Here is a 57,671-nt window from a genome sequence, read left to right as displayed (position 1 = left end):
ATCGCTACCATCAAGACGAATATTTGCAATTGCATAATCGCTTTAAGCGCGAAGGCATACCGTTCAGTACAGCTGTTATAGATATGGACTGGCATGTGACGGATGTTGATGCAAAATATGGTTCCGGTTGGACGGGCTACACTTGGAACGAGGAGCTTTTCCCAGATCATCGTGCTTTCTTGCGTAAACTTAACGCGGCTGGATTATCTCCAACTTTGAACTTGCATCCGCGCGACGGCGTGCGTGAGTTCGAAAAAGATTATGCGCAAGTTGCGCAAGATGCTGGCATTGATCCGGCAAGCGGTAAAGCTGTGGAATTTGATTTAACGAATCCGCAGTTTGTTGAAGCTTATTTCAACATGCATCATCGTATGGAAGATGAAGGCGTCAAATTCTGGTGGATTGACTGGCAGCAGGGTGGTGTGACGCGCGAGCCTGGTTTGGATCCGCTTTGGATGCTAAACCACATGCATTATGAGGATTCTGCTCGCGAAGGACGCTGGCCGCTAACGTTCTCGCGCTACGCGGGCCCTGGTTCGCATCGCTACCCAGTTGGATTCTCGGGAGATACCGTTACTACTTGGGATTCTCTTGCTTTCCAAACTTACTTCACTTCTACGGCTTCAAATATTGGCTACGGATGGTGGAGCCACGATATTGGCGGCCACATGCTCGGCGTGCGAAATAACGAGTTGGAAGCGAGATGGTATGCTTTCGGTGCATTTAGCCCTATTAATCGTTTGCACTCGACTTGCTCTCCGTTTGCTGGAAAAGAGCCGTGGAATTTCCCTCAGGAAACTCGCGAAGCAATGGTGAAAATGCTTCGCTTGCGCGCTGAACTTTTGCCATACGTTTATACGATGAATTATCGTGCAGCTTTTGATGGCAGACCGATTATTGAGCCAATGTACTGGCAGTCGCCGGAAGTTGGCATGGCTTATGAAATTCCTAACGAGTACCGTTTTGGAAGCGAGCTTATAGTGGCGCCGATTGTTTCGCCTAACGATGCGGCTACTTTGCGTGGATGCGCTGGAGTTTGGTTGCCGGAAGGTGACTGGTACGATTTGTTTGACGGGCGCAGGTACGTGTCTCGCGGCTGGAATGGTCGCAGATTTGAAGCGTGGCGCACGCTTGACCGCGTGCCTGTTTTTGCTCGCGCTGGAGCTATTGTGCCTCTGCAAGTTTTGCCGGAAGTTGCAGATTGCGCGCGTAGTTATGAGGCTGCTGAATCTGTTAATAGCATTGAAAATCCTCGTAATCTGCGCGTGCTCGTGTTCCCTGGAGCTGACGGCGAATTTGTGATGCGCGAAGATAACGGTGATTTTGCTGCAGCGTCTGCTGGGAATACTGCTAATACTCGCATGAATTTTGTGTGGCGAGACGGCAATTCTTCTACGCAATTTATTATTTCCGGCGTTTCCGGAGAGGATGATGCTGTAGAATCTGTGCCGCAAAAACGCAACTGGAATGTGGTGTTTAGAGGGGTTGATTGCGCAGATTTTGCGCACGTGCGCGTATTGGTAGGAAGTCGAGAACTTAGCGCAAGCGAGTTTGCGATTTCTTACGAAGGTGAAGAGTCGACTTTGAGCTTAACTGTTTCTGTAAAAGACGTGCCAGCTCGTTTAGAAGTTCGCGTAATTGTTGACGGAGGATTGCAAATTGCTGCCGACCCTAAAGTTGGCGACGCTTACCGATTCTTGCTTCAAGCACAAGTGCCGTACCGTGGTAAGGAAATGGCTTTTGACGCAGTACGCGAAACAGGCGGAAGTGCAAGTGCTATTGCTGCAATATCAACTCTTGAATACGAAAACGAATCGGAAGCAGAAAAGTATCGCAACAATGTTGATATGCTTAACGCTTACGCAACCGATCAGCCTTCCGTGGTTAAGTGGGCGCAGTGGCGTTGTACGTTGCCTGTTTCTGTAAAGCATGCGCTTGAGGAGATTTTGCTGCGTTCGGTTGAGTAAATAGTACTGTTTATTAGTAAATGCGCCCTATGAAAATCGCTTCCAAAGTGGTATAATTCACACTGAATCGCTGTATATGTGCAATTAATACGCTAAAAGATTGCTCTATGCAGAAATATACACTGACGCATATTTGGATGCATTTTTAGGTGCATACAAGGCATAATTAAATCCTAGAGAGCATGGGTGCATTTTGAAGAGGAGGAATTATGGGTGTAAAGTCTGTAAAGCGCGGGCATAAGGTGAGCTTGGACGCTTCTGCTAGCAATGCTATTGCGAGAGCTGTGGATACGCGTAAAGTTGCAGCGTTTACTATAGGTGCTGCAGGTGTGCTTGCCGGTGCTGCATTAGCGTTTAGTGTGACTCCTGCGAATACTGCAATGGCTGCAGAGGAGAAAGATTCACAGGTTGTTCAGAGTGATGCTCAAAAAGGCGAGCCACATAAGCACGAGCAACAGGCTAATGATAAGCAGTCTAGCGATAAGCAGATTCAGAAGAAGAATGTAACTGAAACTCCTAAAAACCAAATGGGGGGGGGGGTCTGCCTTCTAAGAAGGATGTTGAGCAGACTAAAGTAGAGAATCCTGAAGTAGAGAAGACTCAATCAAAACAAACTGAAGAGAAACAGTCTGAAGCAGGTAAAGTCGAGGCAGCGCAGTCTAAGCTAAAATCTGCAGCTTCGCCATTCATGGTATTGGCTTCTAATGTTGATGGTGACGGCGATGACAATGATGAAATGCCACCATTATTCCCAAATACTGATCTTAATTTTGATAAGCCAGTAATCAAAGATCCTGAGCATTTAACTGATTCTGAAAAACTTGAGATTAGGAAGCGTGTATCTAAAGCAAATAATGTTGCTCTAGATAAAGTGACTTTTAATAACAATAATCAGATTGTTATTAATTTTGGGCAAATAATTCCAGGTCAGGATTATACAGACACAATTAACTTGGATGATGCAATTATAAAAGAGATTGATGAATCTAAGATTACTATTCCTTCTGGTGATGATGCTGTTCCTGTGTATAATCCAATCGGTTTTTCTGATGCCGAGTTTGAGCGCATTAAGCAGAAGTTATTTGACGATAATAAAAACAATGCTCGGCTTGGGCTTACTAGCAAAGATCAAATCAAATTTGATTGGTATTCAGGTAATACTGCTCACTGGATTAATGATGGTCCTCATAGGGCAATTTCAAGTGGTATGGCAGAAAATACCATAACTGTTACAATCAAGACCGACAAAGCGTATGTGCAGTTTACGTCGAATATTAAGAAAAACAAGCTTACGCGCGTTGTTGATATTCGTAAGGACTATAACCTTGAGTGGACTAAGCAGAAAATGGATGGCCGCGACACAGATGAAGGTTTTAGCTGGAGTAGCGACAAGAATACGCTTATTTACCACTATGATTCCACAAAAGCGCAAAAATTCAACACGGAAGATGTTGTTAAATATTTGAAAGCAACGCCAAAAGACATTAACTCTGGTTTGCGCACGATAATTGGCGGAGAGACGCTTGCTAGCGAAGGCAGAAATGGCAAACCGCAAAGATCTAATATGCATTATTTGCTTGATGATCAAAACAACCCAACAGTTTCGCTTACGATGGGCAATATGAGCGGCCCGTATTGGAATGGTAATCCCGCAATTGATAATTCGGATCGCAATTTAGATGAACATAATTCAGATGCAAAGGATTATTCTTTTGGCAAAGATGCAAAGGTGAATCTTGCTGCTAAGAGTGGCAAAGTATACCCAGCCCATTTATATTTGGCTCCTTACGATTATTCGTATTTTAAATATGCAGTTTCTGTGCACTCTATTAACTTACTATTTGTGCCACAGCCTTCGCACGACAAAACTAAGCTGAAGGCATCGATTGATGAATATACAACTGCGCAGGTTGGGTACAAAACAGTGCCAACTAAGTCAAAGTATTACAATGCGTCTGATACTTTGAGGAATAATTACGATACTGCGCTTAGCGCTGCCAATAACTTGTACGCAAGCGTTAAAGACACTGCTAAAGAGAATCTTACAGAGCAGCAGAAAGCCGATATTGATAACGCGGCTATTAAGCTCAATAAAGCTTATCAAGCGCTTAATGGTGAAGATACAAATAAAACGGACCTTAATAAAGATATTACGGATCAGGGAACTGCTGCGACCACACAGGGTGCGGCGGCTACTGGAACGCATGCAACTGACAGGTACAAGAACGTAGCCAATCCTCAATTTAAGAAGTCTGATGGCACACTTGATACCGATAAGAACAATAAAGCTGCTCAGGCAAAAACTGCGTACGATGAAGCTCTTACAGAAGCTAATAAGGTAAACGCAAATCAGTATGCAACGCAAAAAGAAGTAAACGCTGCCAAAGAGAAGCTTGATAAAGCGCGCAGAGCATTGGACGAGTTTGAAACCAACAAAGACAAGTTGAGTGAGATTATTTCATCGGATGCCAAGGTTAAAACTGGTACGTCTGGCGATATCTCAACAGCTGATCCTGCGTATCAGAACGCTACAGAAGACGAGCGCAATAAATACGACGAAGCTGTAAAGAAAGCACAAGAGCTTTTTGCTGACCCGAACGCTTCGCAAGCCGATGTTGATCTTGCAATAGAAAATCTTAAGAATGCCAAGAAAGCAATTGATGCTAAGGCTACGAATAAGGCGGCTCTTGACGCGATAGTTCTACAAAGTCACGATCACGACGGCGACAAAAAGAGCGTCTTCTATGAGAACGGCACGTATGACAGATACTTTGATGGCAATCTTCCTGCAGGCTTAAATAAGGAAGAAGCTAAGCAGTACGCATCTAAATACGATGACGCTTTGGCAAAAGCAAAGGAAGTTATTAATAATCCTAAGGCAACGCAAGCGCAGGTAGACGAGGCGCTAAACAATCTTAAAACAGCCGAAGAGAATTTGCATAAGCTTAAAACGAATAGCTATGACTTAATTCAGGTCCTTGCAAATAATTTCAGTGGAAATAAGCTTCCTGCATACTTTAATGCGTATGAGGAAAGCCAAAACGGAGCTGATGCTGCTAAAAAGACGCAGGCTGGTAGGGACTTTGTTGCGTATAACGAGGCGTATACAGAAGCTAAAACTATTAAGCAAAAGATTGATGACGCTAAAGCTGGAACTTCTACGTATTCGCAGCAGGAAATAGATGCGGCAAAAGCTAAACTCGATAAAGCCCGCGGTGCTATTGTAACCTATGCAACTAAACCGTCTGCTTTGCAAACTTCTGCAGATCAAGATGATGTAACGAAAAACACAACTGCATATAAGAATGCGCAAGCGCTGGCGGATAAGGCAAGCGATACATCGCTTACAGCGGAAGAAAAAACTAAAGCAGATGCAGCTAAGAAGATTGTTGATGAGTATGCTTCCGCGCTTGCTGCTGCAAAGAAAGTCTTGGAAAACAAGGTTGATAAAGACACAAATGCACAAGGTACAGAGATAACCAAGCTAGATGGTGAAGGCGTTCCAAGCTCTGCAACATTCCTCAATGGTGTGCAAAAGCATCCTGAAAACAAGGCTTTGCAGACAGATGTTGACTCAGCTCTTAAGCGCTTAGACGCAGCTCGCGCTGCACTTTCTGCTTACGCTACCAAGAAGGATGATTTACGTAAGTCGGTGGATGCTGATGCTGACACAAAGCAGCTACCTCAATATAAGAACACGGATAGCCCTGTATTTAAGAACAATAGCGGCGATGCAGATGGAGCAAAGAACACGCAAGCTTCTGCTGCTAAAACAGCGTACGATCAGGCTCTTAACTCTGCTAAGGATGTACTTGCAAAGCAAGACGCAACTCAAGTTGAGGTAGATGCTGCGCTCAAGAAGCTTGATGAAGCGCGTAAAGCTTTGGACGCATACAACACTGATTTTGCTAAGTTACAGGAAAGTGTTGGCAAGAACGGTTCTCCTAAGACTGGTACTGCTGAAGCCGTTGAGGGAACTGTAACTTCTGACGCGTATAGAAATGCTTCTAACCCGCAATTTATGAAGGCAGACGCATCTGGAAATCTTATTCCTGATGCTAATAGAAATAACGCAGCTGCACAAGCAAAGAAAGCGTACGATTCTGCGCTCGCTAAAGCCAATGAATTGCTTGCAAAGAGTAAGGATAGCGCCACTCCTGCGGGTGAAAAGCCAACACAAGCGCAGGTAAATGCTGCTCTTGCTGAACTTGAAGCGGCTCGAACAGGGCTTGATGCGTATAAGACCAATTCTGCAGATCTTAAGGCTGAAACTGAGAAATCTCAGGAAGAAGGCGCAACTGGTGAGCCTGCTGCTGATTCGTTTGAGAATAAAGTTTCAGTTAAGAATGCTAAGTATCTTCTTGAAAAGCTTAAAGACAGTCCAGATTCTATTGCTTACAAGGATGCAAAAGATAAGCTTGATGCTTATAACGCGGCATTAAAGAGCGCGCGTGAGCTTGTAAAGAATGCTGAAAATCAAACGCTTAGCAAACATCCAACTCAGCAAGAAGTTGACGAGGCTCTTAAAGCATTGAAGAAAGCAAAAACCGACATTGAAAACGATGCGCAGTTCAACACTGATAAATCTTCATTGCAAAATGAGGTTGAAGGTAAAGATAAAGACGGCAAAGTAATTACTCCGAAGTTCGAAGATACTCCAGAGTTTAATAATGCTGCTGGCTCTAGTGCTGCTGCTGCGTATACAAAGGCTCTGGCAGATGCAAATACGGTTCTAAATGATGCAAGCGCCACGCAAAAGCAGGTTGATGATGCTTTGAAGGCTTTGCAGGATGCTAAGAAAGCTATCGGACAGTTTAGTACAGATAAATCTAAGCTTCGAAACGAAGTAGAAGGTAAGGATTCTGACGGAAATATAATAATTCCAAAGTTCAATGAATCTGCGGAGTATAAGAATGCTGAAGCTAAGGCTAACGCAACTCCTGCAGACGAGGATGCGAAGAAAGATCTCGAAAATTACACGAATGCTTTAAATGAAGCCAATTCTGTGCTAAATGACTCCTCTGCTAGCCAGTCGACTGTTGACGCTGCTTTGAAGAGACTTCAGGATGCTAAGAAGAAGATTACTGATTCTAACAAGACCGATAAGTCTAAGCTTCAGGATGAGGCTGCCGGTGATGATGATTTCCGTAAGTCGCCTTACTTTATAATTGGTAGTAGGGATGATATTTCCGAGTATGAGAAAGCTTTGGCTGAAGCTAAGCGAGTACTTGCAGATCCTAACGCAACTCAAGCTCAGGTTGATGAGGCTTTGAAGAGGCTCGCTGCAGCTAAGAATAAGATTAATAATCCATTCGGTCGCGGCGGGAACGGAAGTGGCTCTGGTGTTGGTTCCGGTTCTGCTGCTGGTTTTGAGACTAGTGATTCTCAGAGTGCTTTGGTAGATAAGTCCGCTTTGCAAATCGAAGTTAACAATGCTGTGGAAACTAATGCTAATGCTGTGCAGGCTTTGGCTGAGGCTAACAGAGTGCTTGCAGATCCTAACGCAACTCAGGCTCAAGTTGATGTGGCTTTGAGTAAGCTTAAGGCTGCTAGGGCTGCGCTGCTTAATAGTTTGAGTGGAGCATCTGGTCATAGTCTTGCTAAGACTGGTGCTGCAACTGGCTTGTTTGCAGGATTTGCCGCAATCTTCGCAGGTCTTGGTGCTGCAGGCGTGGCTTCTCGCCGTCGCAAGCATTCTAACGAGTAGGCTCTAGCGTTACTCACGCAGTACGCAAACTGCGTGAGTAACGAAAAAACGACATTATACGTTACTAATGCAGAACGCCAACTGCGTGAGTAACAAAAAAGTGTGTTTATCCGTTACGCGCGCAGTGCGCAATCTGCACTGGTAACGAAAATTGCTTAGTTTTACCGCTTGACATGCCGGCTAAATTAACAGATTTTTTGTAAAAGTGCTAAAATGCTACACGGTAGTGTGACGAAAATCACATAATTTCGTCACGTCTATCTGTAGCGTTTGTAATATCGCTAAAGTTGGCAATATTGCAGTGCTTTACAATCGCAGTTTTGAAGGTCAAAGCTACGAAACGCGGGAGCTTGTTCTATACAGGCTGAGAGGGCGAAAGCCGACCGTAAACCTGATGCGGGTAATGCCGCCGTAGGGAAGGAGTATATATGCGAAATATTCGTATTATTGGTGCAGGTATTATTGGTTTAGCAACAGCGTGGAGACTTACGGAAGCCGGCGTAAAAGTTAGCATAATTGATCCGGATCCAGTCTCTGGCGCTTCTCACCATGCTGCCGGCATGTTAGCTCCTACCGCAGAAATGCAATATCAGCAAGAAGCGTTGTATCCACTTATGTTTGAGTCCGCAACCATGTATAAGGAATTGGTTGATTCGGTTGCAAAGTATACTGATAAGCCAACCGGTTATTTAGAGTGCGGCTCTTACGTAATCGGCGGCGACGCTGCAGATAACGAGCACGTAAACGAGTTGCTAAACTTGCAGCACCGTTACGGACGTAGAGCTGAGCATATTTCTGTGAGTAAGCTTCGTGAAATTGAACCTGCTCTTTCGCCAACTATTGCTGGCGCTGTAAGCGTGCCGGACGATCATCAAATCAACCCTCGTCTTTTCACTGCAGCAATGATTGATGCACTCGAAAAGCGCGGTGTTGTTATTGAGCGTCGCGCAAGCACTCCAGACGATTTGGGTCCAGACACAGTTTTGGCATCTGGCTTGGGAGCTAAGGACATGCTTCCGCAGCTTAAGCTTCGCGCTGTGTGGGGCGATATGATTCGTATGACTATTCCAGAGCCTTTGCGTCCAATTTTGAGCTCCGTGGTTCGTGGATTTGTGCACGATCGCCCAGTGTATTTGGTGCCTCGCGCTAAGGAAACTGGTGAGCTTGTGCTCGGCGCTACATCTCGCGAAGACGACCGCGATATTCCAAAGGTTGGTGGCGTTCTCGACTTGCTTCGCGATGCTGCAAGTGTGCTTCCTGGCATTCAGGAATGCTCGATTACTGAGGTTACTGCTGGCGGTCGCCCTGGCACTCCAGACGATTTGCCATTCATTGGTATTGATCCTAAGACTCACACAACGATTTCCACCGGCTACTTCCGTCATGGAATTTTGCTCACCGCTTTGGGTTCTTCTTTGACTACAAAGCTTGTGCTTGAGCAAGAGTTGACTGAGAAGGAAAAGGGATTCTTGGAAAGCTGCGATCCTGCTCGTTTCTAGTAACTTAAGTTTCTAGTGACACTCGTTCTAATTACGCAAGTTTTAATAGACGTTAATAAAGGTTGAATTATGCAAATCGTCGTCAATGGTGAAACTATTGAAGTTCAAGATGGGTTAACTGTTGCTGAGCTTATTGCTCAACGTTACGGTTCTGATGCTGGCTCTGGCATAGCTGTTGCAATTGGCGACGATGTGCTTAAGCGTAATCAGTGGGCGTCTACTGTGATTTGCAATGGGGATCAAATTGAGATTCTCAGCGCAGTTCAAGGCGGCTGACGCTTACAAAATATTAAATTTTCAATAAAAGGCTTAAAATGACAGAAAATAATTCTGAAAATAATGCAGAAGAAAGTGCCGACACTTGGCAACTTTGTGGTAAGACCTTACATTCAAGGCTTTTGCTTGGCACTGGCGGTATGACGAGCATTGACATTATGGAGAAGTCGCTTGTTGCTTCGGGGGCGGAAGTGGCTACGGTTGCTTTGCGCCGTCACGCAAAAACAGGCGTAGATATTTATGGAATGTTGCAACGCCATAATATTAACGTTTTGCCGAATACTGCAGGATGTAAAACTGCACATGACGCTGTGCTTACTGCAAAAATGGCTCGCGAATCTCTAGGAACCGATTGGGTTAAGCTCGAAGTTATTGCAGATGACGATACTTTGCTTCCGGATACTCGAGAAGTTTTGCTTGCTGCAGAAAAGCTTGTTGAAGAAGGCTTTAGCGTTCTGTGCTATACGAATGACGATCCAATTGTGGCTCGTCGTTTAGTTTCTCTTGGTGTGAAGGCTGTTATGCCAGGTGGCGCTCCAATTGGCACTGGTCTTGGTATTTTGAATCCTCGAAATATTGAGCTGATTGTGCGCGAATGCAAGGAAGCTGGCGTTCCTGTAATTTTGGATGCCGGCGTTGGCACCGCTTCCGATGTTGTTAAAGCTTTTGAAATCGGCTGCTCTGGTGTGCTTCTTGCAAGCGCTGTAACTCGCTGCCCAGATCCAGTGAAAATGGGTCGCGCAATGGCCGCTGCTGTAACTGCTGGCAAGCTTGCTCACGATGCTGGACGTATTCCAATGCGAAATCATGCTCTTGCTTCCTCGCCTGTTGAGGGTCGCGCTTGGGCTGATTCCGTGCTGTAAATTTCGTAGTATGAATTTCGGCATAATTATTTAAGCATGACGATTAATAAAATTTACGACAGCCTGCAGGAGCTTGAGGCGGAACGCACTTGCCGCCACTTGCTCCTGCCTGGCTTTACGCACGCGCATCAACAGTTACTTCGAAATGCAAAAATCTGCATGGTTGGTGCTGGTGGACTTGGTTCTCCATGCCTGCTTTCGCTTGCCGCTGCAGGAGTTGGAGAAATCACGATTTGCGATGATGACGTTGTTGAGCTTTCTAACTTGCAAAGGCAGACTTTGTACACTGTTGATCAGTGTGGCAAATCTAAAGCGCAACTTGCGGCTAAACGTCTGCAAGCATTATCTCCCGGGCTAAAAATCAACCTTATACCTAGGTTTAATGAAGATAACGCGAAGCAACTTGTAGAAAATCATGACTTAATAATTGATGGTTGTGATAATTTTGCTACGCGCTTTTTGATCGCGGATGCCGCGTGGAACGCAGGAACGCCGGAAGTTTATGGTTCGGTGCTTTATTATGAAGGTCAAGTAAGCGTTTTTATGCCTGGTGAGGGGCCGTGCTTGCGAGACTTGTACCCTTGCCCACCTCCGGAAGAAAAGCTGCCGAAATCGGCGGTATTGGGAGCAACTGCGGCTATTGTTGGCGCAATGATGGCAACTGAAGTAATCAAACTCATAACAGGTATCGGTACGCCTCTTATTGGCGTTTTAGCGCGCTATAACGCATTAGATAACTCTTTGCGGCATTTTAAGTTCAGCGCGTGAAACTTGCGTAATTTATCCTTAAACTATGCTTTTATTCAAAACTTGAGTCTGGTTGTATAAAGTTTTTTGTAATTTTTGGGAATAAAAGTTGACTTTTACAAGTTGAGTGTAGTAGGCTCAAGTTTTGGAAAGTAAAAAAGCTGGTGATTTACCTAGTTTCCAATAAGGAATCTAAATAAAGCTCAGCTCACGTAACTACAAAACTTAAAGGAAAACGTAATTGCACAAAACGTGCAATACCTAGTTAAGGAGAAATTATGGGACGTGCAGTAGGTATTGATTTGGGTACAACTAATTCTTGCATCGCTACTCTTGAAGGCGGCAGCCCAACCGTTATTGTGAACGCTGAAGGCGCTCGCACCACACCATCTGTTGTGGCATTTAGCAAGTCCGGCGAAATTCTGGTTGGCGAAGTCGCTAAGCGTCAGGCTGTAACAAACGTTGATCGTACAATTAGCTCCGTAAAGCGCCACATGGGCACTGATTGGACTGTTGAAATCGACGGTAAGAAGTGGACTCCACAGGAGATTTCCGCACAGGTTTTGATGAAGTTGAAGCGCGATGCTGAAGCTTACTTGGGCGAGCCAGTAACCGACGCCGTTATTACCTGCCCAGCATACTTCAACGACGCTCAGCGTCAGGCAACTAAGGACGCAGGTAAGATTGCAGGCTTGAACGTGCTTCGTATTATTAACGAGCCAACTGCTGCAGCTTTGGCTTACGGCCTCGAAAAGGGCAAGGAAGACGAGCGCATTTTGGTATTCGACTTGGGTGGTGGTACTTTCGATGTGTCCTTGCTTGAAATTGGTAAGGATGACGACGGATTCTCCACAATTCAGGTTCAGGCTACTAATGGTGATAACCACTTGGGTGGCGACGATTGGGATCAGAAGATTATCGACTGGCTTGTTGGCGAAGTTAAGAACAAGTATGGCGTTGATTTGAGCAAGGATAAGATTGCTTTGCAGCGTTTGAAGGAAGCTGCTGAGCAGGCGAAGAAGGAGCTTAGCTCTTCTACTTCCACTTCAATTTCTATGCAGTACTTGGCAATGACTCCTGACGGCACTCCAGTGCATTTGGATGAGACTTTGACTCGCGCTCACTTTGAGGAAATGACTTCCGACTTGCTCGGTCGCTGCCGTACGCCATTTAACAACGTGCTTTCTGACGCTGGAATTTCCGTAAGCCAGATTGATCACGTGGTTCTTGTTGGTGGCTCTACTCGTATGCCAGCTGTGAAGGATTTGGTGAAGGAACTTACCGGCGGTAAGGAAGCTAACCAGTCCGTGAACCCAGATGAAGTCGTGGCTGTTGGTGCAGCCGTGCAGTCGGGCGTTATTAAGGGAGACCGCAAAGACGTTCTGCTTATTGATGTAACTCCACTTTCCTTGGGTATTGAAACCAAGGGTGGAATTATGACAAAGCTTATCGATCGCAACACTGCTATTCCTACGAAGCGCTCGGAAGTATTCTCCACTGCAGAAGATAATCAGCCATCCGTGTTGATTCAGGTTTACCAGGGTGAACGTGAGTTTGCTCGCGATAACAAGCCTCTTGGCACTTTTGAGTTGACTGGTATTGCTCCAGCTCCTCGTGGCGTTCCTCAGATTGAAGTTACTTTCGATATTGACGCTAACGGCATTGTGCACGTTTCCGCTAAGGATAAGGGCACTGGCAAGGAGCAGTCCATGACTATTACCGGTGGTTCTGGCCTTCCAAAGGACGAAATCGATCGCATGGTTAAGGAAGCTGAAGCTCACGAAGCTGAAGATAAGAAGCGTAAGGAAGAAGCTGAAGTTCGCAACCAGGCAGAAGCTTTTGCCTACCAAACTGAAAAGCTTGTAAACGATAATAAAGACAAGCTTTCCGACGAAATCTCCAAGGAAGTTACCGAAAAGGTTAACGCTTTGAAGGAAGCTTTGAAGGGTGATGACGTTGAGAAGATTAAGTCTGCTCAGAGCGAGTTGATGACTTCTGCTCAGAAGATTGGTCAGCAGCTTTACGCTCAGCAGGGCGCTGCTGGTGCTCAAGCTGGTCCTGCTGCTGGTGCTCAGGCTGGTGCAAATGCTGGTGCAAATGCTGGTGCTGAATCTGCCTCTAAGGATGATGACGTGGTTGACGCCGAAGTGGTGGACGACGACAAGGACGATAAGGACAACAAGTAATGTCCGACTTTAACACCAACGAATATTTGCAAGGAATGGAAGATTCTGACTCGCTGGATGTGAAACCTGCAGAAGATTCTGCGAAGACTTCTGCACAGTCTTCAGATCAAGATGCTGAAAACGTGAATCGTGCAGAAACGGATGACGCTCAGTCTGATGCTAATGTTTCTGCGGATTCTGCAGATTCTGCGGATTCTGCAAATATCGCAAATTCTTCTGAATCTTCTGAATCTTCTGAATCGAAAGATAATAAAGATGCAGACGACAGCAGTTTAACGCCTTTAGGTAAAGCCAAAAAAGAGGCTGCTGAATACTTAGAAGCGTTGCAACGCGAGCGAGCAGAGTTTATTAATTTCCGCAATCGTTCTGCGAAAGAACAGGATCGTTTCAGACAGCATGGAATTATCGACGTGCTAACAGCATTGCTTCCAGCTTTGGATGATATTGACCGTATTCGCGAGCACAGCGAAATGGATGATTCGTTCAAGGCTGTTGCAACCAAGATTGATAAGGCTTTTGCGAAGTTTGGCGTAGAAAAGTTCGGCGAAAAAGGCGAAGACTTTGACCCGACAAAGCACGATGCTGTTTTACATCGTCCTGATCCAGACGCTACAAAAGAAACTGTGGACGCTGTGGTTGAGGCAGGGTATCGCATAGGAGAGCGTGTTATTCGCGCTGCTCGTGTGGTCGTTTCTTCACCAAGTAATTCCTAACGAAACTCTTAGTCGTAACTTTATTGCGTAACTTGCTCGTGCTAGCTCATAAGAGTTGGCACGAGCAGGCTATATTTGGTCAAAAAGCGAAATAGCCAATGTGCTTGTAAAGAAAGGAGGCACAAATGGCTGAAAATGAGTGGTTAGCTAAAGATTTTTATAAAGTTTTAGGTGTCTCCAAAGACGCTGACGAAGCAACGATTACTAAAGCGTATCGTAAGTTAGCGCGTAAGTATCATCCGGATTTGAACAAAACAAAAGAAGCTGAAGAAAAGTTTAAGGACGTTTCTGAAGCTTATGATGTTCTAAAAGATAGCCAAACGCGCCAACGCTACGATGCTATTCGTCAATTTGGTGCAGGAGGTGCTCGTTTTGCCGGTGGCGCTGGGGGAGCAGGCGGATTTGATGCGTCAAGCTTCTCGGATATTTTCTCCATGTTTAACGGCGGTGCAGGAATGGGCGCAATGGGCGGCAACGGCTCGCGCATTCGTTTCGCAAGTAGTGGCGCTGGCCCAAATATGGGTGATATTTTCTCCATGTTTGGCGGTGGGCGTCAAAATTCTGGTGCGTCTGGATTCCAAAGCGCGAATAGTTTTGCTGGCGAGCAGTACGAAAGTGCGCAAAACCAAAATGTGCCTACAAAAGGTGACGATATAACAACAGATATCAAACTCACTTTTAAGCAGGCTTTTAAAGGTGCCACTGTGTCCCTTCGCGCGGCAGGCGAAACTTTTAAAACGCATATTCCAGCCGGAGTAAAAAACGGTCAAAAAATTCGTTTAAAAGGCAAAGGAAAGCCAGGAAGATTTGGCGGTTCTGCAGGAGATTTGTACCTACAAGTTCATGTAGAAGAATCTAATAAATTCACTTTGCGCGCAAACGATTTGGTCGCAACTCTTCCGGTAACTTTGAGCGAAGCTGTGCACGGCGCAAAAGTTACGCTTAATGACGTAGATGGCAATGCTGTGACTTTTAAAGTGCCTGCTGGGTCTTCTAGTGGAGACGAGATTCGTGCTCAAGGCTCCGGTGTGCCAGGTTCCAACGGCGATTTTATTGGTATTGTGCAAATTCGCGTACCAAAGCGCGCAACTATGCTACTTAAGCATGCTGCAAAAGAATTTGATAAGACTGCCGGCGAATCTTACTCGGAAGAAATTAATAATTTGAGACAAAATTAGTGTAAAAATAAATTAAGAAAAGTAAAAGTAAAGGAAGGCGTGCTATGACACCTATAACGCGTGAAACTAAAGCACTGTATGAAATGTGCGCAGTTGCTTTAGTGCGTGGTAGTGCAACGCTTGACGGCGCGGACGAAGTAGGTTTTACAATCGATTTGCCAATATTTACCGTCAGCCATGTAGCGCGCCTTACCAATACTCATCCGCAAACCCTTCGTCAATACGATCGTTTGCGTTTAATCATGCCTCAGCGCACAGAAGGTGGCGCTCGCAGATACTCTTTGCGAGATATAAGCAGAATTGTACAAACGCAGAATTTAAGCCAAAATGAAGGTATCAATTTAGCTGGAATTATGCAAATTCTGGATCTGCAAGAAGAAAATCGACAGCTTAAAAGGCAAGTTCGTCATTTAACAGAAGCTGCAGAGTCTTCAGAACGCAATATTTTTGCCGCAAACGCAGATGGTGACATTGTGGAAATGCAGCGTTCTCGCAATGCTAGGCGCTGGAGACGAGATATTCGCACTGAGCGCCGAGCTTTGCCGTCGTCTTATTCGTCATCAGAGTATGCAAACGCAAGCGATAATAACGCAATTAAAGACGAGAAATCTGTTGTTCTGTGGCGAGCTTGGCGCGTTTAATAACAATATTTTCAAGAGTTTTTGCGCTCACGCCTTCATATCCATTAAGTTCAGCGTGATGCTTACTTTCCTCAATATTTGCGCGCGAAAAACCAGTTTGCGCAACTACAGTAGCTCCAGAATTAACTGCAGCAGTAAGACCAGATAAAGAATCTTCTATGATTACGCAGTGAGCCATTTGCTCAGCGATTTCTTCCGCGCTTCCACAAATACCAACCATTTTCCCAGCAGCCAAATATGGCTCAGCGCTTGGCTTAGGCTTAAAACCATCGTCGCCACAAACGTATCCAGCAAAAGCGCCTTCTGGAGCATGCTTAACAATATTTTCTACTAAGCAGCGCGGAGAATTGCTGACTAAAATAGAAGGAATACCAGCATTTGTGAGGCTTTTAAGAAGATCTAGAACTCCTGGAATCCACGGCACGCACTCAGCTTCACGAGCTGCAACGTAATCGACCATCCCTTTGCCGATTTCTTCTACCGTAAGTTTAGTTCCGGAAGGAATCATTTTATTTGCAACTGTTTCCAAAGAACCGCCAGAACATTTCCAAGCTAAATCTTCATCCCAATATCCGCCGTATTTTTCTACTAAATAAAATTCAGACTCGTGCCAATACGGTTCCGAATCAATAAGCGTGCCATCCATATCCCAAAATACCGCACGCAAAATATTCTTATTTGATTGTGTATTCGTAATTTTTTCTGATTTTTCAGTCTTTTGTTCCACTATTTATGATTCCTTATACTTTCTGTAATTACTGCCCGCTGTGTGGCGTAGAAGCATCTGACTGGCTTTCACCAGTGTTCTCAGATTTCGAATTTCCGTAGTTGTCGCCGTAACTATTACTGTAGTTTCCGCTATTTCCGTAGCTTCCACTATTTGTATAGCTATCCCACGGATTGTCTCCACGATTAATATGGTCAGGGTCTAAATTGTCTGTATCTTTATCCTTGTCTTTATCTTTGTCCTTATTTTTATTTTCTTCATCTTCATCATGAGTGTAAGCATGTCTATCGCCTAAGCCCCACGTGCCGTCCGGCCCACCAATCTTACCAGTATCTTTTACTTCAGGGAATTTAGCAACAGGAGTTCCTGCTACAGCTTGGCGCATGTACCTAGTAAACAAGTGAACAGGGTAGTCGCTTCCTCCAAGATATCCGTGGAACGGTTTAATTACTTGTGGACTGCCATTTGCGTCTGGATTCCAAATTGCAAAAGCCGTAACAATATTTGGCGTAAATCCTACGAAGCTTCCAGCGGTTTCGTCGTTTGCTGTTCCAGATTTACCAGCTACAGGCCTTCCAATTGATCTGGCTTCGGTTGCAGTACCGTGTTGAACTACTCCAACCATTGCTTTTGTTGCTAATGCAGCATCTGTTGGCGAGAAAACTTGCTTTCCAACAGTTGGCGCACGATAAAACTCTTTGCCATCAGGATTCTTTACGCTAGCAACAATATGCAAATCTGGGCGTCTGCCTTGATTGGCAAAAGTTGCGTAAGCGCGCGCAATTTCGCTTACATGTACAGAATCATTACCGAGCACAGTAAACGGGTTTTTACCATTAACTCTCTTAGGACTTAGTCCTGCAGTAACAGCTGTATGCGCAACTTTTTTAGCGCCAAGTTTACTCTGCAAATCCATATAGACCGTATTGACGGAATCTGCAGTTGCTTTATACAAGTTAATCATGCCATAGCTTGCGTTTGCAAAGTTTCCAACAGGTTTTTCAATACCGTCAAACTTGCGCGGCGAATTTCCGTTGAACATTGTGTCAAGACTCGTGCCTGCTTGAATTGCGCCAATTAAAGCAAAAGGCTTCATTGTAGATCCAGGCTCATAAAGTGCTTGAGTTGCGTTATTTAACTGTTTTGTTAAATAGTCGTCGCCTGCATAAACCGAAATAATCGAGCCGTCTTTTGCGTTTACAGAAATTCCGCCAATTTGCAATCCTTGCGGCACAATCCCACGTCCGCCTTGAGAAGGGCTTGCAACATTAAACATTAAATCTTGTTTAGACTTATCAATCGTAGTAATAATACGGTATCCGCCGCTATCGAGATCTTCCTGGCTAAAAGCACCATTCCCAGTCAACTCGTCGCGAACCATGTGCAGTAAGTATCCTTGCGGACCTGCATACATATTTTGCGTAGTTTGTGTAATTGTTTTTGGAATCTTAGCTTTTGCTGCTTGAGAAGCCGTAATATAACCGTCTTTTTTCATAATTTTCAGCACTCGCTTAAAGCGAATGCTGGCTTCTTTAGGGCCGATTGCAGGATCCCAACTACTTGGAGCAGGAATTATGCCCGCCAAAAGAGCTGCCTGAGATAATGTCAGATCTTTAGCTTCTACGCCGAAATAAGCTTTTGCTGCCGCTTGAATACCATAAGCGCCGCGTCCAAGATAAATAGTGTTCATGTAATTGCATAAAACAGTATCTTTATCTTGTGTTTGAGCGATTTTCAAAGCCAAAATAGCTTCGTGAAGTTTACCGAGATACGTTTTAGTTTCGCCAAGATAGTAGCGTTCAGCGTACTGCTGTGTAATGGTAGAGCCGCCCCAGCGACCACGTTTAGTAACGTTATGAATAAGAGCGCGGCCAATTCCCTTAAAATCAATTCCGCCATCTTGGTAGAAGGAGCGGTTTTCTGAAGCAACTATTGCCTGTCCAACGTATTTAGGAAGAACTGAACAATTAATAATCTCACGGTTTTGTTCAGCAAAAGACCCCAACTCTGTTTTTCCATCTGCGTAATAAACCTTGGTTTTATCTGCCATAGCAACTTTGTCAGGAGCAGGTATGTCGGTAGTTGCGTACATATAAGCGAAAATTGCTGCGCCAATTAAAATAGGTACAAAAATTAGTATTAGCGCCCAAAAAATAATAGGATGCCTTCCGCGCCAAGTCTTTCTGCGCTGCTGACGCGTGTATGCGCGTGAGCGTTCTCGTCTTGAGCCACGGTTGCTATTGCCGGAACCTGAAGAATGATATGAGCCGTATGAGCCTTGTCCACGAGGTGGAAGAGAGGCTGGCGTATTCGTATTTTTTTGTGATTGCGACGATACGCTTCTTGTCTCGTTTTTGCGCGAATTAGACGCTCGTCTTCCAGCTTTATTTACAACCATACATTCCACCGTAGCGCTCGGTATTGAATTTTTCACAGAAATTACATGTTTCGGCGTAGAAACGACTGAAAATCTCCCATATTGCACATAATGCTTATGGAAATAGTATTATGAAATGTGTATGAGTGCGGCATAACGTAATGCCGCTGATTTTTTGCAGGCAAGGAGTCTATATGAGCATCCGCGTTGCCATTGCCGGAGTAGGTAATTGCGCTTCGTCGCTGGTTCAGGGCGTTGAATATTACAAAAACGCTGATGACGGTGAGAAAATTCCAGGGTTGATGCACGCTGTTTTTGGACAGTATCGTGTGCGCGATATTGAGTTTGTTGCAGCATTCGATGTTGATTCTTTAAAAGTTGGGCATGATTTAAGCGAAGCAATTGGAGCTTCGCAGAACAATACTATTCGCTTTGCTGACGTGCCAAATTTGGGTGTGGAAGTTATGCGCGGCCCTACTTATGACGGTTTAGGTGATTATTATCGTGAGATGATTGATGAGTCCGAGGCTGAGCCTGTTGACGTAGCTCAAGTTTTGCGAGATAAGCATGTTGATGTGCTTGTTTCTTATTTGCCAGTCGGCTCTGAAGAGGCGGATAAAGCTTATGCAACATTTGCAATGGAAGCTGGTTGCGCTTTTGTAAATTGTTTACCGGTATTTATTGCCTCTGATCCTGAATGGGCGCAGAAGTTCCGCGATGCCGGAGTTCCTATTATTGGTGACGATATTAAAAGCCAGGTGGGTGCAACTATTACTCACCGTGTTATGGCTAGACTTTTTGAAGATCGTGGTGTTCGTTTAGACCGCACCTATCAGCTGAATGTTGGTGGAAACATGGACTTTATGAACATGCTTCAGCGTTCAAGGCTGGAGTCTAAAAAGATTTCTAAGACACGCGCAGTAACTTCAATCGTTCCTCACGAAATGGATGAGCACAATGTTCATATTGGTCCATCCGACTACGTTGCTTGGCTGGATGATCGCAAGTTTGCTTTTGTGCGTTTGGAAGGTACGACTTTTGGTGATGTTCCGCTTAATTTGGAGTACAAGCTTGAGGTTTGGGATTCTCCAAATTCTGCCGGTATTGTTATTGATGCTGTTCGAGCTGCAAAAATCGCTTTGGACCGTAAACTTTCTGGCCCGATTTTGGCTCCAAGCTCCTACTTTATGAAGTCTCCTGCAGTTCAGCATGAAGATAACGAAGCTCGCCAATTAGTTGAGCGCTATATTGCTGGCGAAGTTGAAGCGGATGAGCTGCAGCTTAATGCGGATGTTGAAGAAGCGAAAGAGCGCGGTAAAAGCGTTTGGAGAGCCTAATTTATTGCTAATAGTAGCTATTAGTTTACTTTTAGTTTCTATTACTCATTATTGCCACTCGACATGTAGCGAAAATCGTGTAATATAGTTAGAGCCTCCGCGTGGCACTATGTCACCCAATCCCCCCAGGGCAGAAATGCAGCAAGGGTAAGTGGCCTCTGGTGGGTGCGTGGAGGTTTTATTTTGCCAAAATTTTATTATGCGCAAAACTAGCGCTGTCATAGAGACTGTCGTAAAGTCTAAAGTATGAGCGAAGAATTTACAGGAACAAATGACGGCTTAAATGCCAATAGTTTGAAAGATATTGAAGAGCTTCCAGACTTGCCAGAAGTTAAGGCTTTTTCTGCAGTGCCTAGTAGCGATGAATCTGAAGTAGAGCTATTAGATTCAAAGAAGATTGCGGAAGCTGGGGTAGAAACTGACGCAAAAGCTGGCGTAGAAACTGACGCAAAATCAAAATCAAGTAAAGATTCTTCCTTACAAGAAGACAATGTTGACGAGTTTGATCCGCTTCTTAAGCGCCCGCGTGTTTCAACAATATTATGGTGTGTTGCGCTTGCAGTCATATTTTTAGCTTCTGCAGTTGGTGTTTGGTTTGTGAGCGTGCAAACAATACTCGGCCAAAGCTATGAGGAAATGGTAATTGATGGTTTTGGTTCTAGAGGAATGCCGGCATGGTTATCTACTTGCTTAAAACCGCTTTGCAATTCACTTGTTGTTATTATTCTTGGTGTTGTTATTGCAGCAATTGCTTTAGTTTTAGCTTGTGTTCGAAAACGCTGGTGGCTGCTTGGTCAGTGCGCAGGAATCATTATTTTGGCCGCAGCTGCTGAACCTTTAAAAAAGATTCTTCCTCGACCAATGCTTATTAATATTGAGTATTTGTCGGCAAATTCAGCACCTTCTGGTCATACTCTACTTATTTGTGCGTCTTGTGCTTTGCTTATTTGTACTGTTTCTAGAGTTTGGCGCGCATGGGTTGCTGTTGCAAGCGCTGCAATAACTACTTTGGTGCAACTTTCACTTGTTGCTGGTCACTGGCATAGGTCTTCCGACGTGCTTATTTCATTGCTAATAGTTGCTGCAGTAACTCTTATTGTGCTTGCTTTAACGCGTTGCAGCGGAATGGACATGCCTGCGTATAGAAGATCCTCAATTAGCGTGCAAATTGTAGGAAGTTCTATGATTACTTTGGGTGTTCTTGCTTGCCTTTACGCACTATATTTAATATGGCAAATTTTGCCAGGCGTAGATATTTTTGCACAGTGGGCGGCTAATGTGTCTTATACTGCAACATATTGGCTGACTATTGGTGTATCTTTGCTTGTTTATGGCGTGATTATGGTAATGCGTCATTCTACAGCTTCTCCGCTTGGAAGGCTTGGATTAGTTGGTGCGCCTCCAACGCCACCGTCTGCTGCATGAAAAATGTCTACTCTATCTGCTTTTATCCACCGAGGTGGAATTTAATAGACGTACAGCGTAACTTGCGATACAGTTAGTGCGAAGCATACAGTTAATGCGTGTATGTTTGATTGTGTTAGGAAAGGAGCGAATATGACAGCAGAACATAAGCTAGTCATTGTGGAGTCTCCCACGAAAGCGCGCAAAATTGGCGGGTATTTGGGTAACGGATACACGGTTATGGCGTCGGTGGGGCATATTCGCGACCTCGCTCAACCAAGCCAAGTTCCAGCCTCACGCAAAGCTGCGTTTGGCAAGTTTGGCGTTGATGTTGATCATGGTTTTGCTCCATACTATGTTGTTGGAGCAGATAAAAAGAAAACAGTTGCCGATTTAAAGTCTGCGCTCGCCAAAGCTGACGAGCTGTATTTGGCAACTGATGAGGATCGCGAAGGTGAGGCTATTGCCTGGCATTTGGTTGAAGCTTTGAAACCAAAAGTGCCAGTAAAGCGTATGGTTTTTCACGAGATTACTAAGGATGCTATTCAAGCCTCGCTTAGTAATACTCGAAATGTTGACGACAATATGGTTGATGCGCAAGAAACGCGTCGCGTGCTAGATCGTTTGTATGGTTACGAGCTTTCTCCTGTTTTGTGGAGAAAAGTTGGCCCAGGTCTTTCTGCTGGTCGTGTTCAGTCTGTTGCAACAAGACTTATTGTTGAGCGCGAGCGCGAGCGTATGGCTTTTAGGAAGGCTTCATACTGGGATATTAGTGCTGTTTTGGGCTCTAAAGGTTCTGACGGTAAAATCGTTGATTTTGAAGCGCGAATGAGCGAGCTTTCTGGTCGTCGTTTGGCTAGTTCTAAAGATTTTAATTCAAAAGGTGAGCTTATTGCTGCAAAAGGCGAGTCACAGCTTGCTTTGCATGTAGATTCAGAATTTGCAAACAAACTTGCGCAATCTTTGCAAAAAGCAGATTTCATAGTCAACGCTATGGAAACGAAGCCGTATCATCGTCGTCCTTTGCCGCCTTTTACTACGTCAACTTTGCAACAAACTGCTGGAAACCGCCTGTCGATGAGCTCTCGTCAAACTATGCGAGCGGCGCAATCCTTATACGAAAACGGCTATATTACTTACATGCGTACGGATTCCGTAACGCTTTCTAAAGAGGCTATTGAGGCCGCGCGAAATGCCGCTCGTGCAGCGTTTGGTGATGAATATGTTTCTAAATCTCCTAAGCAGTACGCAACTACGTCTGCGGGAGCGCAGGAAGCTCACGAATGTATTCGCCCTGCTGGAGCACGTTTCTTAAGCCCAGATGAGCTTGCGGATAAATTGCCTGCAGATCAGCTTAAATTGTATACGCTTATTTGGCAGCGAACTCTTGCGTCTCAGATGGAAGACGCTACTGGTTTTACAGCAACAGTTAAGTTAAATGCTTCTGCTGGAGAATATGGTGAGGCTTTGTTCCAAGCTTCTGGAACCGTAATTACTTTTGCTGGTTTTATGAAGGTTTTTGGTGCGTCTTCTGCATCCGATTCAGATAATGATAAAGCTTTGCCGCCAATGCAAGCAGGTGACGTTCTTGCAGCTCAAAACGTTACTGCAGACGGTCACGAAACTCAGCCGCCTGCACGCTACACGGAAGCGTCATTAGTAAAAACGTTGGAAGCTAAGGAAATCGGCCGCCCTTCTACTTATGCAACTATTATTTCCACGATCATTGATCGCGGATACGTGTATGAGCGTGGACGTGCTTTAATTCCTTCGTGGCTTGCGTTTGCTGTAATCAAGCTTTTGGAAGCTAACTTCCCAAAGTATGTTGATTACGCGTTTACCGCGGATATGGAAAATGGTTTGGACAGGATTGCACACGGTGAAGAAACCGGTCGTGACTGGCTAACTAGATTCTATTTTGGTTCTGGAGATGTATCTGCGAAGTCTGCTGAAGAAGCTCATATTGGTTTGCAGCAGCAGGTTGCGGAACTTGGTGAAATTGACGCGCGTGAAATCAACACTATAAATATTGGTGACGGATTGCACGTTCGCGTTGGCCGTTACGGACCTTATTTGGAAGATACTACGCATTTGGACACTGAGGGTAATCCTCGACACGCCTCTCTTCCGGAAACTTTAGCTCCGGATGAGCTTAGCGTGGATGTTGCGCGAGAATTGTTGGATAACAATGCTGAAGGTCCGCGCGTGTTGGGCAAAGATCCTGAAACTGGTGGCACTGTTGAGGTGCGCAATGGTCGTTTTGGACCGTACGTTGCTTTAGTTGACTCTCAGGATAATGAAGATACTAGGTCTTCTAATTCTGGTGCAAAGTCTTCTAAGTCGCGTCCAAAAATGGCGTCTTTGTTTAAGACTATGGATCCTTCAACCTTAACTTTGCAAGATGCTTTGCAGCTTTTGCACTTGCCGCGTTTGGTTGGCGAGTATGAAGAAGTTGATGCTGAAGGTGTGGTGAAACTAGCTTGTATCGAAGCAAATAATGGTCGTTACGGTCCATACTTAACTAAAACATATTCTGCTATAGATATTTCTGCTGGCGAAACTGTGGAATCTAAGCCAGAAACGCGCTCTTTAGCTAGTGAAGACGCTATTTTTACTGTTACTTTGCAAGAAGCAAAAGATTTATTTGCACAACCAAAGTATGGTAAGCGTACTCGTGGTGCTGCTAAGCCTCCTCTTCGTGAGCTTGGTGCGGATCCTGAAACTGGAAAGCCTGTTGTAATTAAAGATGGTTTCTACGGGGCTTATATTACTGATGGCGAAACGAATCGCACTTTGCCAAAGCAGTATACGCCTGAATCAATTGATCCGCAGGATGCATTTGCACTATTGGCTCAAAAGCGCGCAGCTGGACCTGTAAAGCGCAAGAAGAGCGCTGCTAAAAGCACTGCAAAATCTTCTGCAAAGAAGTCTACTGCGAAAAAATCTACAGCAAAGAAAACTTCTGCAAAGAAGACCGCTTCAAAGAAATCTACCGCTAAAAAAGCATAGGAATGAAATCTAAAGATTAAATAAACCTTGCGTATGGAGTCACAAAATATGGAGTCACAAAATATGGCATCTAAGAATGGTGATTTTTCAGGCGGTTGCGCTTGCGGAGGAAACTGTGGTTGCAACAGCGAAGAATATGCTGAAAATAAAGGATTATTTATTTCTTTTGAAGGAATTGACGGCGTTGGTAAAACGACGCAAGTTGAGGCACTGAAAAAGCATTTGCAATCTTTGGGTCGAGAAGTTGTAGTTACTCGCGAGCCGGGTGGAACTGATCTTGGAAAGTCTCTGCGCGAAATATTGTTGCACGGATCTTATGTGTCCTCTAGGACTGAAGCTTTATTGTTCGCAGCAGATCGCGCTCAGCATGTTGCTCAAGTGATTCGTCCAGCGCTTAGCCGTGGAGCAGTAGTAATTACAGATCGTTACATTGATTCTTCTCTTGCTTACCAGGCAGGCGGCCGCGAGCTGACTATGGATGATGTGCGAACTTTAAGCGAGTGGGCAACTGACTCTCTGTGGCCTAATCGCACTTATTTGTTAGACATGCAGCCAGAAGCAGCTTTTGAGCGCTTGCATCGTGAGCAAGATCGAATGGAGTCAGCTGGAATAGATTTCGCACGTCGCACTCGAGAAGCTTTTTTGGATTTAGCACAGGAATCTGCAGATAGGTATCGTGTATTAGACGCAACATGTTCTGCACAATCCTTAGCGGAACTAATTTCTAGCGATGTGAATAATTTAATTGCGCAAATTGAATCTAAATAAAATGCGGCAAATCGAAATTTAGGGGGTGAAGCAGTGAGCGTTTGGGATAATGTAGTTGGTCAAGAGCAGGTGATTAAGCGTTTGCAAAAAGTTGCTTGCGCTGACGCTAGTAAAATAGCCCAATCTTGGCTAATTTGTGGAGCTGCCGGCTTCGGTAGTGTACAAGTTGCGCGCGCTTTTGCTGCTGCTCTCGAAAGTCCGGATTGTTTAGACGCAAATCGAAATATTAATGGGGAAGAAGAGCTTAGTAAAACCGCTAGAGAAGTTTTAGCGGGATCGCATCCGGATGTTCATACGCTTGCAACCGAAGGTATTACTCTCAGTATTGACGATGTTCGTGAAGTTATTGGAATTTCAGAGCAAATGCCTAGTACTGCTCCGTGGCGAATAATAATTGTTGAAGACGTTGACAGAATGTTGGAACGCAGCACAAACGTTCTTCTTAAAGAGATTGAGGAGCCTAGCAATCACACTATTTGGATTCTTTGTGCTTCAAGCGCTAAAGATGTGCTTCCAACAATTCGTTCGCGCACGCAACTTGTGCAGTTAGCCATGCCTGATGAGCAGTCTGTAGCAGAATATCTTATTAAAAAAACGGATGCGGATAATAAGCTAGCAAGTCGCGCAGCTAGACTTTCTCAGGGAAATATAGAAACCGCGTTGATTTACGCAAGCGACGAGCGTGCTTTAAGTAGGCGAGATGAGTTAGTTGCGGGATTGCTTCGTATGCATGATGCTGCTGACGCAATTATGCTTGCTGCAATGCTTATTGCAGACGCAAAAGCTCAAGCAGAAGATGAAGTTCAGCGAAATGTTGAAGCTCAGCAGAAAGAATTTTTAAGAATTAACGGCTTAAAAGAGGGCGATCGTATTGCGCCAAAATTGCGCACAGCTTATAACGCAATTGGTAAAAAAGATGAGGTAAAGCGCAAAGTTACTCGCGTAAGTCGCGACGTATTGGGTCGTTCTTTAGACGCAGTCAACAGCGTGTATCGAGACGTTCTAGTCATACTTAACAATGCGCAGGGTTCTTCGCCAATAATAAATCAAGAATACAAGTCTGCAATTGTGGAACTTGCTAAAAGGCTAACGGTAAAGCAGGCTCTTGATTTTGTTGACAACATTGCTACAGCTCGTAAACGCTTGGCTAGGAACGGTAACGCGACTCTTGTTTTTGAAGCGTTATTCTGCTCTATTTTGTAAAAGTAACGTAGAGTTTGCTATATTCGCCACGGAAGTGACATATCGCTTGTGCCTATTCTCGGTGCGTTAGTTGATTCACGGCGCATAATTTCTGGCCTAAATTCCATGTGTGCTGGAAGCCAATGCTGCTCAGATTTATCTACAGCGGTTAAGCGAATAGCTTCGCGAGCAATCTGCTGGTATGGAGGCCTGATTGAAGAAAGCGTAGGCTCAGATATTTTTGCCTGCCTGCTATCTCCGTAACCTATTACGCGAACATCTTGCGGAACTTTTAAAGAAAGTTCATCTAAAGCCAAAAGAGCTCCCATTGCCACGGCGTCGTTTGCGCAAATAATAGCGTCTGGTTTGCGCGCTTGCTTAGCTGCAGAAGTGGAAAAGAGTCTCATAGTATCCTTAAATCCACGCTGATAAGTAAGCTCGCCAAAAGTCGTCCAATCCGGCTCAGAAAGTAGGCTTAATCGGCTTGCGGCAGTCTGGAAATTAGCGAATAAGTTTGCGCTTTGTGTGGAGTCAACATTTCCGCTTAAATAAGCAATATTGTGCGCGTCGTGGTGTGAAAGATGTATTAAAGCAGCTTCCATCATGGATTCTTGATCCATGCCAACCCAGTTAATGTGGAACGAAGTTGCAGTGCCGCCAATTTGAACAATTGGAAGATTATTTACGTAGTTTTCAAGTATTCTTGTTAAATCAATATTGTTAGACTGTATCACAATAAGACTGTCAACATTGTGTTCAATAAGTTCTTCAATGCGCTCTTCTTGTGTTTCGGCATCTTTGCCTGTTCCAACAAGAAGTATTTTGTCTATTTTCTGAGCTGCCTCGTCAAGGGCGGAAAGCATGTTTACGTTGAACGAATCGTCTACGTTGCTTGTACTTATTACTACGCCGATTGTGTTAGTCGTGTCGCTTCTTAATGCGCTTGCTGCATAATTTACTGAATAATTAAGCTGTTCTGCAGCTTTTCTAACGCGTTTTGCAATATCGTCATCTTTGGCTCGACGACCAGAAAGTACGCGGGATACTGTTGCGATTGAAACTTTTGCGAGCGCCGCTACATGAGTAATGGAGGCATTCTGATTTGTTTGATTTGTCATATGTGCCCCCGAATGAGTGCGGTGCTGTAGCTAATAATAAGCAGCACCGCAAATCGAATATTATAAAGTGAATATTATTTATCTGTTCATTTATTTACTTAACTCTATATTATTCGCCTTTCGTGACTACTTCTACAAGCTTGCTTGCCACATTTTCGGCATCTTCGCCGTCTACTGTAATTGTGATTGAGTCTCCCTTAGTAATACCCAAACCCATAATTGAAAGAATGCTGTTTGCGCTTACTGGAGTTCCTTCGCCTTTGGCGATTGTTACAGTGCAATTTGAGGCTATTGCGGCTTGTGAAAATTCAGATGCTGGGCGAGCGTGAATTCCAACAGGGTCTTCAATGGTAACGGTGCGAGTTGCGACTGACATTTTTTCTCCTTTGAATAAAATTAATAATTTCTACTTTTATCTTACTTTCGTATAAAAGCAAAGTTTTTTTTCTTAAGTTTTTTCTTATTGCTATTTTTAATGTTAAGTGTAACACAATTAACTGAAAAATACAGAAAACGTTTTCACTTGTTGTAACAACGTTTTTAATGGTGTATAGTTTCATTAGTAAGAAACGTTTACCTACAAGAAATGCTTCTGCGGCGTTGCGGCTGTGGTAAAGCGTCTAAACCTAAAGGAGGGTTTAAGTATGGTAATCACTGGTGTTGGTATTGGTCGTTCAATGGCGTCTGGTGAAGTATTGTGTATGGCACCTGCTTTGCGAGAGCCACAAGATGTGGCTCGTCCTACAGAAATATCAGTCGAAGATGCCAAAATTTCGGTACAAAACGCTCTAAATGCAGTAAACAAAGACTTGCAACAGCGCGCGCAAGCTGCTCTTAAAGCAGCGGATGAAGGAACTAAAAAAGCAGCACCAATTATGCAGGCTCTTGCTCAAATGGCGTCGGACCCAGCATTAATAAGTGCGATTGAAGCTGGAATTTCCGCTGGAAAAACAGCTGAACGCGCTACTTGGGAAGGCTTTGCGCAGTTTGAAGATATGTTGCGTAATCTTGGTGGCTATATGGCTGAGCGTGCGGGAGATTTGCACGATGTTGGCCAGCGCGTTATTGCATATTTGCTTGGTGTCGAAGCGCCTGGAGTGCCAGAAAGCGATTCTCCTTTTGTGTTGGTTGCTAGGGATCTTTCTCCTGCCGATACTGCTTCGCTTGATTTAAGCAAGGTTCAGGCAATTGTTACAATCGACGGCGGCCCTACTAGTCACACTGCTATTCTTGCTCGCGCTCGCGGAATTGTTGCTGTTGTTGGAGCGCACGATGCTTGCCAACTAAATAATCATCAAATGGTTGTAGTTGATGCTGCTCGCGGACGTGTTATAAGCGACCCTAGCGAAGAAGAAATTGAGCATGTTAAAGAGTCTCGTGAGCGCTTAAGTCGTGCTCGTGAATTGCGCGGATTGCCTGGAAGTACTAAAGATGGTCATTTGATTCCGCTTTTGGCAAATGTTGGCAAGCCATCGGATGCTCAAGTTGCGCATGAATATGGTGCTGAAGGTGTCGGCTTGTTCCGCACAGAATTTCTGTTTATCGGTAACGAGCAGCCTCCTAGTGTAGAAGAGCAAACAGAAGCCTACACGAAGCTGCTATCTCAATTTGATGGCAAAAAAGTTGTTATTCGTCTGCTTGACGCTGGGGCAGATAAGCCGTTGCCATTCCTGACTCCGGAAGATGAACCAAATCCTGCTCTAGGTCTTCGTGGTTTGCGTACTTTAAGGCAGCATATGGATGTTTTAGACGGACAGTTGCAGGCCTTGGCTCGCGCTGATGCTGTAACTAATGCTGATTTGTGGGTAATGGCTCCAATGGTTTCAGACGAGCATGAAGCAGCGTATTTTGTAAAGCTTGGTAAATCTAAAGGTCTTAAGAAGGTTGGCGTTATGGCTGAAGTTCCTTCTATTGCTTTGGTTGCCGAAGAAGTTGCTCAAGTTGCTGATTTTGTTTCTATTGGAACGAATGATTTGACGCAATACACTCTTGCGGCTGATCGAACGCTTGGATCTGTTTCTAATTACCAAACTGCTTGGCATCCTGCTGTGTTGCGTGCAATTAAAATGATTGCGGACGCTGGTAACGCTCATGGTATGCCAGTTGGAGTTTGTGGAGAAGCTGCGGCGGATCCAGACTTGGCGGTTGTTCTTACTGGTCTTGGTATCAACTCGCTTTCTATGACTCCAGTTGCTTTGGACGATGTTCGTGCAGAACTTGCTCAGACTACATTTGATGAAGCAAAAGTTAAAGCTCAAGAGGCTTTATCTGGAAAGTTCTACCGTTCGATAATGCAGGAATAATCAAAATTTAATAATTACAAAATTTAAAAAATAGTAAAAATTAAAAATAATCAGAAAAGAGAAAATATGAGCGCTGATATTGACGAGCTTCTTCCGGACGCTGCAGTTAATCTTGATATTGCGGCTAAGGATTGGCGCGATGCGATTCGTCTTGCGGGCGATGCTTTGCGAGAAGCTGGCTTTACCACTGACGAATACACGGATCAAATGATTGAAACCGTTGAGAAAATGGGGCCATATATTGTTATTGCTCCAGGCTTGGCTTTGGCTCATTCAAGGCCATCTGCAGCGGTTCTTAAAAGCGGTTTAAGCTGGGTTCGTTTAAGCACGCCTGTTGAATTTGGCAATGCTGCTAACGATCCGGTTTCTTTAGTTATTGGTCTTGCAGGTCACGATGAAAGCGAGCATATTGGGGTTATGGCCGCAGTTGCTGCAGCTTTGTCTAATCCTGTAAAAACTAAGGAACTTGCGCAAGCAAAAAATGCTGAAGAAATTCGCGCGATTCTTAAAAGTTAGATATTAAATCATAAAGTAATTTTGTAAAATTAAAAATGATCACTCAATGAAAGAGGCTATTATGAATATTCTGTGCGTATGCGGAAACGGCATTGGCACGTCTGTACTGCTCAAAATCAATGTTGAGGCTGCAGCAGCAGACCTTGGTCTTGATGTTACGGTTACTACTTCCGATGCTGGAAGTGCAAAAGGTACCGCTAATATGAACGACCTCGTTCTCACATCTCCTCAGCTTGCTCCAGAGCTTGAGGGCACTACCACTCCTGTGGAAACAATTGAAAATTTCATGGATGTTGAAGAGGTGAAGAGCATACTTGAGCGTTACGTATAGTAATTACTCATAGTATTTGCTTTTCCCTAGGGAATAAAAAAGAAGGAAATAAAAATGAACATTGTAGTTCAGGTTTTAAATTTCATAAGTCAGCAGATTTTGAATGTGCCGGCTTATTTGATTGGTATTATTGCAGCAATCGGTCTTATTGCGCTAAAGCGTAGTGCAGGACAAGTTATTGCAGGCGGCTTAAAGGCTGCTATGGGTTACCTCATTTTGGGCGCAGGTGCCGGCGTTGTCGTTGGTGCTCTTGCTCCATTTGGTGACTTAGTTTTGAAGTCTACTGGTGCACACGGCGTTGTTCCTACTAACGAAGTTATTACAGCTCAGGCTGCAGGACAGTACGGTGCTACCTCTGCATACATTATTGTGCTTAGCTTTGTTCTTATGCTTCTTGCTGCACGCTTTACTCCACTAAAGTACATCTTCTTGACTGGTCACCACATGGTGTTCATGTCTATGCTTCTTGCTTTGGTGCTTTCTGTAGGCTTCGGCGCAAGCAACCAGCTTCTTATTGTTATTGTTGGTTCCATTATTATGGCTACTGTTATGGTTGTTTTGCCAGCTTTTGCTCAGCCATTCATGAACCGCATTACCGGAAGCGATAAGCTTTCAATCGGTCACTTCAACTCCTTAAGCTACATTGTTTCTGGTGCTGTTGGTGCGGCTGTTGGTAAGAAGTCAAAGTCTACTGAAGACATCAACTTCCCTAAGGGCTTGAGCTTCTTGCGTGATTCCATGGTTTCTACCACTTTGTTGATGGTTGTGCTTTATCTTGTGTTTGCAGTATGGGCTTCTGTTGTTTTGCCAGCAAAGGAACTCTTCAAGATTTTCGCATATCATCCTGCTGATTACAGCGCATTCTACATGGCTGCTTTTGCTCAGGCTTTGCAGTTCGGCATTGGCGTTAGTGTAATCCTCTACGGCGTTCGTATTATCTTGGGCGAATTGGTTCCTGCATTCCAGGGCATTGCTAACAAGGTTGTTCCAGGCGCACGCCCAGCATTGGATATTCCAATCGTATTCCCATACGGTGCTAACGCTTCCCTCATTGGCTTCTTGGCTTCCTTCGTTGGTGGCCTTGTAGCTCTTGGCATTATTGCAGTGTGGATGGGACCGGCTTGGGGCTTGGCCTTGATTCTTCCTGGCATGGTTCCTCACTTCTTCGATGGCGGCGGTGCTGGCGTATTCGGTAACGCAACCGGCGGTCGTCGTGGTGCCATTCTCGGTGGTTTCATTAACGGCTTGATTATTACATTCCTACCAGCAGTATTGCTCACTGTTATGGGTTCCTTCGGTTTGGCAAACTCCACCTTCGGTGATGCTGACTTTGGTTGGGTTGGCACTGTTGTTGGTAACTTTGCACACCTTGGTGCAGGCGTTGGTTCTGTAAGCTTGATTGTTTTTGCAGTTATAATCTTTGCTTTGGCTTGGGTATGGCAGGTTAAGGTTGTTAACGCCGGCTGGCTTCCTGCAGTAAAGCATGCTGAGTTCATTGAAGGTATTAAGGAGCAAGAGCGTGCTGCCAAGAAGGCTGCTGTGGCTGCTAAGGCTGCTGCTCACGAGGAGGCTGCAGAAAAGTAAAATCTAGTATAAAATCTCCATTTTCTAAATCAGTGCGCCCAGTTCTTTTATGACTGGGCGCATTGACTTGCCGGAGCGCTTGTTCCTCACTGAATTCCTGTTTATCGTTACTAGTGCAGTTTGCGCGCTGCGTTAGTAACGAATATTTGCGTTTTATTGTTACTGGCGCAGTCGTAGCGCTGCGTTAGTAACGAATAAGTAATTTATTAACGCAGTTGATTAGTGCTATGTAATAGTAGATACTTGAATTATGAATATTTCTACAGATTTCACTATTATTCCGGACGATTATTCTAAAGCTGCACCGTCGCAGAATAAAATTAACGGAGTTCCAGTAGTTTCATTCCCGTTTTACATTGACAATATGCCATCTTTTGTGCACTACCTACATTGGCGACTTGTTGACGATGATGCAATACCGGTATGCGGTTTTGAATGGATTCATTGGACGGCTGCAAACGTGCCAGTAGATGCGTTAATGTTTGATTTTAACGATTCTCATGCTTTGCAAATTCCGGAAGATTTTTCGCGCAAAATGCCGTCGATGATTCCGGAAGCAGTTCAAGGACGCAATTCACAAGCAAGCAGATTCGTTGGTTGTGAAGATCCAGCAATTACTATGCGTTACAACGGTCCTCAGCCTCCGGATAAAGATCACGAATACATGCTTGAAGTTTTCGGCACGGAACAACCTTTGCCAAATCTTAAACAAGGCTTCTACATGAATGAATTGTTGCGCGAAATTCGTAACTGCACTAGCGGCGTAGATGCGGGCGGAATGTTCTTTACTGGGCGCGCCTAATTTAAGTAACTAGCGATAGAATCAATCAGGAATAAAAAATTAGTAAAATATTGAAACTCACAATGGGGGCTGCAAATGGCATGCACAACAATTCTCGTCGGACGCGGCGCAAGCTACGACGGATCTACGCTTATTGCGCGTAACGAAGACTCCGCAAATGGCGAATTTAATCCAAAGCGCTTAGTAGTAGTAAAGCCAGAAGATCAGCCTCGCGTTTATAAGTCTGTTCTTAGTCACGTGACGGTTGAACTTCCAGACAATCCAATGCAATACACAAGCGTGCCAAACGCTGATTTGCGCGAAGGAATTTGGGGAGAGGCCGGCGTAAACGAAGCAAACGTTGCAATGAGCGCAACCGAAACGCTTACGTCCAACGAGCGCGTGCTCGGAGCGGATCCAATGGTTGAGCTTCAAAAAGCACAGGGCAAAGTTGGAGATGCTGATTATAAGCCGGAAGTGCCTGGTGGAATTGGCGAAGAAGACTTCCTGACGATTGTTTTGCCTTATATTCGTAGCGCTCGCGAAGGCGTTGAGCGTTTGGGTGCGTTGCTTGAAAAATACGGCACTTACGAAATGAACGGCGTTGCTTTTTCGGACGTAAACGAGATTTGGTGGCTTGAAACTGTTGGCGGCCATCATTGGATTGCTAAGCGCGTGCCGGATGAAGCTTACGTTGTTATGCCAAACCAGCTTGGTATTGACGAGTTTGACTTGGATGACGCTTTTGGTGAGCAAGAAGAGCACATGTGCTCGGCTGATTTGCTTGAGTTTATTAAAGAAAATCACTTGGATTTGTCGGTTGAAAACGCTTCTCCTTTCAATCCTCGCGATGCTTTTGGCTCTCATTCGGATTCTGATCATGTTTACAATACTCCTCGCGCATGGTTCATGGAGCGCTTCTTGAATCCGTATGACGAAGTGTGGGATGGTAAAGACGCTGATCATCGTCCGGACAGCAACGACATTCCTTGGGCTCGCCAGCCAGAACGCAAGGTAACCATTGAAGACGTTAAGTACGTTTTAAGCTCGCACTATCAGGGCACTGAATATGATCCTTACGGAAAGCTTGGAGACGAGCATACTCGCCACATGTTGCGCCCAATCGGCATTAACCGTCAAAGCGAGCTTGCTGTAATGCAAATCCGTCCTTACATGCCGGAAGAAATGCGTGCAATTCAGTGGATTACTTACGGTTCTAATCCTTTCAACGCTTTGGTGCCGTTTTATCCGAACGTAAATCGCACTCCAAAATATTTGGAAGATACAACTACTCGCGTAACAAGCGAAAACTTCTATTGGGAAAATCGCATTATTGCAGCTCTTGCCGATGCTGCGTTTAACGATACAGCTAATACGATTGAGCGTTACCAGGAAACTGTTGGCTCTCTCGGGCATGCAATGGTTAAGCGCACAGATAAAGAAATTGCTGATTTGCTTGGCGTTTCTTTAAGCGATTACGAGCCAGAGCGTGAATGCGATGAAGACGGTTATTGCGGCGATGTTGTGCGCAATCCGGAAGAAATTATTGCCGCTCTTCGCGACGCAAAAGTTCGTGAGGCTTTGGCTAACGCGAATGACGGCATGGCAGAAAGGTTGAAGAAGGAAACAGACGCGTTGCTTGATAATGTTCTTTACATTACAAGTATGCGTATGAAAAATGGCTTTAACCGTTCTGATCATTAAATTATATAAAATATGCATTTATGCATTATGCCTATGAAAGTGGGGAACATGAGCATTATTGATAAATACACAACAACATTCGGCTTGGTTAAAAAGATTGATGCATTCGGGTATTTGGACTATTTAAAGCAGAATCCTGATCAGCCTCGCAAGCATGGAAAAGTGCTTCTTGTTACTGCAGACACTCCGCTGAAAGCATCTCGTGGTGAAGGTAAAACAACTACTACGATTGCTTTGGTTGATGCCTTGCGTGAGCGCGGTGTTGACGCGGCTGCGGTTCTTCGTCAGCCAAGCATGGGCATTACGGCCGCTGGTTCTAAAGGCGGCGCAAGCGGCGGCGGTAAGTCTTCGCTTTCTCATCCTGAGCTTATTGATTGGGGCTTGTGTGGTGAGATGGCTGCTATTGCTTGCGCGCAGAATTTGCTTGTGTCGTTTGCAGAAAAAGCAGTTGATGAAGGCGTGCTTGATACGATTTTGGTTCCTCGCGTAAGTGAAGTTCCATCTCGTTCACTTCGCAGCATTGCTGTTGATTATGGCAAGGGCACTGTTCCTGAGCGAGTCGTTTTGACTCCAACATGCGAGCTTATGCAAATTGTTGTTCTTTCGCGCAGCATGGATGAGATTTCCGAGCGCGTTGCTTCAATGATTGCTGGCACAAAGGATGGTGTTCCTCGTAAGTTTGGTGATTTCGTTGATTTGTGGCGAATTACAAATATTCTTTCCGACGCTGTAAATCCTGCAAAGACAGAAACTATTAACGGTTCGCCGATTTATGTGCATTGCGGTCCGTTTGCAAACGTTTCGCTCGGTATTCCAAGCCTTGTAAGCGTTGAAATGGCTTGCGCTGAGCATGATGTTGTTGTTGTAGAAGCTGGTTATGGTACGGATGCTGGTGCTCAAAAGTGGCTTGATATTGCTTCCCGCGAATTTGGCGCAAAATGGCCTGCCGCTGCAGTTGTAGTTACTCGCGCAACTACTTGGCGAGATGACGAAACTTTGGCTTGGCGCTACCCATTCCATGTTGCTCGTCTTGAATCTCTTAATATTCCTACTTTCCCGCTTATTAATTTGTGGGAAGGTGAGGATGATCAGGTTCCTGAACTATTGGCGCAGGCGAAATCTTTGGGATTTAGGAAGCCGATTGTTGGCAATCTTTTTCGCGACGGCGGCGATGGTTTGGCAGATCAGCTTGACGATTTTGTGTCTGTAATTAGTGCAGATACTAAAGCGTATGCTCCTGAATCCAGGCGCGGAAATACTCTTATGAATCGAATTAAGCTTCTGTGTGAAGAAGCTTACGGCGTTCCAGCTGATCGTGTTATTGAAAAAGATGGCTTTGCTGATTCTCTGTCTGCAGCGCAAGATTTGTGCGCAAATGCAGGTGTTGATTTCAACAGCCTTGCGTTAGTGGCAGTCAAGTCTCCTGCAACCATGACGGACGACGATCACAAGCCTGCTGGGGAGCGCACAGTTACCTTAAAGAAGGTGGAAGTTCACGCTGGTGCTGGAGTTGTGCAAGTAAACCTTACTGCATCTCTTACAACGCCAATGCCAAAAATTGTGTGAATTGGCAAGGAGTAAAAATGAGCGAGACCGAATCTGAAGAAATTAAAAATAATACTTCAGGAAATCGTAATTTACGTAGCAAAGTCGTTCTCGCAGAATCGCCTATTGGTAGTAAATGCGGCAAGGTTTTTCTTGCCGCAACGCCAATTGGTAATATTGGTGACGCTTCTTCTAGGCTAATAAATCTCCTAGAAACTGCAGATATTGTGGCAGCTGAAGATACGCGTAGGCTTTACGATTTGGCGAATCGACTTGGGGTTCATGTTTCTGGGCGCGTTGTTGCGTATCACGATCACAATGAGCGAAATAAGGCCGACGGTTTGCTCGACGAAGTAGAGCAGGGTGCTAAGGTTCTTGTGGTTTCAGATGCCGGAATGCCAACTATTAACGACCCAGGTTTAGCAATTGTTCGCCGGGCTATTGAACGTGGACTTCCTGTTACATGTGCTCCAGGCCCTAGTGCGGTTCTTGATGCGCTTGCGCTTTCTGGATTGCCAACTGATCGCTTCTGCTACGAAGGTTTTTTGCCAAGAAAGTCTGGTGAACGACAGCAACATTTGCGTTCTCTTAAAGCAGAGCGCAGAACAATCGTGTTTTATGAGGCTCCGCACCGAATTGCAGAAGCTATGGAAGATCTATTAGCCGTGCTTGGCCCTAATAGACCAATGGCATTATGCCGAGAGCTTACTAAAGATTTTGAGGAAATTCGCCGCGGGAATGTGCAAAGTATTTACGACGGCGTGCTGGCTGATCCTCCTCGTGGCGAAATTGTGCTGGTTATTGGGGGAGCTAACGATGATGAAGTTAGAGCAGAAAGTCAAGATTTAAGCGTAGATGCTCTTGCTGAGCTTGCGGCTGATTGCGCAGAAAAGGAAGGTTTGCGCATTAAAGAAGCAATTACGAAAGTAGTAAAAGAGCATCCGCTTTTAGATGGTTCTTTTGCAAATCGTAAGCAAGTTTACGCAGCATGCCTTAAACAAAAAGGTGAGGCTGAGTAGGGAATTTTCGTATAAATTTCAAATAATCCTAAAACTATTGCCGTAAGCCTGCCTTAAAGCCTGCTGTAAGTCTTGCTGTAAGCCTGCTGTAAGTCTGCCGTAATAGATGTCATATATCGCTATCATAAGATGCAAATAACACTTCAAAACTGTGACGAACATCCGGTCCGCCTTGTTGAGAAATGTATTCTAAAAGATGAGCGTCTGCAGAAGGATTTGCAATAACCCATTTACGCAATTCGGGTATATGTTTTGCAATATGCCACAAGATTTCCGGATTTGTTGAGGGGTCGCTTGCAACAACAGGCGTAAGGAGTATTGGCGGCTTGGGAGGAGAGCTTGCATGCTCCTTCGTGAATGAGTTGAATTTCATTTCCATGGTTTCCTTATTTCATTCGCAATATCATTCAGCCAAGTTCTTGCGCGCACAGAGCCTGGAAAATAAGGATTGCTGTCAATAATACGTCTGCACTCGTGCAAATCTACGCGATAGTGAGATATTAGTAAGTTTGCAATGCTTTTTCTGTATAACTCGTAATTTTCACTATCTCCTTGTGTATATGCTAAATCGCATATTGTTCTCTCCGGAGTTGTTATGCGAGTTTTTCCAAGAGTAACATAGTCTTTTTCGTTTAATTTCCTACGAAATGATCGAATTGTGTGACCGTGTGGTTTCCTTCTATAATGACCGTAATCAATAACATCTATATTTTCAGGAAAATTTCCACCAAGCCACACCCACGCAGCTGTAAATAAGCAAGCAACGCTTTCCGAAGGTATTAAATCGTTTACTATATTGCTTCTTCCGCACATAGAAATAGCCGTTTTGTGCGAGTAGCCGGTATTAGATGTTAAGCGGTTAAATATTCCAAATTTAGAAAGCTTTTTCATGCACATTGGCCCAGGTAAATGGTTGTTATCAAGAAGAGGCGGGAATTCTTCGTTGTCTATTTTGCCGATTTTCCAAATCGTATATGCCATTTGTTGATCAATCATATTCTTCCTCTCTTTTTATTGATTTAAGAATTGAGATTATGAAAATTTTTAGAGGTAAATAAGATTAAATAAATAAATTGTGGATATGTGAATTGCTATTTGAATAGATACTTAATCAATATTGAATCGTTATTGTTTTTAAGTGCATATAATTCGTATTAGCTAAAAGTTTTGCACATATTCACAATTAGAATATTCGTAAGAATCTGCTATTTTTACGCTATTTTTGCGCTATTTTCTGCGCTTTTCTCTAAATTTTTCTTTGATATTCGTCTAGAACTGTCCGCGCTGAACAAGATAATATTTGCCTATGAGTCATATTTTGGTGAATGTTGCATGGCCTTACGCTAATGGCCCTCGTCATATTGGTCACGTTGCTGGATTTGGTGTTCCTTCAGACGTGTACGCGCGTTACGAGCGCATGAAGGGTAATGACGTGTTGATGGTTTCTGGAACTGATGAACACGGCACGCCTATTTTGGTTGAGGCAGATAAAGAAGGCGTTTCTGCGCAAGAGCTTGCAAACCGTTACAATCGCGTAATTACTAAGGATTTATGCGATTTAGGTTTAAGCTACGATTTGTTTACGCGCACAACAACCGCAAACCATGAGCATGTGGTTCAGGAAATGTTCCGTCAGTGCTTAAAGAACGGTTATATTTATAAAGGTACGCAGAAGGTTGCAATTTCGCCTTCTACCGGACGTACTTTGCCTGATCGTTATATTGAGGGAACTTGTCCATTGTGTGGTGCGGATGGCGCTCGCGGCGACCAGTGTGATGCTTGTGGAAATGAGCTTGATCCGGATGAGCTTATCAATCCTGTTTCTAAGATCAACGGAGAAACTCCTCGCTTTGAAGAAACTGAACACTACTTCTTGGATTTGCCGTCTTTGGCTGAGGCGAATGTTAATTGGCTTCATTCGCGTGAAGGTTGGCGTACTAACGTTATTAACTTCTCGCTTGGTTTATTTAAGGAAGTAAAGCCTAGAGCTATTACGCGCGATATTGATTGGGGTATTCCGGTTCCTGTTGAAGGTTGGATTGATAACCCGAATAAGCGCTTGTATGTGTGGTTTGACGCTGTTATTGGCTACTTGTCTGCCTCTATTGAGTGGGCGCGCAGGCAGGGTAAGCCGGATGCTTGGCGCGACTGGTGGTGTGATCCTAAGTCTCCTGGATACTACTTTATGGGCAAGGATAATATTACTTTCCATTCTCAAATCTGGCCTTCGGAAATGCTCGCATATAACGGAGCTGGATCAAAGGGCGGCGAGTCTGGTGTTTACGGACCGCTTAATATGCCTGAGCAGGTTGTTGCTTCTGAGTTTATGACTATGGAAGGCAAGAAGTTCAGTTCTTCGCGCGGAATTGTTATTTACGTGAAGGATATTTTGGCTCGTTATCCTGTGGATGCTGTGCGATACTACATTTCTATTGCAGGCCCTGAAAATTCTGATGCTGATTTTACTTGGGCTGAGTTTGCTCGTCATAATAACGAAGAGCTTGCTGCAAGTTGGGGCAATCTTGTTAACCGTGTGGCAAATCTTATCAATAAGAATTTTGGCGAGATTCCTCCTTTGGATGAAGATTCTATGACTTCAATGGATCGCGCTTTGCTTGATCAGACTTCTGATGCGTTTGCTTTGGTTGGTAGCTTGATTGAGCGTCATCGTCAGAAGAATGCTCTTACGGAAGCAATGCGAGTAGTTGCGGATATTAATAAATATATTTCCGCAACTGAGCCGTGGAAGATTAAGGATGACGAAGCTCGTCTCGGAACCGTATTGCACGTGGCTGCGCAGGCTGTTTCGGATGCTAATCATCTTCTTGCTCCGTTCTTGCCTCATGCAGCGCAAAAGGTTTGGGAAGCTCTTGGTGGCACTGGCGTGTTCTCACCGTTGCCTCATATTGAGGAAGTAGAGGATTTGGATAATCCGGACTTTAAGTATCCGATTATTACGGGTGATTATCGTTTGGGTGAAACTGTACATCCGTGGGAGAGTGAGGAATTGGTTGCGGGAACGCCTGTTCCTAAGCCAACTCCTATTTTTGCTAAGATTCCTAAGGAAGCGGTTGATGAGGAGCTTGAACGTTTTGCTTCTGCATTGGCTGAGCGTCAGCGTGTTGAAGCAGAAAGACTTGCTGCTGCAAAAAAATCTTTGGAAAATAGTGGCGAATAGGTTGAAAATTTTAGGTAAATCGTTATAAAATAACAAAAAATATAGCAAGTTTTCTTAATAAAAAATATTTTAAGGAAATTTTAAGGAAAAACTCTTTCCTTTGGACGAAAGTTTAGCTATACTAACATATGTTAATGGTTCGCCATTAGCGAGGTTCGTTCGCGAACCCCATAATTGAAACCTTCTTCTCTCTTTCTCTCTGCCCCGGCGGGTTTCCTCCCGCCGGGCTTCTTTTTTATCATTTGTTTCATCGCTTGAAAGCATTCGCCAATCCAAACAGCTACAAATGCCGGAAAATTACACGGCAAATGTTTCCAAAACCCACAAAAACGAAAACAAATGCCGTGGAAAGATCACGGCGTTTGTGGTCAAATGCTGTCGAAACGAAAACAAATGCCGTGGAAGATCACGGCAAATGTTTCATAAAAGCGCTAAAACAAAAGCGCAGACTGCAAAAAGCAATCTGCGCTTATAAATTTAAGCACTTAAACTAGCGGCAGCGCTTTGAAAGTGGCTCCCACGGCTCAAGCATTACAGGCTCTTGCTTTAAGATGGCAAGAGTTGCTTCGTCAAGATACTTCTTATTGATGATTACTTCAGTAACGTAGCGGTCGAACCAGTCGGCAGAGCCAACGTAGTAGCCATCTTCGCCTGCATCCTTACCCCAGCTGTTCTCAATCTTCCAGCGATCCGGGTTGCCGTTTTCGTCTAAGTTCACGCCTGTAAATGTCATAGCGTGATTTCCTGGAATATCCATGTATTCCAAACCCTTCGCCTTATCGAATGTAAATTCAACATCGAAGAGTTGGTCAACGCGAACTACTGCAGGATCAAAGAAGCCGCTATCGCGCAAAGAGAACTGTGTGCAATCGCAAGCAAACCAAATTGGGTGTCCGTCGCTTAGCTGCGCTACAGCTGCCTTTCGGAACACTTCAAGAGGAACGTTCACAAATTCAAGCTCATCTGTTTCAGCAACATTCGTGCTGTACTTGAGTTGATAGCGCTTGTTGAAAGGAGTTCGTTTCATAGGCGAGTTGCACAATGTTACGAAGTCGTTTACGTCAACAGGAACATATTTCTTAGCGAACTCAAGTGGAGTAATGCCGTATTCGCGAATCATCGGACGTTCGTCTTTGCCAGTCTTTGGCTTGTCGTCCTTGCTGTCCTTCTTTTCTTCGTCGGCTTTTTCGCCATCCTTGTTTTCGTTCTTTTTCTCGTCCTTCTTATCGTCGTCATCTTTAGTACGTGCGAAGAAGTCGAACTTTGCTGGCGGCTCGCCGAGCGCAATAGTGGTCATGCGGTAAACGGTTTCCAAATCGCGGATTTTCATTTCGCGCAATTCTTCCAAAGAAGAGCCGTTCTTATAAGCTTCGCGCAATTCGCAAGCAAACTCGCGCAACTTTGTATTGATGTACTGCACAAAGGAGTCGGAATCAGTTGCATTCTGCGAATCAGGGTAGGCGCTCTTTGGCACAAGTCCGTACTTGTTTACCAGGTTGACGAACATTTGCCACCAACCGCCGTCATCAATCGGACCGTAGTTAATGCTTTCAAAAACTCGACTATCAAGTTCTTCATCCAAAGTTGCCAACACGTTTTCCAAATACGCGTTTGCTTTTTCAATCTTGTCCCAGAAGAACAGGTAGCTTTCTGAAAACTCAAAGTCGTCTAAATTCCACTTATGCATTAACTCGTATCGCAAAGTGTTAAGGGATGCAAACATCCAGCAGCGTCCGGAACGTTTTTGATTTGTAATGCTTCCTTGCTTTAATTCCACAGAGAATTCGCGTGGCAGTGCGCGCTGGCCTTGATAGCTTGTTGCAGCTTTAAGCACGCCATTTGTTACTGCTGCATTTGCTGCTAAAAGATTTGCACGCTGCTCGTTGAAATGCTTGGAATAATTTTTTACATGTTCCAGAGTTACGGCTTTAACGTTTTCAGCCATGAGTTTACTCAGTCTCCTTTTAGAGTTGATAATACGAATAACAGATATTGTATACTGCACAATGTCTTGCGTGTGTTTCTTGTTTATAGCGATTTCCGGCCTTTGTGCGAATAACCTTAATTATTTTTGTAAAACTAGACTTTTTCCGTTAAATATTCAGTTTTTGTAATTAATTTTTGAATTTATTATATTTGCTGATAATGCGTATTTTGTATGTATAAAAATAATTTTTTGACCCTGTAATACATATTCTTTCGTAATTATATATCAAAGAAACGTTGAAATTCTGCGTTTTTGTGTAAGTTGTAATTTGTATAATGTAACTTATATATTCTAAATTTTGCTTTTATATATTTAAAAAAGCATTGTGCAAAAATATTTTCTGTTAAGCTCTTTGTACATAGCTTGGCTAAAAATATACTAATTATGTGTCCCGGATTGACGAGGGTCAGTTCAAGCGCGCCCTTTTGAGGGCGAAACGCTAAAGCGGTTACGCTGTAGATTTGACGATTTGCAGCATGCCAAATGGAGGTAAACAATGGTTAGGCGTAGAAAAGAGTCACAATGATACGATACATCGTTAAACGATGCCTGAATTATGTGGTGATGCTGTTTGTTGCCGTATCCATGACGTATTTCTTGGCAAGTGCTTTTATGAGACCGCGTTCGAACTACATGTCTAGGCATCCGCATCCGCCAATTGCATCTATTAACCGTTCTTTGGATCTGGCAAATATTAACGACCAGACTCCAGTGTTTACTCGTTATTGCCGTTGGATTTACAACATTTTACTAAGTGGGATTGGGGATTGAGCCCAGATCAGGCTCCAGTTGGCCCGGCAATCATGTCTCGTATTGGCGCATCTGTTCAGCTGGTTACTGGCGCTACAATTCTTGGTATTGTTCTCGGTGTTAGCGTTGGTGTTTACACTGCTATCCGTCAGTACAAGTGGCAAGATCGAGTTCTTAATTCCACCGCAACCTTCCTGCTGGTTGTTCCTGCAGCAGTTTTGGGTTTGATGGTTGTGCTTGCTGCTATTAGCATTAACCACGCAGCAGGCGTGCGACTTTTCTACGTTACTGGTTTGCACTCTTACCAGGGTTCTGACCCGTTTATGTTCCTTCTTGACTTCCTTCAGCATTTGATTTTGCCAACAATTGTTATGACAGTTCCTGGCATGGTTGGGTATCATTTAACTCAGCGAACTTATCTTCTCGATACTATGAATGCTGATTACGTTCGTACAGCTAGGGCGAAGGGCTTACCTTTGAATATGGCTATTCGTCGTCACGCTTTGCGTACTTCTTTGATTCCAACAGCTGTTGACGTCGCATTCTCTATTGCAGGCGTTTTCACCGGTGCAGTTATTACTGAAACCGTGTTTGCTATTAACGGCCTTGGTAGCTACTTCGTTCAGACCATTATGCAGAACGACATCAACGGTTCGGTTGCTATTGCTGCATTTGGTGCCGTATGTACCTTAGTTGGTGCATTGCTTGCAGATATCTTCTCTGCTTGGCTTGATCCACGTATTCGTTTGAACTAATTGTGCAACAGTGTAGGTGACATTGACATGAATAAAAAAGATGTATCTTCAGAACCTCTTGAGTCTGCTGCAAATAAAACGGCTACTTCTAACGCATGGGGCAATTTTAAGCGCACTGGAAAGATGACGCTTTACACGCGTCGTTTCTTCCGTCGACCATCAGCTGTTGTTGGCTTGGTTATGCTCGTAATTTTGATTCTTTTTGCTTTGTTTGGCTCAAAGATTTCAAAGTGGAGTTATGACGAACCAGACTTTTCTTCTCTCGCAACGCCTCCTTCTGCAGAGCATTGGCTCGGCACTACGCCAGGCGGCTCAGATATGTATGCAATGGTTGTGCGCGGACTTGGCCGTTCACTTTCCATTGGTATTGTTAGCTCTATTACCATTACAGTTATTGCTGCTTTGGTTGGTACTGCTATTTCTTACTTCGAAGGATGGTTCGAGCAGGTTGGTATGTGGCTTTTGGACATGCTGCTGATTGTTCCTTCCTTCCTGCTGATTGCTTTAATCATTAGTGCTTCTAGTGGTGGTAGCGATTGGTTGTGGTTGGCATTTGGCTTAACTGCTTTTGGTTGGATTGGTTACGCTCGTACTCTTCGTACGTTGACTTTGAGCCTGCGTGAGCGCGAGTATGTTCGCGCAGCTAAGTTCGAAGGTGTTTCTTCCTTCCGAATTATTGTTCGCCACTTGGTTCCAAACTTGGGTTCTGTGTTGATTATTAACACGGTTCTTGGTGTTATTGGTGCGATTAACGGCGAAACCGCTTTAAGCTTCTTGGGTCTTGGTATTAAGGCTCCAGATACTTCTCTTGGTACTTTGCTAAATGCTGGTCAAAGCGTAGTTCAGACTTCTCCTTGGGTACTTTTGGTGCCGTCTGCAGTTTTGGTTTTGTTAACCTTCTCTGTGCAGCTTATTGGAGATGGCTTGCGCGATGCTATCGATCCATATTCTAAGTCTGTTGGTAAGGCCGAGTAGGGCTTGATTGGGGGTATGAACATGACTGATATGGATAATAACGCAATTAAGGAAGAAACTACGATGCAAGATCAAAACAACGAACCATTGCTTTCTGTACGTGATTTGCAGGTTAGCTTCGCTTCTGAAGCTGGTACTGTGCATGCTGTGCGCGGAATGAATTTTGATTTGTACCGCGGAAAGACTATTGGTATCGTTGGCGAATCTGGTTCTGGTAAGTCGGTCACGTCCTTGGCTGTTATGGGCTTGCTGGATAAAAACGCAAGCGTTAAGGGCTCTGTGAAGTATAAGGGCGAAGAGCTTTTAACTAAGTCCGATTTAGAGATGAGTAAGATTCGTGGCAAGAATATTGCCATGGTTTTCCAGGATCCTCTTTCTGCTTTAACTCCAGTTTTCTCTATTGGTGATCAGCTTAAGGAAGCTTTGGTTATTCATAACCCGGGCATGAGCGAAGAGCAGATTCGCGAGCGTTCTATTGAATTGCTTGATTTGGTTGGTATTACTAAGCCTGCTGAGCGTTTGAAGGCTTTCCCTCACGAGTTTTCTGGTGGTATGCGCCAGCGCGTGATGATTGCTATGGCAATTGCTAACGATCCGGATATTATTATTGCAGACGAGCCTACTACCGCTTTGGATGTTACAATCCAAGCTCAGGTTTTGGAAGTTTTGAAGAAGGCCCAGAAAGAAACTGGCGCTGCAATGATTTTCATTACTCACGATTTGGGCGTTATTGCTGGCGTTGCAGACGAAGTTATTGTTATGTACGCGGGCCATTTGGTTGAGCATAATAGCGTTGAAGAGATTTTTGCTCACCCAACTCAGCCTTACACAATCGGCTTGCTCGGTGCTGTTCCTCGCGTTGACCAAAAGCGCACTCGCCGCTTAACCCCAATTTCTAAGCCGACTATGGATATGCTTATGGCTGAAGAAAAAGGTGGGGACGACGGCACAATGATGGGCCTTGAAGCCGAAAGTGAAACAGTTCGCGCCTTGCTCCACGCTGAAACTGAAAGGCCAATCAAGCCTATGTTTGATGGCATTCCTCGTGAGCAACGAAAAGTTGTTTTGGATGTTAAGAACTTGGTTAAGACCTTCCCAATTACTAGCGGCGGCTTCTTGCGCCGTAAGGTTGGTGAGGTTCGTGCTGTTGACGGCATTGATCTTGAAGTTCGTGAAGGCGAAACTGTTGCTTTGGTTGGCGAGTCTGGTTCTGGTAAGTCCACGACTTTGATGGAAATTATGAGCTTGAAGAAACCTGAGTCTGGTTCTATTACAGTTTTTGGTACTGAGTTGAACGATAAGTTGACTCGTGAGCAGCGTCGCGAACTTCGTTCTAAGATTCAGTACGTATTCCAGGATCCAATGAGCTCTCTTGATCCACGTATGTTGGTTTACGATATTCTTGCAGAGCCTTTGCTCGTGCAAAAGAAGTCGAAGGAAGAAATTCGCCAACGTATTGCTGAACTTATGCAGCTTGTTGAGTTGAATCCTGATCAGGTAGATCGCTTCCCAACTCAGTTCTCTGGCGGCCAGCGTCAGCGTATTGCTATTGCTCGTGCTTTGGCTGTGAATCCTAAGCTTTTGCTTCTTGACGAGCCTGTTTCTGCTTTGGATGTTTCTATTCAGGCTGGAATTATTAACTTGCTTGAAGATTTGCAGGATAAGCTTGGCGTTGCTTACTTGTTCGTGGCTCACAACATGGCTGTTGTTCGACATATTTCTAGCCGAATTGCTGTTATGTATCACGGTCGAATTGTTGAATCTGGTGAAACGGATGAGGTGTTTGATAATCCAAAGCACCCTTACACTCAGGCTTTGATTAGCGCTGTGCCAATTCCGGATCCTACAATTGAGAAGAACCGTAAGCGTATTATTCTTTCTGAAGAAGATAATTTTGACGATGTTAGGTAATTCATGACTTGTCGATTTTAGTTAATCTTCATCAATCTGAATAAATTACTTAGTCGCGCATGTTTATTACAACATGCGCGATTTTTTATTGTGTAACATAAATTTAAAAAACGTAATATATTTTGTTTTTTAGCAAAAATAAACTAAAAAATTTTCTGTTTTGCCCATTATAGATAATAAATTATTCTTTTTTACCTAATTTTCATAAACTTAAAAAGAAAAAAATCAATATTTTGTGAAAACGATTTGTCGAATGTCATAGAGTTGTATATACTCATACAACATACCGGAAGACGGACATCATCCGGGGAATGAGAGGAATCATGAAAAATACAAATGCAGGTAAACTGACTGTATTTGCCGCAGCTGCACTTTCTGTTGCGATGCTGCTCGGCGCTTGCGGTGGTGCTACTAACGATGCTGGTAAAGCAGGTATGACTGAAGAGCCAGCTGCTGGTGTTGACACTTCTTACACTGGCGAACTTCCAATGCCAGATGTCAACAAGCGTTACGATAATCCACAGGCACGTGACAACGTTAAGGACGGCGGCACTTACACCGTTGCTCTTCCTGTTCTCGGCCCAAACTGGAATTACGCTTCTAACGATGGTAATTCTAGTTACATGGCTACTTTGTGGGGCTTCTACCAGCCAAATCTTATGGCTTATGACACCGTTAAGGGTGAAAAGCTTAAGTACAACCCTGACTACATCACTTCCGTCAAGAAGGTTAGCGATAAGCCACTCGTTGTTCAGTACAACTTGAACCCAAAGGCCAAGTGGAATGACGGCACTGATATTGATTACACCGCATTTAAGGCTACTTGGCAGGCTTTGAACGGAAAGAACAAGGATTACTCCGTCCCAAGTACTGAAGGCTATGACTGCATCAAGAGTGTTGAACAAGGTTCCACTCCAAAGCAGGTTATAGTGACTTATGAGAAGCCATGCGCAACATGGGAAATGCTTTTCGCTCCACTGGTTCATCCAAAGGCCGGTGACGTTAAGACCTTCAACCAGGGTTGGGTAAACAATCCTCACAACGAGTGGGGTGCAGGTCCATTCCAGATTGAATCCGCAACCGAAAATCAGGTTGTTTTCACCCGCAATCCAAAGTGGTGGGGTAAGAAGGCAAAGCTCGATAAGGTCGTTGTAAAGCGTATGGAAGATACCGCAGCTTTGAACGCCTTCCAGAACGGCGAAATCGACGCTGTAACCGATAGCATTTCTGCTAAGGACGCAATCAAGTCTGCTCGTAGCGTTAAGGGCGCTCAGCTCCGTTACGGCTACAGCACCAAGGTTCGCGTGCTTAACTTCAACGCCAAGTCCAAGCCACTTAACGAGCTTGCAGTTCGTAAGGCTATTGTTCAGGCATTCGACGTTGCTACCTACAACAAGATTCAGTTCCAGGGCATGAACTGGAAGAGCGAGCAGCCAGGTTCTGAGCTTCTATCCATGTTCCAGGCTGGCTACAAGAACAATCTTCCTGCTGACGGCAAGTACAACACCGAAAACGCTAAGAAGACCCTTGAAGCTGCTGGTTACAAGATGGGCAAGGATGGCTACTACGCCAAGAATGGCAAGACTCTTGAGATTTCCTTCACCTTCTTCGGCGACGATTCTACTCAGGCAGCTCTTGCTAACGCATTCCAGGCCATGATGAAGAAGGCTGGCATCAAGTGCAAGACTGTGAACCAGGCTGTTGCTAAGTTCTCCGAGGTTGTTGCTTCTCACAAGTACCAGGTGCTTCCATTGGCATGGCAGTCCACATCTCCATTGAGCTTCTTGTCTTCAGCAAGCCAGGTTTACAAGTCTGACAGCGATTCCAACCTCGGTCTCGTTGGCAACAAGAAGATTGATGCCATGCTCGATAAGGTCGGCAAGACCTACGATTACAAGGAACAGACTGAGTACTCCAACAAGGCAGAATCTGCAGCTCTTGCTTTGTACGGCACTCTTCCAGTTTCCGCTCCTCCTATTTACCAGGTGTTCAAGAAGGGCTTTGCTAACAACGGCCCTGCTGGTTACGCAACCACCTACCCAGAGGATATGGGCTGGCAGAAGTAAGTAAATTTGTAGCGACAATTCGCGCAAGTTTACTAAGCTGATTGCTTAACTTAGAATGTGGCGTGTAGTCTTTTGACTGCGCGCCACATCTTTTTGCATGCAATCGCGTAAAAAATAATCGCGTAAAAAATAATCGCGCATAAAATAATGTAAACTTAATAAAACTTAATAAAAATAAATCGCAAAATCAAACAAAGGAGAATCCGGCGCATGTACGTCAACCCAAATAAACGCAAAGACGCGAGTAACGTGCGCTGGGTATTGCAATACTGCAAGCAAGACATGTGGAGAGTAGGCGTATCGCTTATACTTTTTACAATTAACGACACAATGGCAATGACAATGCCACTGCTTTCGGGCTTTATTGTAGACAAAATCATTATTGGTAAACAGCATAATCTGCTTGTTGGCGTATGTGTACTGATGGTTGCAATGATGATTATTCGCGTAGGCTCAAGGTACATTTACCAGCTTCAAATGGAAAGATTTGGCCAAAACGCAGTGTACCGCCTAGTAAGCGACGAGTACGAAAAGCTGCACTCTTTGGACTTCACGTACTTTAATCACACGCGCACAGGCGATATTATGAGCCGAATGACGTCGGATACGGATGCGATTCGCCATATTCTAAGCTGGGTTTCGTATATGGCGTTAGATTGCTTAGTAATGTTCGTGCTTGCGCTAGTAATAATGTTTTCAATCCAATGGCAGCTTGCTTTAGCGCTTATAGCAATTACTCCATTTTTGTTCCTGCTTGCAAGAGTTATGGGCAAAAAAGCTAGGCCAAAATTCCTTGCAATTCGCGAATCTTTTGCGCGCATGAATTCAATGGTGGAAGAAAATATTGAAGGTAATCGTGTTGTAAAAGCTTTTGTGCGCGAGGCTTACGAAACCAAAAAATTCGACGAATGTAACGAAGACTACTTTAATCGAAATATTACGCTTGCAAAAAACACGCAAAAATACATGCCTTGGCTTGACGGAATGGGATTTGTGCTCGAGCTTATAACAGTTGGCTTCGGCGGATGGCTTGTTTTGAACGGCAGCATGACTTTAGGAACATTCGTTACTTTTAACAGCTTCCTTTGGATGCTTAATATGCCTGTACGAATGACGGGATGGCTTATTAACGACTGGCAGCGTTTTAACGCGGGCTGCGTTAATATTCGTAAGCTTCTTACGCAAAAATCGCATATTAATCTTCCAAAAGAAGCGGAAGCAAGCGTTAAAGTAAAAGGCGAAATCACTTTTGAGAATGTTGATTTTGCGTTCCCGGACGATCAAGACTCGCCAATCTTAAAGAATATTGATTTAAGTGTTCCTGCCGGAAGCAAACTTGGTATTCTTGGTGAAACCGGATCTGGCAAATCAACTCTTGTAAGTCTTATTGCAAGATTCTACGACCCGACGCGTGGCCGCGTTTTAATTGACGGAAAAGACGTGCGCGAATGGCCTCTGGAAACTGTGCGAAATGAAGTTAGCATAGTAGCTCAGGAAACTTTCCTGTTTTCGGACACGATTGCAGGAAATATTGGCTTCGGTTTGCCTCAAGATAAAGAAAATTGCAAAGAACTAGACGATACGATTCGCAGAATGGCTAGAATCGCAGCGGCTGACGATTTTATTATGAGCATGCCAGAAGGTTACGAAACTGTAGTAGGAGAGCGCGGAGTTGGTCTTTCTGGCGGCCAAAAGCAACGCTTAAGCTTAGCTCGCGCTTTAGCAAACGATCCTGCAATCCTAATTATGGATGACACAACTTCTGCTGTAGATATGGAAACAGAAGAGCATATTCAGCAAGAGCTAAAGAAACTCGACGGCACGCGCACTGTAATCACAATTGCGCACAGAATTTCATCCGTAAAAGATGCAGACATGATTGTTGTGTTAGATCACGGCAAAATCGTAGAGCGAGGCACTCACGCGGAGCTTGTGGCTCAGCATGGAAGATACTGGGAGATTTACAGGAAGCAGCTTGGATTGCAAAGCGGCAAATCTGCAGGATTTGAAACGAAGGGGGAGTAGAAATGGCGCAACGAAACACTTATCGCGAAGACGAAGAACAAGAAGAGCATGTGAATGTGCATGAGCTTATGCGCGTTAAAAAATACATGAAACCGTACGCAACTAAACTTCTACTCGTAATTCTGGTAGTTATAAGCGGAAGCATAATTATGACAGCAATGCCAATGATTACAAAAATGCTAATCGACGTGGTATTGCCGCAGAAAAGCTACACGTACTTATACGCAATTATTGCGGTTTTTATTGTGCTTATTGTGCTGTATGAGCTGGGCTTAGCGTACAGAACGCTTGCAATTACGCGAATTGGGCAGATGATAATTAGAGACATGCGCCGCGATATTTTTACGCATGTGCAATCGTTATCTTTTGATTATTTTGATTCGCGCCCGCACGGAAAGATTCTGATTCGCATAGTAAACTACATAAACACGCTTTCGGATACGCTTTCTTCGGGATTTATTAACGTATTTTCAGACGTTTTTGTGCTGATTATTACATTAATAACAATGTTCGTTATAGATTGGCGAATGGCGTTGTGGAGCTTAGCGCTATTTCCAATATTTATAATCTGGACGCGCGTTTTGCAAATTCTGCAACGAAAAGCGTCTAAAAAACTATCAAACAAGCAAAGTAATTTAAACGCGTATTTGCACGAATCAATTGCAGGCGTAAAAACAACGCAAACTTTTGCAAGAGAGTCTGCAGCATACGAAACTTTTCAGAATCAGCAAGCAGAAGTAAGAAGCGCATGGATGCGAAACGTTAGGTTTCAAATGCTGCTTTGGCCTGGAGCTTCAGTTATTGAAACCGCTGCAATAGCGCTTTTGTACTACGTTGGAGTGTCGAATTTAGGCGGAATGAACGTGAGCACGGGAACGCTTATAGCATTCGTATGGTACTCGACTACATTTTGGGATCCAGTAGTAAATATTGGAAACTTTTACACGCAGCTCGTAACATGCTCAGTTTATTTGGAGCGAATTTTTGAAACTCTAAGAATTAAGCCGAATATTGTAGATAAGCCGGATGCTAAAGAATTGCCGCAAATTAGTGGCAAGGTCGATGTAAACGACGTTGTTTTTCGTTACGAAGAAGGCGGAAGGCCGATTTTGAACCTGGTTGACTTGCACGTTTCGCCTGGGCAGACCGTTGCTTTAGTAGGCCCAACAGGAGCTGGAAAAACTACTTTAGTAAGTCTTCTTTCTAGATTCTACGATGTTTCAGAAGGTTCGATTACTATAGACGGCCACGATGTGCGCTCAGTAACCTTAGCGTCGCTTAGAAAACAAATGGGCGTAATGCTGCAAGATAGCTTTATTTTTAGCGGAACTGTGCGCGAAAACATTCGATACGGAAAACTAGACGCAACTGACGAAGAAATTGAGGCGGCGGCTCGAGCTGTTCACGCGCACGAGTTTATTAGTGAAATGGATAAAGGTTACGACACTGAAATTGAGGAGCGAGGAGCTACTCTTTCCGCAGGTCAACGGCAGCTTATTTCTTTTGCGCGCGTACTTTTGGCAGATCCTCGTATTTTGATCCTCGACGAAGCAACCAGCAATATTGATACGCGTACGGAAGAAGCTCTACAAGCAGGATTGGCTCAGTTGCTTAAAAATCGTACGTCTTTTGTAATCGCACACAGGCTTTCTACTATTGAAAATGCTGATTTGATTTGCGTAATAGACCATGGTGAAATTGTTGAGCGCGGTACGCATGAGGAACTTATGGAAGAAAAAGGATCTTACTATCGCCTTGTTAAATCTCAATACGACGCAATTCGCAAAACAATTTTGTAAGCATACAAAGTATTTGTAGAAAAGTATTTGTAGAAAATCGCTGGAAGAAAAATCGCTGGTAAAAATACTGTTTTATTTGCGAGTAGACTTAAAAATATGAGTAAACATCATCGCGAGCATAATTGGGCGCCTGAATTAACCGAAGAATCTAAAGTATGGGAAAATCTAATAAAAAGCGGCGTAACAATTGCGGACGACCACACGCATATGCTTAGTGTCGTTGATTTTGCGCATAATCTTAACCAAGAATTAGCAGAAAAAGGACGCGACTTAATAGCAGAACCAACTACAGATAATCTGGTTGAGCAAGCAAAATCTGCTGGAGTTTCCAACATGCTAGAAGTAGGTTGCGAATACCCAGACTGGGAGCCGACAATTTCGTTTGCCGCATCACACGCGGCTTGCGTTCGTGCAGCAATTGCAATACACCCAAACGAAGCCGTTTTACACGGACACAGGGGAGCACAAGGTCCAGACGGATTGCCAATAGTTTATAAGCCGTATCACGATATTCCATTCGACGAAGCTATGCAACATTTGCGTTCGCTTGTAATTGCGCATCCAAAAGAAGTTGTTGCAATAGGAGAAACCGGTTTGGATTATTTTCGCACAGGAGAGTCTGCGAGGCTTGCACAAAGAGAAGCTTTTCGTGACCATATTGCGCTCGCAAAAGAGCTGAATCTTCCGTTGCAAATTCACGATCGTGACGCGCACGAAGACGTAGTAAAAGTTTTATTACAAGACGGAGCGCCTGAACGAACAGTGTTTCATAGCTACGCAGGCGGCGAAGATTTAGCCCAAATACTAAAAGAACACGGCTGGTACGCAAGTTTTTCCGGAACTTTAAGTTACAAAGGAAACGAAGAATTGCGTAAGTCTGCCAGGATTATTGGCGAAAGTCACATAACTGTAGAAACAGATGCGCCGTATTTAACGCCAATGCCTTACAGAGGGCGGCCAAACGCGCCTTATATGGTTCCGTATACTTTGCAAGTGCTTGCTAATGTACTCGATATTTCGCTTGAGAAGGCGGCTAAAGTAACTAGAGAAAACACGAAGAAAATTTACGGATTTTAAGCAAAAAGCCAATCTTAATAATCCTTATTTTTCAACGATTTCTAAAGATTTTTTGCACTATATAGCTATCGTTGTATACAATATCCAAGTACGGAAATAAAACTGTGAAGGGCAAGGTGACTGCATCTTCTTGTGGCATCAAGAAGAGCCTTACCTAGGAGGAACAATTAAGCATGACGAAGTCACGCACTACTGTGCCGTCACAAGATGGCACAAAGGATCCTCGCAACGGCGCGAAAGATTCCGAGAAGAGTCCGAAGACTACTAAGAGTTCGAAGGATGCTATATTACGAGCTGCGTCTTTTACAAAGGCACCAAAGGTGTCTCAAAAAACAACAACTCGTGAAGAGCGAAAAGTAATGGCTCAACAGCAGGCTCAGGAAGTTAAGGAAGCAGAAAAGCTTGTTGCCAGTGCTGTTAGAGGTCCTTTAGGCAGATGGTGGGCAAAGCTGCAAACAAGCTCTGACCGCTTTACCTTGGGCATGGCTATTGTGGCTCTTGGTGTTGTTTATGGCGATATTGGTACATCGCCTTTGTATACTGCTCAAACTTTTTTGGCCGGTCAAGGCGGATTGCAAAATATTAATCGCGAAACCGTATTCGGCATGCTTTCGCTCTTATTCTGGTCAATTACGTTGATTACAACAGTCAAATACGTATTCGTTGCAATGCGAACCGACAACAAAGGCGAAGGTGGCATTTTTGCACTGTACTCACTTTTGCGCAAAAAGGGTGCGTGGCTTGCAATACCGGCAATGATTGGCGGAGCTGCATTTTTGGCAGATTCTGTGCTAACTCCTGCAGTTTCTATTTCTTCCGCAGTAGAAGGTTTGCGCACTATTGCAGCGTTTAAACCAATATTCTTAGAAAACGAGAATTTGTCGATGATGATTACGGTTGTTATCATCGTCATACTGTTTTCTGTTCAACAGCGCGGAACTGAGCGTATTGGTAAAGTATTCGGCATAGTAGTTATGCTTTGGTTTGCTTTCCTTGCGCTAGTTGGAGTTATGAATATTGGCCAAGATTGGACTATTTTTGAAGCGCTTAACCCAATTTATGGTGTGGAATTCCTGTTCAGCTCGCACAACGTGCAGGGTCTGGCAGTTATGGGCGTAATCTTCCTTTCTACTACTGGTGCGGAAGCGTTGTATTCAGATATGGGCCATGTTGGTCGAGGAAACGTATACGCAACGTGGCCGTTTATTAAAGTTGCTCTGCTGCTTAATTACTTTGGGCAGGGCGCGTGGATGCTGCAACATCAGAACGATAAATCATTGTGGTCTGTTGAAGGATTAAATCCATTCTTCCAAATGCTCGAACCTAATGTTCGATATATTGCAGTTATTCTTTCTGTAACGGCTGGCATTATTGCTTCTCAGGCTTTGATTACTGGTGCATACACTATGGTCTCTGAAGCTACTAGCCTTAATTGGATGCCGCATTTGCAGGTTCGTTACCCTGCACGCACTCGTGGACAGCTTTATATTCCTGTAGTGAATGTTGTGCTTTGCGTTGCAACTATTACGGTACTTGCCGTTTTCCGCGATTCTGAACATATTTCTGGCGCGTACGGCTTGGCATTAACTCTTACAATGCTCGCAACAACCATTTTGCTTACGGTGCATATGTGGTATCAAAAGAAGCGTTTTGCAGCTCTTGGTTTTGCTGTGGTCTTCCTAATGATTGAGCTTATGTTCTTCATTGCCTCCATGGCAAAGTTTATGCACGGTGGCTGGTTCACTATGCTTCTTGGAGCTTCGATTTTGACAATCATGGTTACTTGGAAAGACGGTACCAAGATTGAGCGTTCGCAGCGATTGCATATGAAGCCTAAAGACTTCCTTCCTGTGCTCGATAAATTGCATGGTGATTTTAGAATTCCGTATTTTGCCGACAATATTGTTTACTTGACTTCTGATCGCGAAATGAAGCGACTTGATACTGGAATTTTCTTCTCCATTTTTGCTGACCACCCTAAGCGAGCTAGAGCTTGGTGGGCTGTATCTGTGGAAACTGACGACGCTCCGTTTACGCGCGAGTATTGCGTTGAAAATTTTGGTACGGATTATTTGTTCCGTGTAAAAATAAAGTTAGGTTTTAAAGTTTCTCCATCTATACCTGCATATTTGCACCAAATTATGCACGATTTGTCGCATACTGGCGAACTTCCTCGTCAAAAATCTGTGTATCCAAAGGTTGATGCGGATCCAGATATTGGTCCAATCCGTTACGTCCTGCTGCATAAGGCTTTAATGCCGGAGTCTAATATTTCTGTGCGTGGCGCATTGTCGCTAAAAATGAAGTATGCGATTCGTCATATTGCTGGAACTCCAGTTAAGTGGTTCGGCTTGGCGCCTTATAATCCTGTGGTCGAAGTGCAGCCGCTGTTTGTTTCTACGCGCAGACCTCCACGCTTGAGTCGTGAAGATTATTCGCAGCGTGCAGTGCAATCGTTGCAAGGCGCTTCAGCTGTTGAAACTGCCACGCAGGCTGATTCTGATATTCGGCCTACTGATGCGGAGCAGACTGCAGTTATGAACGCTCGTGATATTGCTGCAGCTAATGTTCTGTTTGCAGATGAAAAACTTGCAAACACTGGGAACATTAGTCCTGTGCCGCTTAAGGCGCAAGCAAAGGCATCTAACGCGAATTTTAGTGGCGATAAAACTAATCTTGACGCCGCCAACGTAACTCATGCCGTTGTACAGGCTGTAGAAGATGCTGCGCGTGCGGAAAATAAAGAATCTTGAATAAAGAATTGTAAATACATGATTGTTAATACAGAATCATGAATACGGAATCGTGAATAAAATGCGTAACAATTCAGAAGAAACGCTACAGTGCGATGCAGTAAAAAATGCCGATTTGCCTGATTTTAGCCAGGTAGAGCAATTGCATCGCACTACTGCGCCTTCTGAATCTGCTTACAACCTTATTCACGGTCATTGTGTGGTAATTGCCACAATCTCTTGGCAAATTGCGCATCATTGCAATATGTTGCTTGAGTCTAAAACAAAGTGTTCGTCTTCTATTTTGGAGCGTTCTAAACTCGCACAATCTTGTATTAAAAAACTTATTGGGGATAATTATTCTGATCTTCCGCCTATTAAAGGTGGACGTGCGCCAAAGCAACCTATTGATGAGTACGCTGCTTTTATTGGTGGAATGTTGCACGATATTGGCACGTATTTTGTGCTGAAGAAAGATGGATCCGCAAATTTTGATGGCGAATTGAGTTTTGACGGTCCGAATTATATTTTGCACGGATTGCGTGGATACAACTATTTGCTTAAATGTGGTTTTAGCGAGGAAGCTGCCCAGTTTGCGCGCAATCATACTGGAGTTGGGTTGACTCGCGAACAGGTTGCTCTGCAAAACCTGCCGCTTCCTGTGGACGACTATAAGCCGCAAACTGTTGAACAAGAAATTGTTATGGTTGCGGATAAATACAATAGTAAGTCTATTCCGCCTCGTTTTTTGACTGTTGAAGAGTATCGTTGCAAAGCTGCACGATTTGGTGAAGAAAATGCTTGCCGTTGGTTGCAGTTGGTGGATCAATATGGTGAGCCGAATATTGCTGCTTTGGCGGATTTCTTTAACGCACGTATTTTTAGTTACTTTTTCTAGTTTTTCGACACGCCGGTGGATGCTAGTGTTTTCAGT

40 protein-coding genes, 1 other RNA gene, 1 pseudogene and 1 riboswitch (1 of these 43 running past the window's edge) are annotated in these 57,671 nt (G+C 44.3%); of the genes and pseudogenes, 35 read left to right on the top strand and 7 right to left on the bottom strand.

All coding sequences use genetic code 11. From position 1 onward, the window contains the following. The 11 genes from CGSMWGV1500E_RS00715 to CGSMWGV1500E_RS00765 form a co-directional block, all read left to right on the top strand. Positions 1 to 1,967, top strand: partial view of a TIM-barrel domain-containing protein gene (locus CGSMWGV1500E_RS00715; RefSeq protein ID WP_004129309.1) — the 3' portion only. It extends 721 nt beyond the left edge of the window; the window shows 1,967 of its 2,688 coding nt (coding positions 722-2,688); the start codon falls outside the window, past its left edge; the stop codon is at positions 1,965 to 1,967. Between the two features lie 209 nt (positions 1,968 to 2,176). Next, on the top strand, positions 2,177 to 2,545 hold the full coding sequence (locus tag CGSMWGV1500E_RS00720) for a hypothetical protein (protein ID WP_004129305.1): 369 nt from the start codon (positions 2,177 to 2,179) through the stop codon (positions 2,543 to 2,545). Positions 2,546 to 2,655: 110 nt separating this feature from the next. Continuing rightward, positions 2,656 to 7,674 carry an FIVAR domain-containing protein gene (locus tag CGSMWGV1500E_RS00725; protein WP_004129302.1) on the top strand — a complete coding sequence of 1,673 codons (5,019 nt, stop codon included), beginning with the start codon at positions 2,656 to 2,658 and terminating at the stop codon, positions 7,672 to 7,674. A gap of 332 nt (positions 7,675 to 8,006) precedes the next feature. Next, positions 8,007 to 8,110, top strand: a riboswitch (TPP riboswitch). After that, positions 8,103 to 9,173 (top strand): glycine oxidase ThiO, encoded by a 1,071-nt coding sequence (thiO, locus tag CGSMWGV1500E_RS00730; protein ID WP_004129299.1) that lies wholly within the window; start codon positions 8,103 to 8,105, stop codon positions 9,171 to 9,173. (Overlaps the previous riboswitch by 8 nt.) A gap of 69 nt (positions 9,174 to 9,242) precedes the next feature. Then, positions 9,243 to 9,449, top strand: a complete 207-nt coding sequence (gene thiS, locus CGSMWGV1500E_RS00735) for a sulfur carrier protein ThiS (protein WP_004129296.1) — start codon at positions 9,243 to 9,245, stop codon at positions 9,447 to 9,449. 38 nt (positions 9,450 to 9,487) lie between these two features. Beyond that, complete coding sequence (locus tag CGSMWGV1500E_RS00740) at positions 9,488 to 10,312, top strand: thiazole synthase (protein ID WP_004129294.1); 825 nt, start codon at positions 9,488 to 9,490, stop codon at positions 10,310 to 10,312. Between the two features lie 36 nt (positions 10,313 to 10,348). Continuing rightward, on the top strand, positions 10,349 to 11,080 hold the full coding sequence (locus CGSMWGV1500E_RS00745) for a HesA/MoeB/ThiF family protein (protein WP_004129292.1): 732 nt from the start codon (positions 10,349 to 10,351) through the stop codon (positions 11,078 to 11,080). A gap of 257 nt (positions 11,081 to 11,337) precedes the next feature. Further along, positions 11,338 to 13,245 (top strand): molecular chaperone DnaK, encoded by a 1,908-nt coding sequence (gene dnaK / locus CGSMWGV1500E_RS00750; RefSeq protein WP_004129290.1) that lies wholly within the window; start codon positions 11,338 to 11,340, stop codon positions 13,243 to 13,245. After that, positions 13,245 to 13,958, top strand: coding sequence for a nucleotide exchange factor GrpE (gene grpE / locus CGSMWGV1500E_RS00755; protein ID WP_004129288.1), 714 nt, complete (start codon positions 13,245 to 13,247; stop codon positions 13,956 to 13,958). Before dnaK ends, grpE begins: the two co-directional genes overlap by 1 nt. A gap of 125 nt (positions 13,959 to 14,083) precedes the next feature. Continuing rightward, entirely contained in the window at positions 14,084 to 15,136 is a 1,053-nt protein-coding gene (locus tag CGSMWGV1500E_RS00760; RefSeq protein WP_004129286.1) for a DnaJ C-terminal domain-containing protein, read from the top strand. 44 nt (positions 15,137 to 15,180) lie between these two features. Then, positions 15,181 to 15,777, top strand: a complete 597-nt coding sequence (locus CGSMWGV1500E_RS00765; protein ID WP_004129285.1) for a heat shock protein transcriptional repressor HspR — start codon at positions 15,181 to 15,183, stop codon at positions 15,775 to 15,777. Here CGSMWGV1500E_RS00765 and CGSMWGV1500E_RS00770 read toward each other — a convergent pair. Together CGSMWGV1500E_RS00770 and CGSMWGV1500E_RS00775 are read right to left on the bottom strand one after the other, a co-directional pair. Beyond that, positions 15,731 to 16,504 carry an HAD family hydrolase gene (locus CGSMWGV1500E_RS00770; RefSeq protein ID WP_004129283.1) on the bottom strand — a complete coding sequence of 258 codons (774 nt, stop codon included), beginning with the start codon at positions 16,502 to 16,504 and terminating at the stop codon, positions 15,731 to 15,733. The genes CGSMWGV1500E_RS00765 and CGSMWGV1500E_RS00770 overlap by 47 nt on opposite strands. A gap of 28 nt (positions 16,505 to 16,532) precedes the next feature. Next, on the bottom strand, positions 16,533 to 18,902 hold the full coding sequence (locus tag CGSMWGV1500E_RS00775) for a transglycosylase domain-containing protein (RefSeq protein WP_004129281.1): 2,370 nt from the start codon (positions 18,900 to 18,902) through the stop codon (positions 16,533 to 16,535). A 173-nt stretch (positions 18,903 to 19,075) separates the two neighbouring features. On the opposite strand from CGSMWGV1500E_RS00775, the gene CGSMWGV1500E_RS00780 reads away from it, so the two are divergent. The 6 genes from CGSMWGV1500E_RS00780 to CGSMWGV1500E_RS00800 all read left to right on the top strand — a co-directional run bounded on the left by CGSMWGV1500E_RS00780 (position 19,076) and on the right by CGSMWGV1500E_RS00800 (position 26,602). Next, positions 19,076 to 20,218, top strand: coding sequence for an inositol-3-phosphate synthase (locus CGSMWGV1500E_RS00780; RefSeq protein WP_004129278.1), 1,143 nt, complete (start codon positions 19,076 to 19,078; stop codon positions 20,216 to 20,218). A gap of 88 nt (positions 20,219 to 20,306) precedes the next feature. Beyond that, an RNA gene (gene ffs / locus CGSMWGV1500E_RS06350) (signal recognition particle sRNA small type) lies at positions 20,307 to 20,403 on the top strand. 61 nt (positions 20,404 to 20,464) lie between these two features. Then, complete coding sequence (locus CGSMWGV1500E_RS00785; RefSeq protein WP_004129276.1) at positions 20,465 to 21,643, top strand: hypothetical protein; 1,179 nt, start codon at positions 20,465 to 20,467, stop codon at positions 21,641 to 21,643. A gap of 132 nt (positions 21,644 to 21,775) precedes the next feature. Next, the gene (gene topA / locus CGSMWGV1500E_RS00790) at positions 21,776 to 24,631 is read left to right on the top strand and encodes a type I DNA topoisomerase (RefSeq protein ID WP_004129275.1); all 2,856 of its coding nucleotides are present in this window, start codon (positions 21,776 to 21,778) and stop codon (positions 24,629 to 24,631) included. 63 nt (positions 24,632 to 24,694) lie between these two features. Further along, positions 24,695 to 25,399, top strand: coding sequence for a dTMP kinase (tmk, locus tag CGSMWGV1500E_RS00795; protein WP_004129273.1), 705 nt, complete (start codon positions 24,695 to 24,697; stop codon positions 25,397 to 25,399). A 33-nt stretch (positions 25,400 to 25,432) separates the two neighbouring features. After that, positions 25,433 to 26,602, top strand: coding sequence for a DNA polymerase III subunit delta' (locus tag CGSMWGV1500E_RS00800; protein WP_004129271.1), 1,170 nt, complete (start codon positions 25,433 to 25,435; stop codon positions 26,600 to 26,602). Between the two features lie 17 nt (positions 26,603 to 26,619). On the opposite strand, the gene CGSMWGV1500E_RS00805 is transcribed toward CGSMWGV1500E_RS00800, so the two are convergent. Continuing rightward, positions 26,620 to 27,699, bottom strand: a complete 1,080-nt coding sequence (locus CGSMWGV1500E_RS00805) for a LacI family DNA-binding transcriptional regulator (protein ID WP_004129269.1) — start codon at positions 27,697 to 27,699, stop codon at positions 26,620 to 26,622. Positions 27,700 to 27,808: 109 nt separating this feature from the next. Beyond that, complete coding sequence (locus tag CGSMWGV1500E_RS00810; protein WP_004129267.1) at positions 27,809 to 28,075, bottom strand: HPr family phosphocarrier protein; 267 nt, start codon at positions 28,073 to 28,075, stop codon at positions 27,809 to 27,811. A 268-nt stretch (positions 28,076 to 28,343) separates the two neighbouring features. Here CGSMWGV1500E_RS00810 and ptsP point away from each other — a divergent pair, with 268 nt between their 5' ends. The 8 genes from ptsP to rsmI all read left to right on the top strand — a co-directional run bounded on the left by ptsP (position 28,344) and on the right by rsmI (position 37,482). Continuing rightward, positions 28,344 to 30,002 (top strand): phosphoenolpyruvate--protein phosphotransferase, encoded by a 1,659-nt coding sequence (gene ptsP / locus CGSMWGV1500E_RS00815; RefSeq protein ID WP_004129265.1) that lies wholly within the window; start codon positions 28,344 to 28,346, stop codon positions 30,000 to 30,002. Between the two features lie 66 nt (positions 30,003 to 30,068). Continuing rightward, the gene (locus CGSMWGV1500E_RS00820; protein WP_004129264.1) at positions 30,069 to 30,518 is read left to right on the top strand and encodes a PTS sugar transporter subunit IIA; all 450 of its coding nucleotides are present in this window, start codon (positions 30,069 to 30,071) and stop codon (positions 30,516 to 30,518) included. A gap of 61 nt (positions 30,519 to 30,579) precedes the next feature. Continuing rightward, complete coding sequence (locus CGSMWGV1500E_RS00825) at positions 30,580 to 30,849, top strand: PTS sugar transporter subunit IIB (RefSeq protein ID WP_004574742.1); 270 nt, start codon at positions 30,580 to 30,582, stop codon at positions 30,847 to 30,849. A gap of 54 nt (positions 30,850 to 30,903) precedes the next feature. Beyond that, positions 30,904 to 32,433, top strand: a complete 1,530-nt coding sequence (locus CGSMWGV1500E_RS00830; protein WP_004129260.1) for a PTS ascorbate transporter subunit IIC — start codon at positions 30,904 to 30,906, stop codon at positions 32,431 to 32,433. 250 nt (positions 32,434 to 32,683) lie between these two features. Next, on the top strand, positions 32,684 to 33,235 hold the full coding sequence (locus tag CGSMWGV1500E_RS00835; protein WP_004129257.1) for a YbhB/YbcL family Raf kinase inhibitor-like protein: 552 nt from the start codon (positions 32,684 to 32,686) through the stop codon (positions 33,233 to 33,235). Between the two features lie 75 nt (positions 33,236 to 33,310). Next, entirely contained in the window at positions 33,311 to 34,918 is a 1,608-nt protein-coding gene (locus CGSMWGV1500E_RS00840; RefSeq protein WP_004129253.1) for a C69 family dipeptidase, read from the top strand. A 48-nt stretch (positions 34,919 to 34,966) separates the two neighbouring features. Continuing rightward, a complete protein-coding gene (locus tag CGSMWGV1500E_RS00845; protein ID WP_004129250.1) occupies positions 34,967 to 36,484 on the top strand; it encodes a formate--tetrahydrofolate ligase in 1,518 nt (505 codons plus the stop codon). A 17-nt stretch (positions 36,485 to 36,501) separates the two neighbouring features. Continuing rightward, positions 36,502 to 37,482 carry a 16S rRNA (cytidine(1402)-2'-O)-methyltransferase gene (gene rsmI, locus CGSMWGV1500E_RS00850; RefSeq protein ID WP_004129247.1) on the top strand — a complete coding sequence of 327 codons (981 nt, stop codon included), beginning with the start codon at positions 36,502 to 36,504 and terminating at the stop codon, positions 37,480 to 37,482. A 109-nt stretch (positions 37,483 to 37,591) separates the two neighbouring features. On the opposite strand, the gene CGSMWGV1500E_RS00855 is transcribed toward rsmI, so the two are convergent. Further along, positions 37,592 to 37,861 (bottom strand): hypothetical protein, encoded by a 270-nt coding sequence (locus CGSMWGV1500E_RS00855; protein WP_004129243.1) that lies wholly within the window; start codon positions 37,859 to 37,861, stop codon positions 37,592 to 37,594. Then, entirely contained in the window at positions 37,852 to 38,478 is a 627-nt protein-coding gene (locus CGSMWGV1500E_RS00860; RefSeq protein WP_004129241.1) for a hypothetical protein, read from the bottom strand. Before CGSMWGV1500E_RS00860 ends, CGSMWGV1500E_RS00855 begins: the two co-directional genes overlap by 10 nt. Positions 38,479 to 38,788: 310 nt before the next feature. Here CGSMWGV1500E_RS00860 and metG point away from each other — a divergent pair, with 310 nt between their 5' ends. Continuing rightward, positions 38,789 to 40,660, top strand: a complete 1,872-nt coding sequence (metG, locus tag CGSMWGV1500E_RS00865) for a methionine--tRNA ligase (RefSeq protein ID WP_004129240.1) — start codon at positions 38,789 to 38,791, stop codon at positions 40,658 to 40,660. A 490-nt stretch (positions 40,661 to 41,150) separates the two neighbouring features. Here the strand turns inward: metG and CGSMWGV1500E_RS00875 are convergent, their stop codons facing one another. Then, positions 41,151 to 42,605 carry an aminopeptidase C gene (locus tag CGSMWGV1500E_RS00875; RefSeq protein WP_004129237.1) on the bottom strand — a complete coding sequence of 485 codons (1,455 nt, stop codon included), beginning with the start codon at positions 42,603 to 42,605 and terminating at the stop codon, positions 41,151 to 41,153. Between the two features lie 564 nt (positions 42,606 to 43,169). Between CGSMWGV1500E_RS00875 and CGSMWGV1500E_RS00880 the strand changes: the two are divergent. The 9 genes and pseudogenes from CGSMWGV1500E_RS00880 to CGSMWGV1500E_RS00920 all read left to right on the top strand — a co-directional run bounded on the left by CGSMWGV1500E_RS00880 (position 43,170) and on the right by CGSMWGV1500E_RS00920 (position 57,635). Further along, positions 43,170 to 44,152, top strand: a pseudogene (locus tag CGSMWGV1500E_RS00880) (ABC transporter permease). Positions 44,153 to 44,179: 27 nt separating this feature from the next. After that, positions 44,180 to 45,127 (top strand): ABC transporter permease, encoded by a 948-nt coding sequence (locus CGSMWGV1500E_RS00885; protein ID WP_004129231.1) that lies wholly within the window; start codon positions 44,180 to 44,182, stop codon positions 45,125 to 45,127. Between the two features lie 21 nt (positions 45,128 to 45,148). After that, positions 45,149 to 47,038 carry an ABC transporter ATP-binding protein gene (locus CGSMWGV1500E_RS00890; RefSeq protein ID WP_004129230.1) on the top strand — a complete coding sequence of 630 codons (1,890 nt, stop codon included), beginning with the start codon at positions 45,149 to 45,151 and terminating at the stop codon, positions 47,036 to 47,038. A 323-nt stretch (positions 47,039 to 47,361) separates the two neighbouring features. Next, entirely contained in the window at positions 47,362 to 49,104 is a 1,743-nt protein-coding gene (locus CGSMWGV1500E_RS00895) for an ABC transporter family substrate-binding protein (RefSeq protein ID WP_004129227.1), read from the top strand. A 210-nt stretch (positions 49,105 to 49,314) separates the two neighbouring features. Continuing rightward, positions 49,315 to 51,129, top strand: a complete 1,815-nt coding sequence (locus tag CGSMWGV1500E_RS00900) for an ABC transporter ATP-binding protein (RefSeq protein ID WP_004129225.1) — start codon at positions 49,315 to 49,317, stop codon at positions 51,127 to 51,129. A 2-nt stretch (positions 51,130 to 51,131) separates the two neighbouring features. After that, positions 51,132 to 52,928 (top strand): ABC transporter ATP-binding protein, encoded by a 1,797-nt coding sequence (locus CGSMWGV1500E_RS00905; protein WP_004129223.1) that lies wholly within the window; start codon positions 51,132 to 51,134, stop codon positions 52,926 to 52,928. A gap of 96 nt (positions 52,929 to 53,024) precedes the next feature. After that, positions 53,025 to 54,005: a TatD family hydrolase gene (locus CGSMWGV1500E_RS00910; protein ID WP_004129220.1), complete on the top strand. Its 981-nt coding sequence runs from the start codon at positions 53,025 to 53,027 to the stop codon at positions 54,003 to 54,005. Between the two features lie 173 nt (positions 54,006 to 54,178). Then, positions 54,179 to 56,758, top strand: coding sequence for a KUP/HAK/KT family potassium transporter (locus CGSMWGV1500E_RS00915; protein WP_004129219.1), 2,580 nt, complete (start codon positions 54,179 to 54,181; stop codon positions 56,756 to 56,758). A gap of 61 nt (positions 56,759 to 56,819) precedes the next feature. Beyond that, entirely contained in the window at positions 56,820 to 57,635 is an 816-nt protein-coding gene (locus CGSMWGV1500E_RS00920; RefSeq protein WP_004129217.1) for an HD domain-containing protein, read from the top strand. Positions 57,636 to 57,671: the final 36 nt, after the last annotated feature.

This window comes from Gardnerella vaginalis 1500E (assembly GCF_000263595.1).
Classification (GTDB): Bacteria; Actinomycetota; Actinomycetes; order Actinomycetales; family Bifidobacteriaceae; genus Bifidobacterium; species Bifidobacterium vaginale_E.
This window is presented reverse-complemented; position numbering and strand designations above follow the sequence as displayed.

Excerpts from the sequence above, each read along its gene's own strand:
- thiO (WP_004129299.1), top strand. The coding sequence starts at position 8,103 with ATGCGAAATATTCGTATTATTGGTGCAGGTATTATTGGTTTAGCAACA.
- metG (WP_004129240.1), top strand. The coding sequence starts at position 38,789 with ATGAGTCATATTTTGGTGAATGTTGCATGGCCTTACGCTAATGGCCCT.
- CGSMWGV1500E_RS00840 (WP_004129253.1), top strand. The coding sequence starts at position 33,311 with ATGGCATGCACAACAATTCTCGTCGGACGCGGCGCAAGCTACGACGGA.
- CGSMWGV1500E_RS00810 (WP_004129267.1), bottom strand. The coding sequence starts at position 28,075 with ATGTCAGTCGCAACTCGCACCGTTACCATTGAAGACCCTGTTGGAATT.
- CGSMWGV1500E_RS00835 (WP_004129257.1), top strand. The coding sequence starts at position 32,684 with ATGAATATTTCTACAGATTTCACTATTATTCCGGACGATTATTCTAAA.
- CGSMWGV1500E_RS00760 (WP_004129286.1), top strand. The coding sequence starts at position 14,084 with ATGGCTGAAAATGAGTGGTTAGCTAAAGATTTTTATAAAGTTTTAGGT.
- CGSMWGV1500E_RS00785 (WP_004129276.1), top strand. The coding sequence starts at position 20,465 with ATGAGCGAAGAATTTACAGGAACAAATGACGGCTTAAATGCCAATAGT.
- CGSMWGV1500E_RS00915 (WP_004129219.1), top strand. The coding sequence starts at position 54,179 with ATGACGAAGTCACGCACTACTGTGCCGTCACAAGATGGCACAAAGGAT.
- dnaK (WP_004129290.1), top strand. The coding sequence starts at position 11,338 with ATGGGACGTGCAGTAGGTATTGATTTGGGTACAACTAATTCTTGCATC.
- CGSMWGV1500E_RS00780 (WP_004129278.1), top strand. The coding sequence starts at position 19,076 with ATGAGCATCCGCGTTGCCATTGCCGGAGTAGGTAATTGCGCTTCGTCG.
- CGSMWGV1500E_RS00820 (WP_004129264.1), top strand. The coding sequence starts at position 30,069 with ATGAGCGCTGATATTGACGAGCTTCTTCCGGACGCTGCAGTTAATCTT.
- tmk (WP_004129273.1), top strand. The coding sequence starts at position 24,695 with ATGGCATCTAAGAATGGTGATTTTTCAGGCGGTTGCGCTTGCGGAGGA.
- rsmI (WP_004129247.1), top strand. The coding sequence starts at position 36,502 with ATGAGCGAGACCGAATCTGAAGAAATTAAAAATAATACTTCAGGAAAT.
- CGSMWGV1500E_RS00860 (WP_004129241.1), bottom strand. The coding sequence starts at position 38,478 with ATGATTGATCAACAAATGGCATATACGATTTGGAAAATCGGCAAAATA.
- CGSMWGV1500E_RS00845 (WP_004129250.1), top strand. The coding sequence starts at position 34,967 with ATGAGCATTATTGATAAATACACAACAACATTCGGCTTGGTTAAAAAG.
- CGSMWGV1500E_RS00745 (WP_004129292.1), top strand. The coding sequence starts at position 10,349 with ATGACGATTAATAAAATTTACGACAGCCTGCAGGAGCTTGAGGCGGAA.
- CGSMWGV1500E_RS00885 (WP_004129231.1), top strand. The coding sequence starts at position 44,180 with ATGAATAAAAAAGATGTATCTTCAGAACCTCTTGAGTCTGCTGCAAAT.
- CGSMWGV1500E_RS00725 (WP_004129302.1), top strand. The coding sequence starts at position 2,656 with ATGGTATTGGCTTCTAATGTTGATGGTGACGGCGATGACAATGATGAA.
- CGSMWGV1500E_RS00900 (WP_004129225.1), top strand. The coding sequence starts at position 49,315 with ATGTACGTCAACCCAAATAAACGCAAAGACGCGAGTAACGTGCGCTGG.
- thiS (WP_004129296.1), top strand. The coding sequence starts at position 9,243 with ATGCAAATCGTCGTCAATGGTGAAACTATTGAAGTTCAAGATGGGTTA.
- ptsP (WP_004129265.1), top strand. The coding sequence starts at position 28,344 with ATGGTAATCACTGGTGTTGGTATTGGTCGTTCAATGGCGTCTGGTGAA.
- topA (WP_004129275.1), top strand. The coding sequence starts at position 21,776 with ATGACAGCAGAACATAAGCTAGTCATTGTGGAGTCTCCCACGAAAGCG.
- CGSMWGV1500E_RS00905 (WP_004129223.1), top strand. The coding sequence starts at position 51,132 with ATGGCGCAACGAAACACTTATCGCGAAGACGAAGAACAAGAAGAGCAT.
- CGSMWGV1500E_RS00825 (WP_004574742.1), top strand. The coding sequence starts at position 30,580 with ATGAATATTCTGTGCGTATGCGGAAACGGCATTGGCACGTCTGTACTG.
- CGSMWGV1500E_RS00895 (WP_004129227.1), top strand. The coding sequence starts at position 47,362 with ATGAAAAATACAAATGCAGGTAAACTGACTGTATTTGCCGCAGCTGCA.
- CGSMWGV1500E_RS00765 (WP_004129285.1), top strand. The coding sequence starts at position 15,181 with ATGACACCTATAACGCGTGAAACTAAAGCACTGTATGAAATGTGCGCA.
- CGSMWGV1500E_RS00740 (WP_004129294.1), top strand. The coding sequence starts at position 9,488 with ATGACAGAAAATAATTCTGAAAATAATGCAGAAGAAAGTGCCGACACT.
- CGSMWGV1500E_RS00775 (WP_004129281.1), bottom strand. The coding sequence starts at position 18,902 with ATGGTTGTAAATAAAGCTGGAAGACGAGCGTCTAATTCGCGCAAAAAC.
- CGSMWGV1500E_RS00875 (WP_004129237.1), bottom strand. The coding sequence starts at position 42,605 with ATGGCTGAAAACGTTAAAGCCGTAACTCTGGAACATGTAAAAAATTAT.
- CGSMWGV1500E_RS00855 (WP_004129243.1), bottom strand. The coding sequence starts at position 37,861 with ATGGAAATGAAATTCAACTCATTCACGAAGGAGCATGCAAGCTCTCCT.
- CGSMWGV1500E_RS00890 (WP_004129230.1), top strand. The coding sequence starts at position 45,149 with ATGACTGATATGGATAATAACGCAATTAAGGAAGAAACTACGATGCAA.
- CGSMWGV1500E_RS00910 (WP_004129220.1), top strand. The coding sequence starts at position 53,025 with ATGAGTAAACATCATCGCGAGCATAATTGGGCGCCTGAATTAACCGAA.
- CGSMWGV1500E_RS00805 (WP_004129269.1), bottom strand. The coding sequence starts at position 27,699 with ATGACAAATCAAACAAATCAGAATGCCTCCATTACTCATGTAGCGGCG.
- grpE (WP_004129288.1), top strand. The coding sequence starts at position 13,245 with ATGTCCGACTTTAACACCAACGAATATTTGCAAGGAATGGAAGATTCT.
- CGSMWGV1500E_RS00920 (WP_004129217.1), top strand. The coding sequence starts at position 56,820 with ATGCGTAACAATTCAGAAGAAACGCTACAGTGCGATGCAGTAAAAAAT.
- CGSMWGV1500E_RS00720 (WP_004129305.1), top strand. The coding sequence starts at position 2,177 with ATGGGTGTAAAGTCTGTAAAGCGCGGGCATAAGGTGAGCTTGGACGCT.
- CGSMWGV1500E_RS00830 (WP_004129260.1), top strand. The coding sequence starts at position 30,904 with ATGAACATTGTAGTTCAGGTTTTAAATTTCATAAGTCAGCAGATTTTG.